59 protein-coding genes (1 of these 59 cut by a window edge) are annotated in these 55,198 nt (G+C 55.2%); 31 read left to right on the top strand and 28 right to left on the bottom strand.

Annotation, left to right across the window (positions count from 1 at the left end):
* Together AQS70_RS13970 and upp are read right to left on the bottom strand one after the other, a co-directional pair.
* The coding region (locus tag AQS70_RS13970; RefSeq protein WP_277620593.1) for a solute carrier family 23 protein at positions 1 to 268 on the bottom strand (268 nt) is incomplete at its 3' end.
* Between the two features lie 4 nt (positions 269 to 272).
* On the bottom strand, positions 273 to 908 hold the full coding sequence (gene upp / locus AQS70_RS13975; RefSeq protein WP_055103362.1) for a uracil phosphoribosyltransferase: 636 nt from the start codon (positions 906 to 908) through the stop codon (positions 273 to 275).
* Positions 909 to 1,074: 166 nt separating this feature from the next.
* On the opposite strand from upp, the gene AQS70_RS13980 reads away from it, so the two are divergent.
* Positions 1,075 to 1,632, top strand: coding sequence for a hypoxanthine-guanine phosphoribosyltransferase (locus AQS70_RS13980; RefSeq protein ID WP_055103363.1), 558 nt, complete (start codon positions 1,075 to 1,077; stop codon positions 1,630 to 1,632).
* A gap of 88 nt (positions 1,633 to 1,720) precedes the next feature.
* On the top strand, positions 1,721 to 2,662 hold the full coding sequence (locus AQS70_RS13985; protein ID WP_055103364.1) for an AEC family transporter: 942 nt from the start codon (positions 1,721 to 1,723) through the stop codon (positions 2,660 to 2,662).
* Positions 2,663 to 2,703: 41 nt separating this feature from the next.
* Here the strand turns inward: AQS70_RS13985 and AQS70_RS13990 are convergent, their stop codons facing one another.
* The 5 genes from AQS70_RS13990 to gatC all read right to left on the bottom strand — a co-directional run bounded on the left by AQS70_RS13990 (position 2,704) and on the right by gatC (position 7,521).
* Positions 2,704 to 3,741 carry a calcium/sodium antiporter gene (locus tag AQS70_RS13990; RefSeq protein ID WP_055103465.1) on the bottom strand — a complete coding sequence of 346 codons (1,038 nt, stop codon included), beginning with the start codon at positions 3,739 to 3,741 and terminating at the stop codon, positions 2,704 to 2,706.
* A gap of 51 nt (positions 3,742 to 3,792) precedes the next feature.
* Positions 3,793 to 4,164, bottom strand: a complete 372-nt coding sequence (locus AQS70_RS13995; RefSeq protein ID WP_055103365.1) for a septal ring lytic transglycosylase RlpA family protein — start codon at positions 4,162 to 4,164, stop codon at positions 3,793 to 3,795.
* A gap of 146 nt (positions 4,165 to 4,310) precedes the next feature.
* Positions 4,311 to 5,756 (bottom strand): Asp-tRNA(Asn)/Glu-tRNA(Gln) amidotransferase subunit GatB, encoded by a 1,446-nt coding sequence (gene gatB / locus AQS70_RS14000; protein ID WP_055103366.1) that lies wholly within the window; start codon positions 5,754 to 5,756, stop codon positions 4,311 to 4,313.
* A gap of 10 nt (positions 5,757 to 5,766) precedes the next feature.
* On the bottom strand, positions 5,767 to 7,218 hold the full coding sequence (gene gatA / locus AQS70_RS14005) for an Asp-tRNA(Asn)/Glu-tRNA(Gln) amidotransferase subunit GatA (RefSeq protein WP_055103367.1): 1,452 nt from the start codon (positions 7,216 to 7,218) through the stop codon (positions 5,767 to 5,769).
* 15 nt (positions 7,219 to 7,233) lie between these two features.
* Positions 7,234 to 7,521: an Asp-tRNA(Asn)/Glu-tRNA(Gln) amidotransferase subunit GatC gene (gene gatC / locus AQS70_RS14010; protein ID WP_055103368.1), complete on the bottom strand. Its 288-nt coding sequence runs from the start codon at positions 7,519 to 7,521 to the stop codon at positions 7,234 to 7,236.
* Positions 7,522 to 7,731: 210 nt separating this feature from the next.
* Between gatC and mreB the strand changes: the two genes are divergently transcribed.
* The 8 genes from mreB to tldD all read left to right on the top strand — a co-directional run bounded on the left by mreB (position 7,732) and on the right by tldD (position 18,934).
* Positions 7,732 to 8,769 (top strand): rod shape-determining protein MreB, encoded by a 1,038-nt coding sequence (mreB, locus tag AQS70_RS14015; protein WP_002555108.1) that lies wholly within the window; start codon positions 7,732 to 7,734, stop codon positions 8,767 to 8,769.
* 172 nt (positions 8,770 to 8,941) lie between these two features.
* The gene (mreC, locus tag AQS70_RS14020; RefSeq protein WP_055103369.1) at positions 8,942 to 9,973 is read left to right on the top strand and encodes a rod shape-determining protein MreC; all 1,032 of its coding nucleotides are present in this window, start codon (positions 8,942 to 8,944) and stop codon (positions 9,971 to 9,973) included.
* On the top strand, positions 9,973 to 10,461 hold the full coding sequence (mreD, locus tag AQS70_RS14025; protein WP_055103370.1) for a rod shape-determining protein MreD: 489 nt from the start codon (positions 9,973 to 9,975) through the stop codon (positions 10,459 to 10,461). The genes mreC and mreD overlap by 1 nt, the downstream gene beginning before the upstream one ends.
* Before the next feature lie 52 nt (positions 10,462 to 10,513).
* Positions 10,514 to 11,122 carry a Maf family protein gene (locus AQS70_RS14030; RefSeq protein ID WP_055103371.1) on the top strand — a complete coding sequence of 203 codons (609 nt, stop codon included), beginning with the start codon at positions 10,514 to 10,516 and terminating at the stop codon, positions 11,120 to 11,122.
* A 53-nt stretch (positions 11,123 to 11,175) separates the two neighbouring features.
* Complete coding sequence (rng, locus tag AQS70_RS14035; protein WP_055103372.1) at positions 11,176 to 12,633, top strand: ribonuclease G; 1,458 nt, start codon at positions 11,176 to 11,178, stop codon at positions 12,631 to 12,633.
* Between the two features lie 76 nt (positions 12,634 to 12,709).
* The gene (locus AQS70_RS14040) at positions 12,710 to 16,513 is read left to right on the top strand and encodes a YhdP family protein (RefSeq protein WP_055103373.1); all 3,804 of its coding nucleotides are present in this window, start codon (positions 12,710 to 12,712) and stop codon (positions 16,511 to 16,513) included.
* 68 nt (positions 16,514 to 16,581) lie between these two features.
* Complete coding sequence (locus AQS70_RS14045; protein WP_055103374.1) at positions 16,582 to 17,430, top strand: carbon-nitrogen hydrolase family protein; 849 nt, start codon at positions 16,582 to 16,584, stop codon at positions 17,428 to 17,430.
* A 61-nt stretch (positions 17,431 to 17,491) separates the two neighbouring features.
* Positions 17,492 to 18,934 (top strand): metalloprotease TldD, encoded by a 1,443-nt coding sequence (gene tldD / locus AQS70_RS14050; protein WP_055103375.1) that lies wholly within the window; start codon positions 17,492 to 17,494, stop codon positions 18,932 to 18,934.
* 44 nt (positions 18,935 to 18,978) lie between these two features.
* Here tldD and yjgA read toward each other — a convergent pair whose 3' ends face one another.
* Complete coding sequence (yjgA, locus tag AQS70_RS14055) at positions 18,979 to 19,500, bottom strand: ribosome biogenesis factor YjgA (protein WP_055103376.1); 522 nt, start codon at positions 19,498 to 19,500, stop codon at positions 18,979 to 18,981.
* A gap of 107 nt (positions 19,501 to 19,607) precedes the next feature.
* Here yjgA and pmbA point away from each other — a divergent pair, with 107 nt between their 5' ends.
* The 6 genes from pmbA to AQS70_RS14085 all read left to right on the top strand — a co-directional run bounded on the left by pmbA (position 19,608) and on the right by AQS70_RS14085 (position 24,919).
* Positions 19,608 to 20,954 carry a metalloprotease PmbA gene (gene pmbA / locus AQS70_RS14060; protein WP_055103377.1) on the top strand — a complete coding sequence of 449 codons (1,347 nt, stop codon included), beginning with the start codon at positions 19,608 to 19,610 and terminating at the stop codon, positions 20,952 to 20,954.
* Positions 20,955 to 21,153: 199 nt separating this feature from the next.
* Positions 21,154 to 21,549: a hypothetical protein gene (locus AQS70_RS14065; RefSeq protein WP_055103378.1), complete on the top strand. Its 396-nt coding sequence runs from the start codon at positions 21,154 to 21,156 to the stop codon at positions 21,547 to 21,549.
* Positions 21,542 to 22,918, top strand: coding sequence for a class II fumarate hydratase (locus tag AQS70_RS14070; RefSeq protein WP_055103379.1), 1,377 nt, complete (start codon positions 21,542 to 21,544; stop codon positions 22,916 to 22,918). The genes AQS70_RS14065 and AQS70_RS14070 overlap by 8 nt, the downstream gene beginning before the upstream one ends.
* 17 nt (positions 22,919 to 22,935) lie before the next feature.
* Positions 22,936 to 23,385, top strand: coding sequence for a hypothetical protein (locus tag AQS70_RS14075; RefSeq protein WP_055103380.1), 450 nt, complete (start codon positions 22,936 to 22,938; stop codon positions 23,383 to 23,385).
* Between the two features lies 1 nt (position 23,386).
* On the top strand, positions 23,387 to 23,998 hold the full coding sequence (locus AQS70_RS14080) for a superoxide dismutase (protein WP_055103381.1): 612 nt from the start codon (positions 23,387 to 23,389) through the stop codon (positions 23,996 to 23,998).
* Between the two features lie 27 nt (positions 23,999 to 24,025).
* Entirely contained in the window at positions 24,026 to 24,919 is an 894-nt protein-coding gene (locus tag AQS70_RS14085; RefSeq protein ID WP_055103382.1) for a ZIP family metal transporter, read from the top strand.
* 227 nt (positions 24,920 to 25,146) lie between these two features.
* Here the strand turns inward: AQS70_RS14085 and AQS70_RS14090 are convergent, their stop codons facing one another.
* From AQS70_RS14090 to AQS70_RS14135, 10 genes are all read right to left on the bottom strand, one after another.
* On the bottom strand, positions 25,147 to 25,419 hold the full coding sequence (locus tag AQS70_RS14090) for an HPr family phosphocarrier protein (protein ID WP_055103383.1): 273 nt from the start codon (positions 25,417 to 25,419) through the stop codon (positions 25,147 to 25,149).
* Positions 25,420 to 25,435: 16 nt separating this feature from the next.
* Entirely contained in the window at positions 25,436 to 26,293 is an 858-nt protein-coding gene (gene rapZ / locus AQS70_RS14095; protein WP_055103384.1) for an RNase adapter RapZ, read from the bottom strand.
* Between the two features lie 2 nt (positions 26,294 to 26,295).
* Positions 26,296 to 26,760, bottom strand: coding sequence for a PTS IIA-like nitrogen regulatory protein PtsN (gene ptsN, locus AQS70_RS14100; RefSeq protein ID WP_055103385.1), 465 nt, complete (start codon positions 26,758 to 26,760; stop codon positions 26,296 to 26,298).
* A 12-nt stretch (positions 26,761 to 26,772) separates the two neighbouring features.
* Positions 26,773 to 27,081, bottom strand: coding sequence for a ribosome hibernation-promoting factor, HPF/YfiA family (gene hpf, locus AQS70_RS14105; RefSeq protein WP_055103386.1), 309 nt, complete (start codon positions 27,079 to 27,081; stop codon positions 26,773 to 26,775).
* A 75-nt stretch (positions 27,082 to 27,156) separates the two neighbouring features.
* A complete protein-coding gene (locus AQS70_RS14110) occupies positions 27,157 to 28,653 on the bottom strand; it encodes an RNA polymerase factor sigma-54 (protein WP_055103387.1) in 1,497 nt (498 codons plus the stop codon).
* A gap of 234 nt (positions 28,654 to 28,887) precedes the next feature.
* Positions 28,888 to 29,613 (bottom strand): LPS export ABC transporter ATP-binding protein, encoded by a 726-nt coding sequence (gene lptB, locus AQS70_RS14115; RefSeq protein WP_055103388.1) that lies wholly within the window; start codon positions 29,611 to 29,613, stop codon positions 28,888 to 28,890.
* Positions 29,613 to 30,158, bottom strand: a complete 546-nt coding sequence (lptA, locus tag AQS70_RS14120; protein WP_055103389.1) for a lipopolysaccharide transport periplasmic protein LptA — start codon at positions 30,156 to 30,158, stop codon at positions 29,613 to 29,615. Before lptA ends, lptB begins: the two co-directional genes overlap by 1 nt.
* Positions 30,145 to 30,717, bottom strand: a complete 573-nt coding sequence (lptC, locus tag AQS70_RS14125; RefSeq protein WP_055103390.1) for an LPS export ABC transporter periplasmic protein LptC — start codon at positions 30,715 to 30,717, stop codon at positions 30,145 to 30,147. The genes lptA and lptC overlap by 14 nt, the downstream gene beginning before the upstream one ends.
* Before the next feature lie 8 nt (positions 30,718 to 30,725).
* Entirely contained in the window at positions 30,726 to 31,250 is a 525-nt protein-coding gene (locus AQS70_RS14130; protein ID WP_055103391.1) for a KdsC family phosphatase, read from the bottom strand.
* Positions 31,250 to 32,224, bottom strand: coding sequence for a KpsF/GutQ family sugar-phosphate isomerase (locus tag AQS70_RS14135; RefSeq protein ID WP_055103392.1), 975 nt, complete (start codon positions 32,222 to 32,224; stop codon positions 31,250 to 31,252). Before AQS70_RS14135 ends, AQS70_RS14130 begins: the two co-directional genes overlap by 1 nt.
* A gap of 293 nt (positions 32,225 to 32,517) precedes the next feature.
* Between AQS70_RS14135 and AQS70_RS14140 the strand changes: the two genes are divergently transcribed.
* The 10 genes from AQS70_RS14140 (at position 32,518) to hisC (ending at position 40,562) form a co-directional block, all read left to right on the top strand.
* Entirely contained in the window at positions 32,518 to 33,327 is an 810-nt protein-coding gene (locus AQS70_RS14140; protein WP_055103393.1) for an ATP-binding cassette domain-containing protein, read from the top strand.
* Positions 33,327 to 34,124, top strand: a complete 798-nt coding sequence (gene mlaE / locus AQS70_RS14145; RefSeq protein ID WP_055103394.1) for a lipid asymmetry maintenance ABC transporter permease subunit MlaE — start codon at positions 33,327 to 33,329, stop codon at positions 34,122 to 34,124. Before AQS70_RS14140 ends, mlaE begins: the two co-directional genes overlap by 1 nt.
* A complete protein-coding gene (gene mlaD, locus AQS70_RS14150) occupies positions 34,124 to 34,591 on the top strand; it encodes an outer membrane lipid asymmetry maintenance protein MlaD (protein WP_055103395.1) in 468 nt (155 codons plus the stop codon). The genes mlaE and mlaD overlap by 1 nt, the downstream gene beginning before the upstream one ends.
* Before the next feature lie 11 nt (positions 34,592 to 34,602).
* Complete coding sequence (locus tag AQS70_RS14155) at positions 34,603 to 35,253, top strand: MlaC/ttg2D family ABC transporter substrate-binding protein (RefSeq protein WP_055103396.1); 651 nt, start codon at positions 34,603 to 34,605, stop codon at positions 35,251 to 35,253.
* Positions 35,250 to 35,555 carry an STAS domain-containing protein gene (locus tag AQS70_RS14160; RefSeq protein WP_055103397.1) on the top strand — a complete coding sequence of 102 codons (306 nt, stop codon included), beginning with the start codon at positions 35,250 to 35,252 and terminating at the stop codon, positions 35,553 to 35,555. The genes AQS70_RS14155 and AQS70_RS14160 overlap by 4 nt, the downstream gene beginning before the upstream one ends.
* Positions 35,556 to 35,669: 114 nt before the next feature.
* Complete coding sequence (locus AQS70_RS14165) at positions 35,670 to 35,909, top strand: BolA family protein (RefSeq protein WP_048368340.1); 240 nt, start codon at positions 35,670 to 35,672, stop codon at positions 35,907 to 35,909.
* 23 nt (positions 35,910 to 35,932) lie between these two features.
* Positions 35,933 to 37,198, top strand: coding sequence for a UDP-N-acetylglucosamine 1-carboxyvinyltransferase (gene murA / locus AQS70_RS14170; RefSeq protein WP_055103398.1), 1,266 nt, complete (start codon positions 35,933 to 35,935; stop codon positions 37,196 to 37,198).
* 182 nt (positions 37,199 to 37,380) lie between these two features.
* Complete coding sequence (gene hisG, locus AQS70_RS14175) at positions 37,381 to 38,016, top strand: ATP phosphoribosyltransferase (RefSeq protein WP_055103399.1); 636 nt, start codon at positions 37,381 to 37,383, stop codon at positions 38,014 to 38,016.
* Positions 38,017 to 38,178: 162 nt separating this feature from the next.
* On the top strand, positions 38,179 to 39,507 hold the full coding sequence (hisD, locus tag AQS70_RS14180; protein ID WP_055103400.1) for a histidinol dehydrogenase: 1,329 nt from the start codon (positions 38,179 to 38,181) through the stop codon (positions 39,505 to 39,507).
* Between the two features lie 2 nt (positions 39,508 to 39,509).
* Positions 39,510 to 40,562 carry a histidinol-phosphate transaminase gene (gene hisC / locus AQS70_RS14185; protein ID WP_055103401.1) on the top strand — a complete coding sequence of 351 codons (1,053 nt, stop codon included), beginning with the start codon at positions 39,510 to 39,512 and terminating at the stop codon, positions 40,560 to 40,562.
* Positions 40,563 to 40,690: 128 nt separating this feature from the next.
* Here hisC and AQS70_RS14190 read toward each other — a convergent pair whose 3' ends face one another.
* Positions 40,691 to 41,089, bottom strand: a complete 399-nt coding sequence (locus AQS70_RS14190; protein ID WP_055103402.1) for a hypothetical protein — start codon at positions 41,087 to 41,089, stop codon at positions 40,691 to 40,693.
* 343 nt (positions 41,090 to 41,432) lie between these two features.
* A complete protein-coding gene (gene algW / locus AQS70_RS14195; protein ID WP_055103403.1) occupies positions 41,433 to 42,590 on the bottom strand; it encodes a Do family serine endopeptidase AlgW in 1,158 nt (385 codons plus the stop codon).
* 102 nt (positions 42,591 to 42,692) lie between these two features.
* On the opposite strand from algW, the gene AQS70_RS14200 reads away from it, so the two are divergent.
* The 3 genes from AQS70_RS14200 to cysN all read left to right on the top strand — a co-directional run bounded on the left by AQS70_RS14200 (position 42,693) and on the right by cysN (position 46,423).
* Positions 42,693 to 43,451 carry a Nif3-like dinuclear metal center hexameric protein gene (locus AQS70_RS14200; protein WP_055103404.1) on the top strand — a complete coding sequence of 253 codons (759 nt, stop codon included), beginning with the start codon at positions 42,693 to 42,695 and terminating at the stop codon, positions 43,449 to 43,451.
* A gap of 146 nt (positions 43,452 to 43,597) precedes the next feature.
* The gene (cysD, locus tag AQS70_RS14205) at positions 43,598 to 44,515 is read left to right on the top strand and encodes a sulfate adenylyltransferase subunit CysD (RefSeq protein ID WP_055103405.1); all 918 of its coding nucleotides are present in this window, start codon (positions 43,598 to 43,600) and stop codon (positions 44,513 to 44,515) included.
* A 9-nt stretch (positions 44,516 to 44,524) separates the two neighbouring features.
* Complete coding sequence (gene cysN, locus AQS70_RS14210; protein ID WP_055103406.1) at positions 44,525 to 46,423, top strand: sulfate adenylyltransferase subunit CysN; 1,899 nt, start codon at positions 44,525 to 44,527, stop codon at positions 46,421 to 46,423.
* Between the two features lie 78 nt (positions 46,424 to 46,501).
* On the opposite strand, the gene AQS70_RS14215 is transcribed toward cysN, so the two are convergent.
* The 3 genes from AQS70_RS14215 to AQS70_RS14225 are packed head-to-tail and all read right to left on the bottom strand — an operon-like array spanning position 46,502 to position 49,903.
* Positions 46,502 to 47,404 carry an acyltransferase gene (locus AQS70_RS14215; protein ID WP_055103407.1) on the bottom strand — a complete coding sequence of 301 codons (903 nt, stop codon included), beginning with the start codon at positions 47,402 to 47,404 and terminating at the stop codon, positions 46,502 to 46,504.
* Positions 47,405 to 49,504 (bottom strand): phosphate acetyltransferase, encoded by a 2,100-nt coding sequence (pta, locus tag AQS70_RS14220; protein WP_055103408.1) that lies wholly within the window; start codon positions 49,502 to 49,504, stop codon positions 47,405 to 47,407. It lies immediately after the preceding gene.
* A gap of 60 nt (positions 49,505 to 49,564) precedes the next feature.
* Entirely contained in the window at positions 49,565 to 49,903 is a 339-nt protein-coding gene (locus AQS70_RS14225; RefSeq protein ID WP_055103409.1) for a DUF3565 domain-containing protein, read from the bottom strand.
* Between AQS70_RS14225 and AQS70_RS14230 the strand changes: the two genes are divergently transcribed.
* Complete coding sequence (locus tag AQS70_RS14230; RefSeq protein ID WP_055103466.1) at positions 49,872 to 50,357, top strand: FKBP-type peptidyl-prolyl cis-trans isomerase; 486 nt, start codon at positions 49,872 to 49,874, stop codon at positions 50,355 to 50,357. The two genes, AQS70_RS14225 and AQS70_RS14230, sit on opposite strands and share 32 nt — an antisense overlap.
* Before the next feature lie 351 nt (positions 50,358 to 50,708).
* On the opposite strand, the gene AQS70_RS14235 is transcribed toward AQS70_RS14230, so the two are convergent.
* The 3 genes from AQS70_RS14235 to cysZ all read right to left on the bottom strand — a co-directional run bounded on the left by AQS70_RS14235 (position 50,709) and on the right by cysZ (position 53,335).
* Entirely contained in the window at positions 50,709 to 51,893 is a 1,185-nt protein-coding gene (locus AQS70_RS14235) for a glycosyltransferase family 4 protein (protein ID WP_055103410.1), read from the bottom strand.
* Positions 51,894 to 52,084: 191 nt separating this feature from the next.
* Positions 52,085 to 52,414 carry a hypothetical protein gene (locus AQS70_RS14240; protein ID WP_055103411.1) on the bottom strand — a complete coding sequence of 110 codons (330 nt, stop codon included), beginning with the start codon at positions 52,412 to 52,414 and terminating at the stop codon, positions 52,085 to 52,087.
* Between the two features lie 165 nt (positions 52,415 to 52,579).
* Complete coding sequence (gene cysZ / locus AQS70_RS14245; RefSeq protein ID WP_055103412.1) at positions 52,580 to 53,335, bottom strand: sulfate transporter CysZ; 756 nt, start codon at positions 53,333 to 53,335, stop codon at positions 52,580 to 52,582.
* A 311-nt stretch (positions 53,336 to 53,646) separates the two neighbouring features.
* Between cysZ and trxB the strand changes: the two genes are divergently transcribed.
* On the top strand, positions 53,647 to 54,612 hold the full coding sequence (gene trxB, locus AQS70_RS14250; RefSeq protein ID WP_055103413.1) for a thioredoxin-disulfide reductase: 966 nt from the start codon (positions 53,647 to 53,649) through the stop codon (positions 54,610 to 54,612).
* A gap of 51 nt (positions 54,613 to 54,663) precedes the next feature.
* On the opposite strand, the gene AQS70_RS14255 is transcribed toward trxB, so the two are convergent.
* Together AQS70_RS14255 and AQS70_RS14260 are read right to left on the bottom strand one after the other, a co-directional pair.
* Entirely contained in the window at positions 54,664 to 55,005 is a 342-nt protein-coding gene (locus AQS70_RS14255) for a HopJ type III effector protein (protein WP_055103414.1), read from the bottom strand.
* Positions 54,998 to 55,198, bottom strand: the 3' portion of a protein-coding gene (locus AQS70_RS14260; RefSeq protein WP_055103415.1) for a DUF1244 domain-containing protein. 96 nt of this gene lie beyond the right edge of the window; the window shows 201 of its 297 coding nt (coding positions 97-297); its start codon lies off the right edge, out of view — the gene reads right to left on this strand; it ends in the stop codon at positions 54,998 to 55,000. The genes AQS70_RS14255 and AQS70_RS14260 overlap by 8 nt, the downstream gene beginning before the upstream one ends.

A 55,198-nucleotide genomic window follows, 5' to 3' on the forward strand; every position in this document is an offset into this window, starting at 1 on the left:
CGCCGTCCATGGTCGCTTCCAGACCGAATTGCGCTTTGGCGGGAAGGATGGGGGTAATGAACGCGAAACGCGACGCCAGAAAGACCGGCACCTGACGGCGGGTGACTATCTGGAACAGCAGAGTCCCGAGACCCGCCGTGAACAGCGCAACGTTAGGGTCCAGGCCAGTGATTAAAGGCATCAAGACCAACGCGCCGAAAGCCACGAACAGCATCTGCGCGCCAGAGATGATCTGGCGCCAGAGCGGGTCGTTGAACTCGTCCTGCATGTTATTAATCCTTTTGCTTGGTGCCGAAGATCTTGTCGCCAGCATCGCCCAAGCCCGGAATGATGTAGCCGTGTTCGTCCAGACGGTTGTCAATGGACGCTGTATAGATAGTCACGTCCGGGTGAGCAGCCTCTACGGCGGCAATCCCTTCTGGGGCAGCGACCAGCACCATGGCGCGAATCTCTTTGCAGCCGGCTTTTTTCAGCAGGTCGATGGTTGCAACCATCGACGAGCCAGTGGCCAGCATCGGGTCGATGATCATTGCCAGACGCTCGTCGATTTCTGGAACCAGTTTTTCCAGATAAGTGTGTGCCTGTAAGGTTTCTTCGTTACGGGCAACACCGACGGCACTGACTTTGGCACCGGGGATCAAGCTCAGCACGCCTTCAAGCATGCCGATACCCGCGCGCAAGATCGGCACGACAGTGATTTTCTTACCGGCAATTTTTTCAACTTGGACAGGGCCGCTCCAGCCTGAAATCTCGTAGGTTTCGAGGGTCAGATCGCTGGTGGCTTCATAGGTCAGCAAGGCGCCGACTTCTTGGGCGAGCTCACGGAAGTTCTTCGTGCTAATGTCTGCACGGCGCATCAGGCCGAGCTTGTGACGGATCAGCGGATGGCGGATTTCACGGATGGGCATAAGTAATGGCTCCGGTAGGGCAGGCAAAAAAAGCGGCCTAGATTAATCTAATCCGGGGTGATGTCCTACAAACATTACTGCACGTTAGTCCATAAATGCTTGATCTGAGCCATGCGGGTGCGTACCTTTGCCCGTTTTTCTGGCACACCACCCCCTGGAGAGCGTCATGTCTGCTGATCTCGAGCATATCCGTCAAGTCATGCGAGAGGCTGACTGCCTGTACACCGAAGCTGAGGTTGAGGCCGCTATTGCCCGTCTCGGCGCGCAGATCACAGCCGAAATGGCCGAGACTAATCCAGTGGTTTTTTGTGTGATGAACGGCGGCCTTATTTTTGCTGGCAAGTTGCTCACTCACCTCAAATTCCCGCTTGAGTCTTCTTATCTGCACGCCACTCGCTACCGCAACCAAACCAGCGGTGGTGATCTATTCTGGAAAGCTAAGCCAGAAGTGTCCTTTATGGACCGTCACGTGCTGATTATTGATGACATTCTTGATGAAGGTCACACCCTGAGCGCGATCGTTGATTTCTGTAAACACGCAGGCGCCCGTCAAGTGCACACTGCTGTGTTGATCGACAAAGATCACGACCGCAAGGCGAGCGCAGACTTGAAAGCTGACTACGCGGGTCTGCCATGCGTTGACCGTTACGTGTTTGGTTATGGTATGGATTACAAAGGCTACTGGCGTAATGCTGCCGGAATTTATGCCGTTAAAGGTTTGTAAGCAAAGGTGAAGAAGCTTCCTGTAGGGGAAGCTTCAGCCAACGTCTGGCACATGGATTGACTTAACGACCTCACACGAGCGTGTTTTCATGCTGGCTATCTTCTTACAAACACTCTCGATCACCGCCCCGGTGTTTGCCATGCTTTTTATGGGCATTGTGCTCAAGCGTGTGGGTTGGATTAACGACAACTTTATCCATACAGCGTCGGCGCTGGTGTTTAACGTCACCATGCCGGCGTTGTTGTTTTTGGGGATTGTTCACGCTGATCTCAGGGCCGCGATGCAGCCTAAGGTGCTGGGCTATTTCACCTTAGCGACTCTCGTCAGCTTTGCGATGGCGTGGGGCTGGGCGATCTGGCGTTGCCCGCGTGAAGACCGCGGGATCTACACTCAAGGTGCTTTTCGCGGCAACAATGGGGTCATCGGGCTGGCGCTGGCGGCCAGCATGTACGGTGATTACGGGATCTCGCTGGGAGCGGTCCTCGCGGGGTTGGTGATCTTGTTGTACAACACGCTGTCGACGATTGTGCTGGCGGTTTATAGCCCGGTAATCAAGTCCGATCCGTGGAGTATCTGCAAAAGCGTGTTCAAAAACCCGCTGATTATCAGCGTGCTGTCGGCGATCCCGTTTGCAGTGTTCAAAATAGGTTTGCCCGACTGGCTGCAAGCGTCGGGTGAGTACCTAGCGTCTATGACCTTGCCTCTGGCTCTGATTTGCATTGGTGGCACATTGTCACTGGCGTCTTTACGTAAAAGCGGCAGCCTAGCTTTGAGTGCGAGTCTGGTCAAAATGGTTAGCCTGCCGTTTGTGACAACGCTGGGGGCGTGGCTCCTTGGGTTTCGCGGGCCTGAACTGGGGACGTTGTTTCTGTACTTCGCCAGCCCGACGGCGGCGGCCAGTTATGTCATGGTCCGTGCGGCCAACGGCAACCACGAACTGGCTGCGTCGATAATCGTCATCACAACCTTGATGGCGGCGATCACCACCAATATCGGGATCTTTGTGTTGCAGTGGGGCGGTTGGATCTAAACCTAGAGGTATAGATCATGGCTTGCTCTACAAAAGCCCCTTCAGTGTCGCCGCCAGGCGCGCAGCGTACTTAACAGCAGATACACCAACAATGCGGGCAATACGTAAAACAGCATCAGGTGTTCAAGCTTGCTCGTTAATGGCATGCCCATGGTAAACGACACCACGTGCAGCGCGTACGCGAGGTACAGCCCCAGAAACAGCAAGCCTTCGGCGCGTGTGACGCGGTAGCCGGTGTAGAAGACCGGTAGGCACAATGCTGCGACCCCAAGCATCACTGGTAAGTCGAAGTCTAAGGCATTGGGTGATACCGAGAGCGGTTCAGGCGCTATCAACGCGGTGAAACCGAGTACGCCGAGCAGGTTCAGCACATTGCTACCGATGACGTTGCCGACGGCGATTTCCCGTTGCCCGCGAAAGGCTGCAATCAGTGACGTGGCTAATTCGGGCAACGAGGCGCTGACGGCAATAATGGTCAAGCCAATGATGCGTTCGGACAAACCCAGCTCAGTCGCCACGGCGACGGCGGCACCTAGCAGTAGATGCCCGGCAATACTTAGCAATATCAGAGCAAGGAGCATCATCAGAATATTGATCGGCCACGAGGTCGGTGGCTGATCTTGGCTGGTGTGATGATGCCCGCTGTTGCGCGATTGGCGCAGCAATAAGCCCAGATAAACCCCTAAACCGATTAACAGGATGGCGCCATCTAAACGATTAAGTTGATTGTTCAGGGCCAAGGCGAACACCAGCGCGCTGGCGATGATCATCAAGGGAATATCCAGCCGCACCACTTGGCGTGATACGCGCAGGGGAATAATCAGCGCCGAGAGGCCGAGGGTGACCAGGACGTTGAAGATGTTGCTGCCGATGACGCTGCCGACAGCAATGTCGGGTGTGTCATTGAACGCGGCTTGCAGGCTGATCGTGATTTGCGGAGCGCTGCTGCCGAAAGCGACCACGGTTAAGCCAACGAGCAGCGGGCGAACCTTCAAATTGGCGGCCATGCGCACAGCGCAATGCACCAGCAGTTCGGCGCCAGCAATCAACATGGCGAGACCGCAGAACAATTGCAGCAGGTCCCACGGTGATAACGCGCTTAAACCCAAAATGGTGATTGTCTCCGTTAATTAGTCACTCAAGCCTTGCACCCGGACTTTGGCCGTACCGTCATTGAGCATACCCAACTGCTTGGCGGCCTGACGCGAAAGATCTATCAGGCGGCCACGGGTGTGCGGGCCGCGATCATTGATGCGAACCACCACAGAGGTGTTGTTGCTGAGGTTGGTCACCAAGACCCGAGAGCCGAACGTAAGGCTGCGATGGGCGGCGGTGAGGGCGTTTTGGTTAAACGGTTCGCCGCTGGCAGTGCGTTTGCCGTGGTGGCGAGCGCCGTAATAAGAGGCAACGCCGGTTTTATCATAGCCGCGAGGGTCTATGTCATGGCTGGCGCAGCCAGCGAGCAAGCTGAGCAGGGCGCAGGCGCCGAGTAGCTGCTTCATGAAGGGAATCCTTTGTGTGCCCAAGCACCTGTAGGAGCGCAGGAGTTGGTAGATGAATCACCCTGTAGGAGCAGCCGCAGGCTGCGATCTTTTGCTTTGAAGATCAACAGATCGCGAGCAAGTCCGCTCCTACAGGAGTGTGCGATTTAGCCTTCGAGTTTGCTTTTTAGCAGCTCGTTGACTTGTTGCGGGTTGGCCTTGCCTTTAGACGCTTTCATGGCTTGGCCGACGAAGAAGCCAAACATTTTGCCGCGTTTGGCTTCGTCCGCCGCACGGTACTGTTCCACTTGCTCGGCGTTGGCCGCCAGCATTTCATCCAGCACCTTTTCAATGGCGCCGCTGTCGGTCACTTGTTTAAGGCCTTGCTTGTCGATGACTTCGTCAGCAGTGCCTTCACCTTTGGCCATCGCTTCAAACACAACCTTGGCGATTTTGCCGGAGATGGTGTTGTCTTTGATGCGCAGCAACATGCCGCCCAGCAACTCAGCGCTGACTGGCGACTGGTCGATGTCCAAGCCAAGTTTGTTGAGCAGGCTGCCCAATTCAACCATGACCCAGTTGGCCGCCAGTTTAGCGTCGCCACTGATGCTTACGACTTGCTCGAAGTAATCCGCTTGTTCACGGCTCGAAGCCAGCACGCTGGCGTCATAGGCCGAGAGGCCAAACTGCGACTGGAAGCGCTCGCGCTTTTGCGGTGGCAGTTCGGGCAGGGTGGCGCGTACGTCCGAGATAAACGAGTCTTCGATGACCACAGGCAGCAGGTCTGGATCGGGGAAGTAACGGTAGTCGTTGGCTTCCTCTTTGCTACGCATGGCGCGCGTTTCGTCTTTATTCGGGTCGTACAGGCGCGTTTGCTGGATAACCTTGCCGCCATCTTCGATCAGCTCGATCTGACGTTGCACTTCGCTGTTGATTGCCTTCTCGATGAAGCGGAACGAGTTAACGTTCTTGATTTCGCAGCGGGTGCCAAACTCGGCCTGACCAACTGGGCGGACCGAGACGTTGCAGTCGCAACGCAGCGAGCCTTCAGCCATGTTGCCGTCGCAGATGCCGAGGTAGCGCACCAGTGCGTGCATGGCCTTAACGTAAGCAACCGCTTCTTTTGCGCTGCGCATGTCAGGCTCGGAAACGATTTCAAGCAGCGGCGTACCTGCACGGTTCAAGTCGATCCCGGTAGAGCCGCTGAAGTCTTCGTGCAGGCTTTTGCCCGCATCTTCTTCCAAATGCGCGCGGGTAATGCCCACGCGCTTGACGGTGCCGTCTTCCAGAGTGATGTCTAAATGGCCTTTACCGACAATCGGTAGCTCCATCTGGCTGATCTGGTAGCCCTTGGGCAGGTCTGGATAGAAGTAGTTTTTGCGCGCAAATACGTTGTGCTGACCGATTTGGGCATCAACCGCAATGCCAAACATCACGGCCATGCGCACAGCTTCTTGGTTGAGTACCGGCAATACGCCCGGCATGCCCAGATCAACCAAGCTGGCTTGGGTGTTCGGTTCGGCGCCAAACGTGGTGGCGCTGCCCGAGAAAATCTTCGATTGGGTGGCGAGCTGGGAGTGAATTTCCAGCCCGATCACAACTTCCCATTGCATAAATTTATCCTCAGAAGCCGGCAGGTGTGCGCGTGTGCCAATCAGTGTTCAACTGATACTGATGAGCGACATTGAGCAAGCGGCCTTCCTGGAAGTAAGGCGCCAGCAACTGCACGCCGACTGGCAAGCCATCGACAAAACCGGCTGGCATCGACAGGCCCGGCAGGCCCGCGAGGTTGGCGGTAATGGTGTACACGTCTTCCAGATAGGCAGAAACCGGGTCGCTGTTTTTAGCGCCGATTTTCCAGGCTGGGTTAGGCGTGGTTGGGCCGAGGATGATGTCGACTTCGTTGAATGCCGCCACAAAGTCGTTTTTGATCAGACGACGGATTTTTTGCGCTTGCAGGTAGTAAGCGTCGTAGTAGCCCGCCGACAGCGCGTAAGCACCGACCAGAATCCGGCGTTGGACTTCCGGGCCGAAGCCTTCAGCACGCGAGCGCTTGTACAGGTCGGTCAAGTCTTTCGGGTTTTCACAGCGATGGCCGAAGCGTACGCCGTCAAAACGCGACAGGTTGGAGGATGCTTCAGCTGGCGCGATCACGTAGTACGCAGGAATCGCGTGCTGCATGTTCGGCAGGCTGATGGTCTTGATCACTGCACCGAGCTTTTCTAGCTCTTTAATGCTGTTGTGCACTAACTCGGCAATACGTGGGTCAAGGCCCTCGCTGAAGAACTCGGCAGGTACGCCGATACGCAAGCCCTTGAGCGAGGTATTGAGGTTGGCGCTGAAGTCCGGCACCGGTTCGTCAATGCTGGTGGAGTCTTTAGAATCGAAGCCAGCCATGCCTTGTAACAATATTGCGCAGTCTTCAGCCGTGCGTGCCAGTGGGCCGCCTTGGTCGAGACTGGAGGCGTAAGCAATCATGCCCCAGCGCGAAACGCGGCCATAGGTGGGCTTTAAGCCGGTGAGATTGGTCAACGCGGCTGGCTGACGGATCGAACCGCCGGTATCGGTGCCGGTTGCAGCGGGTAACAGACGGGCGGCAACCGCCGCAGCCGAACCGCCCGACGAACCGCCGGGTACGTGCTCAAGGTTCCACGGGTTTTTGACCGCGCCGTAGTAGCTCGACTCGTTGGCCGAGCCCATCGCGAACTCGTCTAGGTTGGTTTTACCTAGGCTGACGGCGCCGGCTTCGGCAAGCTTGGCAACTACGGTGGCGTCGTACGGTGCCTTGAAGTTGTCGAGCATTTTCGAGCCACAGCTGGTGCGAACGCCCAAGGTGCAGAACAGGTCTTTGTGAGCGATCGGAGCGCCCAGCAAAGCACCGGTTTCACCATTGGCGCGACGTGCGTCAGCTGCCTTGGCCTGCTCTAGAGCAAGGTCTTCAGTGAGGGTGATGAAGCTGTTGAGCTGAGGATCGAGCTGGGCGATACGCGCCAGCAAGGTCTTGGTCAGCTCTTCAGAGGAGAATTTTTTATCGGCGAGTCCGCGGGCGATCTCGGCCAGAGTCAATTGATGCATGCAGGCTCTTTCCCTTTACTCGATGACTTTCGGAACCAGATAGAGGCCGTTTTCGACCGCGGGTGCGATGGACTGGTAAGCCTCGCGATGATTGCTCTCAGTTACGATGTCGGCCCGCAGGCGCTGGCTGGCTTCTAGTGGGTGGGCCAGCGGCTCAATACCGGTGGTATCGACAGCCTGCATCTGATCAATCAAGCCCAAAATGCTATTAAGGGCTTCGGTGGTGCGTGGGAGATCGGCATCATTGAGACCCAGACGGGCCAAATGTGCGATTTTTTCCACGTCGGAGCGTTCAAGCGCCATGGGATTCTCCAGTGGAAAACAGGACGGAAGGTATCCGTGTGTTAGATTGTCGGAACACTACCGCATTTCTACGGTCATATGGCCGCGATTGTGGGGGTTGGTGCACGGAAAAGCGGTCAATTTAACATATTGGCGCCTTGCCCAAAATCCCTGTCGTTGTTAGAGTTTGCCGCACTTTTTTACCCACGCGTTGCCTAGGGTCCCTTTCCCATGTTCAAGAAACTGCGTGGCATGTTTTCCAGCGATCTTTCCATCGACCTGGGCACTGCCAACACCCTTATTTACGTGCGTGAGCGCGGTATTGTCCTGAATGAGCCATCGGTTGTGGCTATTCGGACACACGGTAACCAGAAAAGTGTCGTTGCCGTCGGCACCGAGGCCAAGCGAATGCTGGGCCGTACACCTGGCAACATTGCTGCCATTCGTCCGATGAAGGATGGCGTAATTGCCGACTTCAGCGTTTGCGAAAAGATGCTCCAGTACTTCATTAATAAAGTGCATGAAAACAGCTTTTTGCAGCCGAGCCCTCGGGTTTTGATTTGCGTACCGTGCAAATCGACTCAGGTAGAGCGTCGTGCCATTCGTGAATCGGCACTCGGTGCCGGTGCCCGTGAAGTATTCCTGATCGAAGAACCCATGGCTGCTGCCATCGGTGCTGGCTTGCCGGTTGAAGAAGCGCGCGGTTCGATGGTCGTTGATATCGGTGGTGGTACCACTGAAATCGCACTGATCTCCCTCAACGGTGTGGTTTACGCTGAATCCGTACGTGTTGGCGGCGACCGCTTCGACGAAGCAATCATCACTTATGTGCGCCGTAACTACGGCAGCCTGATCGGTGAGTCGACGGCTGAGCGTATCAAGCAGGAAATCGGCACGGCCTATCCGGGCGGTGAAGTGCGTGAAGTTGACGTACGTGGCCGTAACCTAGCGGAAGGTGTTCCACGTGCGTTCACGCTTAATTCCAACGAAGTGCTGGAAGCTCTGCAAGAGTCGCTGGCAACCATCGTTCAGGCAGTAAAAAGCGCGCTGGAGCAGTCTCCGCCAGAGCTGGCTTCGGACATCGCCGAGCGTGGTCTGGTCCTGACAGGCGGTGGCGCCTTGCTGCGTGATCTCGACAAACTGCTGGCCCAAGAAACGGGTCTGCCAGTGATCGTTGCCGAAGACCCGCTGACGTGCGTTGCTCGTGGTGGTGGCCGTGCGCTGGAAATGATGGATAAACACACAATGGACCTGCTCTCCAGCGAATAAACTCGTCGGTGCAGGCTATGGTTATCACCAAAAGGTAGCACTTTGCAGTGCTGCCTTTTGGCGTTCATCTTCTGCCAATCTTCATTCAGGCCGCTTTAACGCCGTATGACTATATTGAACACTTGCCCAAGAGGAGCGGCTTATTAAACCGCTCTTTTCTAAAGGCCCCTCATTGGGCGTGCGCTTATTAGTGCTGGTCGTGCTATCGGTCGCGCTGATGGTGGTGGATGCCCGCTTCACGTTGCTCAAGCCAGTGCGCAGCCAAATGTCGCTGGTGCTGATGCAAACCTATTGGGTGACCGATTTGCCGCAGCGCCTAATTCAGGGGGTTGCCAGCCAATTTGGTAGTCGCACTGAACTGGTGGCTGAAAACGAGAAGCTCAAAACTGAAAACCTTTTGCTTCAAGGCCGCATGCAAAAGCTGGCCGCCTTGACCGAGCAGAACGTTCGCTTGCGCGAGTTGTTGAACTCATCGGCGCTGGTCAACGAAAAGGTTGAAGTGGCGGAGTTGATCGGCATGGATCCGAATCCGTTTACTCATCGCATCATCATTAACAAAGGTGAGCGCGATGGGGTGGTGTTGGGGCAACCGGTGCTTGATGCCCGCGGCTTGATGGGGCAAGTGGTTGAGCTGATGCCAAACACTTCGCGCGTACTGTTGCTCACCGACACCACTCACAGTATTCCGGTACAGGTCAATCGCAACGGTCTGCGCGCTATTGCCAGTGGCACGGGTAACCCCGAGCGCCTTGAGCTGCGCCATGTGGCTGATACGGCGGACATCAAAGTCGGCGACCTGTTGGTCAGCTCGGGCCTCGGTCAGCGATTCCCGGCCGGCTACCCAGTGGCGACAGTCACAGAAGTGATCCACGACTCAGGCCAGCCATTCGCCATTGTGCGAGCGGCCCCGACTGCGGCCTTGAATCGCAGTCGTTATTTGCTATTGGTGTTCAGCGACAGCCGAACTCCAGAAGAGCGCGTCAATGATGCGGCTCAAGGCCAAGAGGCTGAGCAAAAGAGCGAATCCGCGCCGACGTCACCCGCGACCGAGCCTAAACCTGCATCGACTGTCCCGGCTGAAACTACCGCGCCTGCGGCGGCACCAGCACCGGTGGTGGCTGACCCCAAGACCGTGAAAAAACCTGTCCCTGCCGCAGCTAAGCCGCCGACCGCTGCGCCGGCCACTACTCGGGAGAGCCAATAATGGCGGGCACTCATTCGCGAAATGGCTGGATTGTCTGGCTGACGTTTGCCATTGGCCTGTTACTCAGCGTTTCTCCATTGCCTCAGTTCATGGAAGTCTTCCGTCCGCTATGGTTGGCTTTGTTGCTGGCGTTTTGGGCATTGGTCTTGCCGCACAAGGTGGGCATGGTCACCGCATGGTGCCTGGGGCTGATGGAAGACGTGTTGTACGGTACGTTGCTGGGTCAGAATGCTCTGATTCTGACGCTTACCACCTTTTTGGTATTGTCGCTGGCACAACGTCTGCGCACATTTCCGATGTGGCAACAGAGCATGGTGATCCTAGTCATCTTCGGTTTGGCTCAGTTGGTTCAGCTCTGGCTGAGTGCGTTGACCGGCAATCGTCAGCCGACCTTGGCGCTGGTATTGCCAGCGCTGGTCAGTGCATTGCTCTGGCCATGGGTCAGCTACGGACTTCGCGGCTTGCTTCGACGTTTCAACATCAATTAATGGGATCGCGAGCCATTTCCTGGTTTGTGCACTTCGACAGGGAGATGTCTTGATGACTCCGCTTTTTCTGGCTTCTGGTTCACCGCGCCGACGCGAGTTACTGACTCAAATCGGCGTGCCGTTCCGTGTCGTCAGCGCTTCCATCGACGAAACGCCCCTCCCTGACGAACACCCTGCAGCCTATGTCGAGCGCTTAGCGCGAGAAAAAGCCCTGGCTGGACGTGAGCAACTGCGCGCATCAACGGCGAACGCAGCGGGCTGTGTGATGGGGGCCGACACTGCCGTGGTTCTGGATGACCAGATTCTCGGCAAACCAGTCGACGAGGCCGACGCCTTGTCTATGCTCATGGCGTTATCGGGGCGTGAGCATGAAGTGTTGACGGCCATTGCCATCATTGAGGCCGAGCGTTGCGAAACCCGTGTGGTACGCAGCCGGGTTAGTTTCAGAACGATCAGCCAACAAGAAGCCGCGCACTATTGGGCCAGTGGCGAGCCTCAAGACAAAGCCGGTGGTTACGCGATTCAAGGGTTAGCCGCAGTATTTGTGGCGGGTCTTAATGGCAGCTATTCCGGTGTCGTGGGCTTGCCTGTGTGCGAAACCGCAGAACTGCTTGGGCAATTCGGCATACCCTGTTGGCAAACCTTATCGAGCGCTGAATAACGCGCCTTACATAACTTGGCACTAATGTTATGACGCCTGAACGAGAGCCAGCCATGAGTGAAGAGATTCTGATCAACATCACGCCGATGGAATCGCGCGTGGCAGTGGTAGAAAACGGTGTTCTGCAAGAGGTGCATGTTGAACGTACCCAGCGCCGTGGCATTGTTGGCAACATTTACAAGGGCAAAGTGGTCAGGGTGTTGCCTGGCATGCAGGCCGCCTTTGTCGACATTGGGCTGGACCGTGCAGCCTTTATTCATGCATCCGAAATTTCTTTGCGCGAAGGCCAAGCCGTTGAGAGCATCAGTGCGCTGGTGCACGAAGGGCAAAGCTTGGTGGTGCAAGTCACCAAAGACCCGATTGCCTCAAAAGGCGCTCGCCTGACAACACAGCTGTCGATTCCTTCGCGCTACTTGGTGTATATGCCACGTACAGCGCATGTCGGCATTTCGCTGAAAATTGAAGACGAAGCTGAGCGTGACCGCCTAAAGCAGGTGGTCACTGATTGCGTGGCTCAAGAAGGCATTAAGGAAGCGGGCGGTTTTATTCTGCGCACGGCCGCCGAGGGTGCGGGTGCGGATGAGATCCTGATGGATATTCGCTATCTGCGTCGGCTGTGGGACCAAATTGGCATACAGATAAAAACGGCGGGTGCGCCAAGCGTTATTTATGAGGACTTGGGCTTAGCGTTGCGAACGTTGCGCGACTTGGTAAGCCCAAAGATCGAAAAAATTCGCATCGACTCGCGAGAAACCTTCCAGAAAACCACTCAGTTTGTGGCTGAACTGATGCCCGAAATCGCCGATCGCCTTGAGCATTACCCCGGCGAGCGGCCGATTTTTGACCTGTATGGCGTAGAAGACGAAATTCAGAAGGCGTTAGACCGCAAGGTGCCGCTCAAATCTGGCGGTTATCTGGTGGTCGACCCGGCGGAAGCCATGACCACCATTGATGTGAACACTGGTGCGTTCGTCGGCCATCGCAACCTTGAAGAAACCATTTTCAAGACCAACCTAGAAGCGGCGACGGCCATTGCTCGGCAACTGCGCCTGCGCAATTTGGGCGGGATCATCATCATTGACTTCATCGACATGGAAGATGAAGAGCATCAGCGCCAAGTGTTACGCACGCTCGAGAAACAACTGGAGCGCGATCATGCCAAGACCAACATAATCGGTATTACCGAGTTGGGATTGGTACAAATGACCCGCAAGCGCACTCGCGAAAGCCTTGAGCAAGTACTGTGCGAGCCCTGCGTGTGCTGTCAGGGCCGTGGCAAATTAAAAACCCCAGAAACCATTTGCTACGAAATCTTCCGTGAAATTCTCCGCGAGGCCCGCGCTTATCAGGCGGTTGGCTATCGTGTATTAGCCAACCAGCGTGTTGTGGACCGTCTGTTAGACGAAGAATCTGGCAATGTCGCGGAGTTGGAAGGCTTCATCGGGCGTACTATCCGTTTTCAAGTAGAAACTCAGTACTCTCAGGAACAATACGACGTGGTACTGCTCTGAAGTATCTGAGCACTTATACGCATGACAGGGGAGTTGATCGCAGCTCCCTCGACCATCACTGAAGGGGCCACCTGACATGGAGCGTCTGACACGCTTTTTTGCCGCGCTGACCCGCTGGGGATTAGGTCTGTGCGCATTGGTTCTTGTACTCACGGCGCTTTATGTCAGCCTGGGTCGTGAATTGACACCACTGATTGCCGAATACCGTGCAGAGGTTCAGACCAAAGCACGTGAAGCGTTGGGCATGCCGTTGACCATTGGTAGCCTCGAAGGCAGTTGGAAAGCAATGGGCCCGGTGCTTAATGCCCACGACGTCATGGTCGGAGAGGGCAACAACGCCTTGCGTCTGGACAACGTGCAAGTGGTGCCTGATGTCTGGGGCAGCCTGCTGCATCGCGAGGTGCGACTCGCCCGAGTACAGCTGGACGGCCTGCAACTGAGCTTGCGTCAGGATCAGAGCGGGCATTGGTCGTTTGAAGGGCTACCCGTGCAAGACGATCAGCCTTTGGACCCCGAGCAATTGCTCAATCAACTGCAACGGGTGGCGCGGGTTTCGATACTCGACAGCCAAGTGACTCTCGAGCCCTTTGAGCAAGCACCGTTGACCCTCACCTATGTTGGGCTGACGCTGGATGTGGGTGCTTCTGACCAACGCCTTGATGCGCGCTTGACGCTCCCCGATGGTCAGCCCATGGCGCTTAGCCTCAAGACGCAAATCCAAGCCAGCCGCTGGCGCGAGGGCGCGGCCCAAGCCTATCTGAGCGTGCCTCAAAGTGACTGGGCAAAATGGCTACCGGTCAGCCTGATTCAACCGTGGAAAGTCTCTGAATTAAAAGCTGGCGGTGAGTTCTGGTTTAACTGGGGCAACGGCACGGTGCAGAGCGCGGTTGCACGCTTGAATGCACCTAAGCTGAGCGGTGCCTATGCGGATCGCAAGCCCGAGAGTCTCGACAACTTGGCCCTGCATGCTTGGTTAGAGCATGACAAACAGGGTTTGAAGGTCGTTCTCGATTCATTGGCGATGAATATTGGTGAAAAGCGCTGGGAATCGCGGATGCAGTTGCAACAGTTTGCTGCGAGTGACAATGAGCTGGAGCGTTGGCACCTTCAAGCCGATCACTTGGATCTGACGCCGCTCACGGCGTTAATGGATTCGCTGGCGCCCGTGCCAGAAGCCGTTGCCAAAGTCATTGATGAACTGAACGTCACCGGAACATTGCGCAATGTATTGGCCGACTACCGGCCAGAGGCTACAGACGATGAAAAACTTAGCTTTGCCGCCAACTTGCAGCAAGTGGGCTTCAATGCCACCCACGGGGCACCGGCTGCGCGCAACGTCAGTGGGTTAATCAGCGGCGATTTGGGCAAAGGTGAGCTGCGTCTCGACAGCAAAGACTTTGTGCTCCACCTTGACCCGATTTTCGACAAGCCTTGGCAGTACCTACAAGCCAATGCTTTGCTCAAATGGACGCTGGATAAAAACAGCTTCACCTTGGTAGCCCCTTACATCAAAGTGCTGGGCGAAGAGGGCAAGATCGCGGCTGACTTTTTGATCCGCATCCATATGGATCACTCCGAAGAAGACTACATGGACCTGCGAGTCGGTCTGACCGATGGCGATGGTCGATTCACCTCCAAGTACCTGCCAGAAGTGTTGAGCCCATCGCTGTCCGAATGGTTAAACACGGCGATTATCAAGGGCTCGGTTGAAGAGGGGTTCTTTCAGTATCAGGGCTCGCTCAGCCACGACGCTGTGGATGCGGCGCGCAGTGTCAGCTTGTTTTTCAAGGTTCACGGCGTCGAGTTGGCATTTCAGCCCGGTTGGCCGCATGTTCGAGACGTGTCCGGTGACGTCTTTATTGAAGACAGCGGTGTTCGGATCATGGCCAGCAAAGGTAAGTTACTCGATACCCAGGTACGTAATGTCGCGGTCAATATTCCTCACGTAAACCCCAGCAAAGTCACCCATCTGTTTTTGGACGGTGACTTCGACGGTAAATTGGCTGATGGCCTGAGGATTCTTCAAGAAGCGCCGCTTGGCACCGAATCGACCTTTGCCGGATGGCAAGGCGAGGGCTCGCTCAAGGGGCGGGTGGATCTGGATATTCCGCTGGAAGAAGGCCATGAACCCAAGATTGTGGTGGATTTCAACACCGACAAAGCCCGTCTAAAAATCAGTGACCCAGAGCTTGAACTGACCCAGCTCAAAGGTGACTTTCGCTTTGACAGCGCCAAAGGGTTGAGCGGCAAAAATATCAGTGGGCGGGCATTCGATCAGCCGATCAAGGCGCAAATTTATGCTGAGGGTAAGTCTGGCAAGCTGACGACCCGCGTGGTGGCAAGCGGTCAGGTCGGGGTTAAAAAACTGACTGACTGGCTCAATTTTAATCAGCCGATACCCGTGTCCGGCATGCTGCCTTATCAGTTGCAACTGACCTTGGATGATGCCGATAGCCAGTTGCGCGTCAGCTCCAGCCTCAAAGGAGCCACTATCGACTTACCGGCTCCGTTTGGCCTGGGCGCCGGTGAAACGCGCGACACGATCTTTCGCATGACCCTGCAAGGCGCCGAACGCCGCTATTGGTTTGACTATGGCAATTTGGCGAACCTGACCTTTGCAGCGCCCAACGGTAAGTTTGAAGACGGGCGTGGCGAGTTATTTTTAGGCTATGGCGCCCCGGTGCTGCCGGCGACCAAAGGCTTGCGCATTCGCGGTGTGCTGTCAGAGCTGGACGTTGCTCCTTGGCAAGCATTGGTTGAGCGCTATGCGGGTAAGGATCCGGGTGGCAATGCCAAACAACTGCTCAGCAGCGCCGACTTTAAGATCAATAAGCTCATTGCCCTCGGCACTCAGCTTGATCAGGTGCGCCTGCAATTGCAGCGCGGTGCAGCGGCCTGGAACTTACAGATCACCAGTCAACAGGCGACAGGCGCTGTGACGTTACCGGATGCCAAAAACGCACCGATCAAAGTGACGATGCAAACCATTCGCCTACCGGCCCCCGATCCCAAGTCGGTCACGGACCTCAATGCGCCGGACCCACTGGCCTCGGTCGATCCACGGCAGATTCCAGCGCTGGACATCATGATCCGCCAGCTCTATCAGGGCGCGGATCTGTTAGGGGCTTGGTCGCTCAACATCAGGCCGACCACGCGCGGGGTTAATCTCAATAACTTGAGCTTGGGCCTAAAAGGTTTGTTGCTTGAAGGTTCGGGCGGGTGGGAAGGGCGCGCCGGTGCCAGCAATAGTTGGTACAAAGGCCGGATTGGCGGTGGCGATCTGGCTGGCGTGCTAAAGGCTTGGGGGTTTGCGCCGAGTGTGACCAGTGAAAAATTCAAAGTTGAGATTGACGGCCGCTGGCCGGGTTCACCGGCTTGGATCGGCCTTAACCGCTTCTCCGGAACCCTCGACGCGACATTGAATAAAGGTCGGTTTGTTGAAGTCGATGGCAGCACACAGGTTGTACGCATTTTTGGTCTGTTGAATTTCAACGCTATTGGTCGGCGTCTGCGTCTGGATTTCTCAGACCTGTTCGGTAAAGGTTTGAGCTACGACCGGGTCAAGGGCTTCCTGGTTGCCGACAATGGGGTGTATCGCACTACCTCGCCGATTCTCATGACTGGGCCGTCGACTAACTTGGAACTCAATGGCACCTTGAATATGGTGTCTGATCAAGTTGACGCCAAAATGTTGGTGACGCTGCCTGTGACCAATAACTTACCGTTGGCGGCTTTGCTGGTCGGCGGGCCAGCGGCAGGCGGCGCCATGTTCCTGCTCAATAAATTGATCGGTGATAAGGTGTCGCGTTTTGCCAGTGTGCAATACAGCATTCAAGGCCCTTGGAACGACCCGAAAATCACCTTTGATAAGCCGTTTTAGAACACGAGGTGTAGCATGACCGTTGCGACAGCCCAAGGTTTTGGTCAAATGTCTAACTGGAGTGCCTGATGTCGTTTGCAGTGATTCAAATGGTCAGCCAGAGCGACGTGCTGGCTAACCTGGCTCAGGCCCGGCGACTGCTCGAAGACGCGGCAGAGCGTGGCGCACAGCTTGCGGTCTTGCCTGAAAATTTTGCGGCCATGGGCCGACGCGATATCGCACAAGTGGGTCGTGCCGAGGCATTGGGTGAGGGGCCAATCCTGCCATGGTTGAAACAGGCCGCTCGCGACCTCAAGTTATGGATAGTGGCTGGAACATTACCGCTGCCGCCTGCCGGCCAGCCTGACGCCAAGGTGAATGCCTGTTCTTTATTGATCAACGCCGACGGCGAGCAGGTCGCACGCTACGACAAGCTGCATTTGTTTGATGTGGATGTGTCTGACACCCGTGGGCGTTACCGTGAGTCAGATGACTACGCGCCAGGTGAGCGGGTGGTGGTGGCCGATACGCCGGTTGGCAAGTTGGGTCTGAGCGTGTGCTATGACCTGCGTTTTCCGGAGTTGTACAGTGAGTTGCGGGCTGCTGGGGCTGAGTTAATCACCGCGCCTTCGGCGTTTACCGCGGTCACCGGCGCCGCGCACTGGGACATTTTGATTCGCGCACGTGCCATTGAAACCCAGTGTTACGTACTGGCTGCAGCACAAGGAGGCGTTCATCCAGGGCCGCGTGAAACCTATGGGCATGCGGCAATTATCGACCCGTGGGGCCGAGTGTTGGCAGAGCAGGTGCAAGGCGAGGCTGTGTTGCTGGCCGAGCGCGATGTTAATGAACAAGCCGCCATCAGGGCGAGCATGCCGGTCGTGAATCATCGGCGGTTTTTTTCGCAGGGCGCGCAGCGATTTGCAACGCAGGACTAATTTTCAGGTCCGTGGATTCAGCCTTTAAAGGGGCTGAAGCAGGGGCCAAGACGGAGTGAATATGAGCGAGTTGTTGACCTCAGTCAGCGAACACCTGTTGGCACCCGGCGGTGTCACCATCGAGAGCCTACAAGACGTATTGGGTGACTTGGCCGGGCCGGGCATTGATGCTGCCGATTTGTACTTTCAAGGCCAGATTTCAGAGTCATGGGCACTTGAAGACGGCATCGTCAAAGAGGGCAGCTTCAATCTCGATCAGGGGGTTGGTGTGCGTGCCCAGTCAGGCGAAAAAACCGGTTTTGCCTACAGTAACGCCATCACTTTGGAAGCTTTGGGGCTTGCGGCGCGAGCGGCTCGTTCTATCTCGCGGGCCGGGCAAAACGGCACCGTGCAAGCGTTCACCACACAAGATGTCGCTCAACTGTACGGCCCGGAAAACCCGCTGGAAGTGATCAGCCGGGCTGAGAAAGTCGAGTTACTCAAGCGTATTGATGCGGCTACCCGTGCGCTCGATCCACGTATTCAACAAGTGACCGTGAGTATGGCTGGGGTGTGGGAGCGCGTTCTTGTGGCCTCCACCGACGGCGGGCTGGCAGCTGACGTGCGACCACTGGTGCGTTTTAACGTTAGCGTCATCGTTGAGCAAAATGGTCGTCGCGAGCGTGGAGGTCATGGCGGTGGTGGGCGTACGGACTACCGTTATTTCCTGGCCGATGACCGCGCCATGGGCTATGCCCGTGAGGCGTTGCGCCAAGCGTTGGTCAACTTGGAGGCCGTGCCGGCGCCTGCGGGCACAATGCCGGTAGTTCTAGGTTCGGGCTGGTCCGGCGTGTTGCTCCATGAGGCGGTTGGGCATGGTCTGGAAGGTGACTTCAACCGTAAGGGCAGTTCGGCCTACAGCGGTCGCATGGGTGAAAAAGTTGCGTCCTCACTGTGCACCATCGTTGACGATGGCACCTTGGCCGGTCGTCGTGGTTCGCTAAGCGTGGATGACGAAGGAACCCCGACCGAGTGCACTACGCTGATTGAAAATGGCGTGCTCAAAGGCTACATGCAAGACAAGCTCAATGCTCGCCTGATGGGCGTTGCGCGCACGGGTAACGGCCGTCGCGAATCTTATGCTCACCTGCCTATGCCGCGCATGACCAACACTTACATGCTGGGCGGTGAAAGTGATCCGGCTGAAATCATTGCGTCGGTGAAAAAAGGCATTTATTGCGCCAACTTGGGCGGTGGTCAGGTTGATATCACCAGCGGCAAGTTTGTGTTCTCCACGAGCGAGGCTTACCTGATCGAAGACGGCAAAATCACTCGTCCAGTCAAAGGCGCGACCCTGATTGGCAACGGGCCGGAAGCGATGAGCAAGGTGTCGATGGTGGGTAACGACCTGTCACTGGACAGCGGCGTCGGAACCTGTGGCAAAGATGGGCAGTCGGTGCCGGTGGGCGTTGGCCAGCCAACCCTGAAGATTGATGCAATCACGGTAGGCGGAACGGGCGGCTAAAGAGGGCTGGGCGGGTTGCATAGCAACCCACCCCTGTACGAGATTTAACGCAAGCCGCGTTGAGTCTCGTCCAAACCTCGGATGTACTTGAACAGTTTGCGGCTGGAAGCCGGCGCTTTGTTGTGAGCCAATTCGTGTTTGGCCTGACGGATGATCGAACGCATTTGCTGGCGATCAGCCTCAGGGAACTCGGCAACAAACTTTTCCAGTACTTCATCGTCGCCTTCGAGGAGGCGATCACGCCAGCGCTCCAAGTTATGGAAACGCTCGTTGTATTGGCGAGAAGAGGCATCGACTTGATCAATCAAAGCAAGAATTTCGTCAAGCGGTTGATCGCGCATCAATTTGCCGATGAACATCAAATGGCGCTTACGCGCAATATGAGCCGTGTGTTTTGGAGCATCAGCCAGAGCCTTTCGCATTGCGTCAGTCAATGGCATTTTGTTGAGCAAATCAGGCTTGAGCGTTGTAAGGCGCTCGCCCAGATCAACCAGAGCATGCAGCTCTTTCTTGACCTGTGTTTTGCTTTTTTCGCCGTCGAAGGCGTCGTCGTAAGAATCAACCATGGTGGCAGTCCGCAAAGAAACGCCGCCATGATAACCAGTCGGGGGCCGCTTGTCCGGCCTGGTCGCTCGGCGGCCCTACCGAAAACAGAATTTGAGTGGAGAAAACCATGAGTGCAGTACAAAGCGTCGGCCCGCAGGCCCTGCCGGCACTGCAAGAGCAGGTCGAGCACATCATCGCCGAAGCCAAGCGCCAAGGCGCTAGCGCCTGCGAAGTCGCCGTCTCGTTGGAGCAGGGCCTATCGACCTCTGTACGTCAGCGCGAAGTTGAAACAGTTGAGTTCAATCGCGATCAGGGTTTTGGTATCACGCTCTATGTGGGGCAGCGCAAAGGTTCGGCCAGCACCTCAGCCAGCGGCCCGGATGCAATCCGCGAAACCGTCGCCGCAGCCTTGGCGATTGCCAAGCACACGTCCGAAGACGAAAGCTCAGGCTTGGCTGATGCCAGCCTCATGGCCCGTGATCTAAAAGACTTTGATGTGTACCACGCGTGGGACATCACTCCGGAGCAAGCCATCGAAAAAGCCTTGGCCTGTGAGGTCGCTGCTTTTGAGGCTGACAGCCGCATCAAAAACGCCGATGGCACCACGCTCAGCACTCATCAGGGGTGCCGCGTTTACGGCAACAGCAACGGCTTTATCGGCGGTTCGGCGTCTACCCGTCACAGCCTCAGTTGCGTAATGATCGCCGAAGGCGATGGCCAAATGCAGCGCGACTACTGGTATGACGTTAATTGTCAGGGCGAGTTGCTGATGGACGCCGCCAGCATTGGTAAGCGCGCCGCAGAACGCGCGGCTCGCCGTCTGGGTTCGCGCCCGGTGCCGACTTGCGAAGTGCCGGTATTGTTCTCGGCTGAACTGGCCGGTGGTTTGTTCGGCAGCTTTTTAGGCGCGATATCGGGCGGTAACCTATACCGCAAATCGTCGTTCTTGCTGGATGCCTTGGGCCAGCAGATCTTCCCTGAGTGGCTGACCTTGGACGAGCGTCCGCATCTAGTTCGTGCGATGGGCAGTTCTTCATTCGATAACGACGGTCTGGCCACATACGCTAAACCCTTTATCAAAGATGGCGAGTTGGTGTCCTACATCCTCAGCACCTACTCGGGTCGCAAACTGGGCCTGCCAAGCACCGCTAACGCGGGCGGCGTGCACAATCTGTTCGTAACCCATGGTGATGAAGATCAAGCGGCCTTAATCCGCCGCATGGGCCGTGGCTTATTAGTCACTGAGCTTATGGGCAGCGGCCTGAACATGGTCACCGGCGACTACTCTCGTGGCGCGGCGGGTTTCTGGGTGGAAAACGGTGAGATCCAGTTCCCGGTTCAAGAAGTGACCATTGCTGGCAACATGCGTGACATGTTTAAACAAATCGTTGCCGTGGGTAATGACCTCGAACTGCGCAGTAACATCCGCACCGGCTCGGTGCTAATCGAGCGAATGACGGTCGCGGGCAGCTAAAGCTTTTTAGCGGTATCTGAGGCGCATGATCTGAAAGGGTGATGCGCCTTTTTTGTGCCTGTAAAACGTCATTTTGCGAAGGCAGCGATCTTTTGATCTTCAAAGATCGCTGCCTTCAGCAGATCGTCAGCGATTCACTGCTTGTTTTGATAATCAATATCGCTTAATAATGAATCTCATTATCGAGCGAGCCTAGGTCATGAGTTCAGCCTTGCATGAAGGCCCCTTTCTGGAAAGCTGGCGCTGGATGAGTCGTCAGATCCGTTGCGGGCTAGCGCCAGACGAGCCGCGTCTAATTGAGCATTATTTGGCCGAAGGCCGATATCTGGCGGGTTGTACGCCAACCCCTGCGTGGATAATTTCTGCCACCTCGTTCCGACTGCTGCTGGACACCGCTAGCGACACGGCCCTGCCTTGGCACTGGCGCAATCTGTGTCTTGACCATGCGTGGCGCCCGCTGCGCGATATGGAAACTCAAGCCCTGTGTCAGTGCCGCCTCAAGCGCTGGCAAAGCTTTGCCTGGCAATTGGCGACCTGCGAACTCGAGCCCTCAATTTCTTTAACAGAACTGCTGCAAGGATTTCCTGATGAGTAATACGCGTATCGAACGTGACAGCATGGGTGAATTGCACGTACCTGAAACCGCGTTGTATGGCGCGCAAACTCAGCGTGCGGTGGATAACTTTCCGATCAGTCACCAACGTATGCCCGCGCAATTCATTCGCGCACTGATTCTGGCCAAGGCCGCCGCGGCCAAGGCGAACGTTGAGCTCAAGCAAATTAGCCAAGCGCAGGGCGATGCGATTGTCGAGGCGACGCAAATTTTACTGGCGGGCGACTTTATGGAGCACTTTCCGGTGGATATTTTCCAGACCGGTTCGGGCACCAGCTCCAACATGAACGCCAACGAAGTGATCGCCACCTTGGCCACTCAAGTATTGGGCGAAGCCGTTAACCCCAACGATCATGTCAACTGCGGGCAAAGCAGTAACGACATCATTCCAACCACCATCCATGTCAGCGCCGCTTTGGGCCTGCACGAAGAGTTGTTGCCTGCGCTTGAGCATTTGGTTCAGGTGATTGAGCGCAAAGCCGAGCAGGTGCATGTCTATGTGAAAACCGGTCGTACGCACCTAATGGACGCTATGCCGGTGCGCATGAGTCAGGTGCTCAATGGATGGGCGCAACAGCTCAAGGCCAATATTGAGCATCTGCACACTCTGCAACCGGCCTTGCAATCCTTAGCTCAAGGCGGCACAGCAGTGGGCACGGGGATTAACGCCCACCCGCAGTTTGCCGGGTTGTTCAGTCAACAACTCAGTGAGCTGACCCATGTGCACTTCACGCCGGGCAAAGACCTGTTTGCATTGATCGGCTCGCAAGACACGGCGGTCAGCGTTTCGGGTCAGCTCAAAGCCACAGCGGTGTCGTTGATGAAAATCGCCAATGACCTGCGCTGGATGAACTCCGGCCCGCTTGCAGGTTTGGGTGAGATTGAACTGCAAGGCTTGCAGCCTGGCTCATCAATTATGCCGGGCAAGGTCAACCCAGTGATCCCGGAAGCCACAGCCATGGTCGCGGCTCAGGTTATCGGCAATGACACCGTGATCACCGTCGCCGGTCAATCAGGCAACTTCGAACTGAACGTGATGCTGCCAGTCATTGCACACAACCTGTTAAGCAGTATCGAGCTATTGGCCAATGCCAGCCGCCTGCTGGCAGACAAGGCGATTGCCACCTTCAAGGTTAATGAAGCCAAGCTCAAGGAAGCGTTGGCGCGTAATCCGATTCTGGTGACAGCCCTCAATCCAATCATCGGCTATCAAAAAGCCGCTGAAATTGCCAAGACCGCTTACCAGCAGGGCCGCCCGGTGATTGACGTGGCCCTTGAATACACTGATTTGCCGCGCAGCCAGCTTGAGGTCTTGCTCGACCCCGAGAAACTGACCGCAGGCGGCGTTTAATCGCACGGGAGGTTCACATGGAGCACTGGAAACGCACGATCGAAAGAGCCAACAGCTGTTTCGCTGAAGGCGAGTTGGTCGATGCCCGAGAACATTACTTGCAGGCACTGGCACTGGCGCAAGTGTTGTTTGAGCGCTGGAATAATGCTGACGAAGCAGTGGCGGCCTGTGTTGTCTCCCACCACAACCTTGCAGATCTGCATCTGCGCCTTAATCAGCCCGAGGAGAGCGTTGAGTACCTCTGCGCGATTCATCAGCGGTTGCTGCAAACCATGCAGAACCCGCGTCTGACGCCTGCTTTGCGTGAAGCGGCGCTGCGTCAGAGCAGCAAAACCTACGTTGAGCTTTTGAACTTCATCAGCGAGCACGGTGAATACCCGCGCTCAGACTTATTGCTCAAAAGCACTGTGGCTCAGTCCAGCCACGCGCTTTCAACTGGCAACGGCCACTACTCAGGAGCACATTGATATGACTTACACCCTACCTGCCTTGCCTTATGCCTACGACGCGCTTGAGCCTCACATCGACGCGCAAACCATGGAAATTCACTACACCAAGCACCATCAGACCTACATCAACAACCTTAACGCTGCCGTCGACGGTACGGAGTGGGCGCAATGGCCGGTTGAGAAACTGGTCGCCAGTGTTCATCAACTGCCTGAAAAACTTCGTGCTGTGGTGATCAACCAAGGCGGTGGGCATGCCAATCACTCTCTGTTCTGGGAAGTCATGAGCCCCCAAGGAGGAGGTAAACCTGAAGGCGCACTGGCCAAGGCTATTGAAGAACAGTTGGGTGGTTTAGACACCTTCAAGGAAAACTTTACCAAGGCGGCTCTGACCCGTTTTGGTAGCGGCTGGGCTTGGCTAAGTGTGACCCCGGATAAAAAATTGGTGATCGAAAGCAGCGGTAATCAGGACAGCCCGTTGATGGGCGGCAATACCCCGATTCTCGGTCTGGACGTTTGGGAACACGCCTATTACTTGCGTTATCAGAACCGGCGCCCGGAATACATCAATGCGTTTTACAACGTTATTAATTGGCCTGAAGTTGAACGACGCTATCAAGCGGCGATTGCCTAAGCCGACTGAGAAGGATTCAGGCAGATTATGCGCACGCAAATATTAGCGGTGGGTGGCGTGCGGATGTTCCGTTATGCGCTGGGCACGCTCTTGCTGTTGGCGGGCACGGCCTTGCTAGTGGCCAAAGGATTGGTCTGGTTGGATCTTGAGCCGAGATTGTTGCGGGCCTTACAAGGCGGTGCGCTCTGCGCGCTGGGCACCGCCTTGGGCGCTGTGCCGGTGTTGGTTATTCGCAAAATGCCAGTAGCGGTTAGCGACACCCTGCTGGGCTTTGGGGCCGGAGTCATGTTGGCGGCAACAGCCTTCTCGTTGATCGTGCCGGGTATTAGTGCAGCCCAAGATCTTGGGCTTTCGCCTTGGGCTTCGAGCGGCTTGGTCAGCGCAGGTATATTGCTGGGTGCTTTTTTCTTGTTCTTGGTCGACCTGAAGGTTTCAGGCGCAGGGCCAGAAATTATCATCAGTCGCCCCGGTGAGCCTGTGATTCCGCCGCGTATCTGGTTGTTTGTAATTGCCATCATCGCGCACAACATTCCGGAGGGTATGGCGGTCGGGGTGTCAGCAGGCGGCGGTATGTCAGACGCCGACAGCTTGGCGATGGGGATTGCCTTGCAGGACGTACCAGAAGGGCTGGTGATCGCATTGGTCTTGGCGGGCGCAGGTATGTCGCGGGTCAAGGCGTTTTTGATTGGCGCAGCATCCGGCTTGGTTGAGCCTGTTTTTGCGTTGCTTTGTGCTTGGCTGGTTAATTTGGCAGAGGTGTTGTTGCCATTTGGGCTGGCGTTGGCGGCGGGGGCGATGCTACTGGTCGTGACCCAAGAAGTGATCCCCGAATCGCGGCGCAATGGCCACGAAAAGCTGGCAAGCCTGGGGTTGTGTATCGGTTTTTGTCTGATGATGGTGATGGATACTGCGCTGGGATAACGCAATTCTGTAGCGAGCTTTTAACGATCAAAAGATCGCAGCCTGCGGCAGCTCCTACCTAAAGCAGAAGATCTCAAAGATGAGCTGTAGGAACGAGCTTGCTCGCGATCTTTTGTTTTTAGCGATTAAAAGACCGCAGCCTGCGGTAGCTCTTACGTAAAGCAGGTTGCGCGATGGCGCGACGTCTTGCTGACTGGAGATCTCTTACGCTTATGCAGAGGTACTCTTCACTCACCCTCATCGAAGTAATTTTTGATGAGGGTGACCAGAGCGTCTAACGCTTCTTGCTCCTGTTCACCTTCGGTCTTCAAATAAATCGTGGTGCCTTTGCCAGCGGCGAGCATCATCATGGCCATGATGCTCTTGCCGTCGACCATGGATTCAGGTGTTCGGCCCGCTCTAATTTGACAAGGGAATTTCCCCGCAACACCGACGAACTTTGCGGATGCCCGGGCGTGTAAGCCCAGCTTGTTGATAATTTCGATTTCCAGAGCAGGCATCGCAGGGAGGGTCCTTTCAAGTCAGGTCGCGGTGGCGAACCTGGACGTTCTTAAGAGTTTCGTGCAGGCATTTACCAAGGCGTTCGGTTAGATAAACCGAGCGGTGATGCCCGCCTGTGCAGCCGATAGCAATAGTGACGTAGGCGCGATTACTGGCGGCAAAGCGGGGCAACCATTTAAGCAGGTAGCTGGAGATGTCTTGGAACATCTCTTCGACATCCGGCTGTGCTGCTAGGTAATCTGCCACCGGTTGATCCAGACCTGATTGCTCGCGCAGTTCAGGTTTCCAATACGGATTGGGCAGACAACGCACGTCAAATACCAAGTCGGCATCCACCGGCATTCCGCGCTTGAAGCCAAACGACTCAATCAAAAACGCAGTGCCTGGCTCAGGCTTATTGAGCAGGCGCAATTTGATCGCGTCGCGCAACTGATAGAGGTTGAGGTTGGTGGTGTTGATTGTCAGGTCGGCGAGGTCGGCAATTGGCCCCAGCAAGTGTGTTTCATCACGAATGGCTTCTGCCAGCGAGCGGCTTTCACTGCTCAGAGGGTGCCGACGACGTGTTTCTGAGAAGCGCTTAAGCAAGGTTTCTTCGTCGGCGTCCAGATACAGAACATCGCAATGGATATGCCGATTGCGCACTTCTTCAAGCAGCTGTGGAAAGCGTGATAAGTGGCTTGGCAGGTTGCGCGCATCAATAGAGACGGCGACCAGCGGTTGTGACAATTCGGTGTGGATCAGTGCGCGTTCTGCCAGCTCAGGTAGCAAGCCAGCAGGCAAGTTGTCGATGCAATAAAAACCGTTGTCTTCAAGAACCGCAAGGGCTGTGCTTTTTCCGGACCCGGAGCGTCCGCTGACAATAACTAAACGCATGATTAGTGACCGTTCTGTACGTCCAGAACAACCTGATACAACGCTTCGTTGCTGGGTGCGCTGCGCAATTTCTCACGCACGTCTTTACGATCGAGCATGCTGGCGATCTGCCGAAGCAGTTCTAGGTGCGCATCGGTAGCCTCTTGAGGCACCAGCAAAACGAACAAAAGGTCGACCGGTGCGCCATCAATGGCGTCGAAATCTATGGGGGCGTCGAGGTGCAATAAGGCGCTGACGGGCGACTCGCAGCCTGCTAGACGGCAATGAGGTATTGCAATGCCGTTACCAAAACCGGTTGAACCGAGTTTTTCACGGGCGATCAGCGCTTCAAAAACTTTTTGCTTGTCAAGATCAGGTACTTCGCGGCTGATCAGCTCGGCAATGTTTTCGAGTGCACGTTTTTTACTGCCACCCGGCGCGTTCACCAAGGAACGGCCGGGGGTCAGGATATTTTCAAGTCGAATCATGGTGATGGATTATTAACGACCCGTTGCGCCTTGGAGTAGGCTTTGAGTCTTTTCCTTATGCTTTTTCAGTTGGCGATCGAGCTTGTCAGCGAGTAGGTCGATAGCGGCATACATGTCTTCATGCTCTGCATTGGCAACCACTTCTCCGCCCGGAATATAGAGAGTGGCTTCGATTTTCTGTTTGTCTTTTTCAACCTTTAAAATCACTTGGCCATTGGTGATTTTGTCGAAGTGACGCTCCAACCGGTCGAGTTTTTCGCCGATGTAAGCGCGCAGCGGTTCGGTGACTTCCAGATGTTGTCCACTGATGTTGACTTGCATGCAGTTTCTCCTTCTGTTGCCATTGCATAGAGAGACAGGCCGAAGGGCCTGCCACTGAAACGCTGTGACCCGCTTTTACATCAAACGTTTACGTTCGCTCGAAGGCGCAATCCCAAGGGATTCGCGGTACTTGGCGACTGTGCGACGGGCCACCTGAATGCCTTGTGCCTCCAGTAAACCAGCGATCTTGCTGTCACTCAACGGCTTTTTCTGATTTTCAGCTGCGACCAGTTTTTTGATGATCGCGCGGATGGCGGTAGACGAGCATTCACCGCCTTCCGAGGTGCTGACGTGGCTGGAGAAAAAGTACTTCAATTCATAAATACCGCGTGGGGTATGCATGAATTTTTGCGTAGTCACTCGCGAGATCGTTGATTCATGCATGCCGACGGCTTCTGCGATGTCGTGCAGTACCAGTGGTTTCATGGCCTCATCACCATATTCCAGAAAACCACGCTGATGTTCGACGATTTGGGTCGCCACTTTCATCAGGGTTTCATTGCGGCTCTGTAGGCTTTTGATGAACCAGCGAGCTTCTTGCAACTGGTTGCGCATGAAAGTGTTATCGGCGCTCGTGTCTGCTCGGCGCACGAATCCGGCATATTGCGGGTTGACCCGCAGGCGCGGAACAGATTCTTGGTTGAGTTCGACCAGCCAGCGGTCGTTGTCTTTGCGCACGATCACATCAGGAACGACGTATTCCGCTTCACTGGACTCAATTTGCGAGCCCGGACGCGGGTTTAGGCTTTGCACCAGTTCGATGACTTGGCGCAACTCGTCTTCTTTGAGCTTCATGCGGCGCATCAGTTGGCTGTAGTCGCGAGCGCCCAGTAAGTCGATGTAGTCGGTGACTAAGCGCTTGGCTTCATTGAGCCAAGGAGTTTTGGCGGGCAGTTGGCGCAATTGCAGCAAGAGGCACTCGCCGAGGTTGCGAGCGCCGATGCCAGCCGGTTCGAACTGTTGAATGCGGTGTAAAACAGCTTCAATCTCGTCGAGCTCGATATCGAGTTCCGGGTCGAAAGCCTCCAAGATCTCTTCGAGTGTTTCGTCGAGATAGCCTTGGTTGTTGATGCAGTCGATGAGTGTTACCGCGATCAGACGATCAGTGTCAGACATCGGCGCCAAGTTCAACTGCCACAACAGATGGCTTTGTAGGCTTTCACCGGCGGAGGTGCGGGTGGTGAAGTCCCACTCGTCATCGTCGCTGCTGGGCAAGCTGCTGGCGCTGGTCTGGTATATATCCTCCCAGGCCGTGTCGACGGGCAACTCGTTGGGGATACGTTCGTTCCAATCGCCTTCATCCAAGTTGTCCACGGTTGGCGCGGAATCTTGCTGGTAGGAGGGCTCTTGAACATCGCTGTTGGGTTTTTGCTCGATGTTGTCGGCTAAGGGGTCCGAGTTATCGAAGTCGTCGCCCTCTTCCTGGCGCTCGAGCATCGGGTTGGACTCCAGAGCCTCCTGGATTTCCTGTTGCAGGTCCAGGGTCGACAGTTGGAGCAGGCGGATGGCTTGTTGCAGCTGAGGCGTCATTGTCAGCTGCTGGCCCATTCTCAAGACTAGCGATGGTTTCATGGCAGGGGCTTAACACCTTATTCGCCGGCGCGCATGGCGCCATCCACTACAGGGCGCGTGAGCGCCAAACATAAGCAAATTATATGCCTGAAAGCGATGCGTTTGCCTAGAGCGCTGTGGTAATAAAAATGTAGTTAGCGACAACTACAGAGGACGAGCTTGCGTCGTAACCTCTTGGAGATCAAGAGATTACTAAACAAGCCTGTTTCTGCAAGGCTCACGTGACAGCTATTGTTACAGGCGGAACTCGTGGCCTAGGTAGACTTCACGCACCAACTCATTGGCAAGGATTGTTTCAGCATCACCCTCAGCGATCAGTTGGCCGTCGTTGACGATGTAAGCCGTTTCGCAAATATCGAGTGTCTCACGGACGTTGTGGTCAGTGATCAGCACGCCAATGCCCTTAGCCTTGAGGTGATGAATAATTTGCTTGATGTCACCTACGGAAATAGGGTCGACACCCGCAAAGGGTTCATCGAGCAGGATGAACTTAGGGTTGGTCGCCAATGCGCGCGCAATTTCTACCCGGCGCCGCTCACCACCCGACAGGCTCATGCCGAGGTTGTCGCGGATGTGGTTGATGTGGAACTCCTGTAGCAGACCTTCCAGCTCTTTGCGGCGGCCTGCCTTATCGAGTTCTTTGCGCGTTTCGAGAATCGCCATGATGTTATCGGCGACCGAAAGCTTGCGGAAAATCGAAGCCTCTTGCGGCAGGTAGCCAATACCAGCACGGGCGCGGCCGTGCATGGGTTGGTGGCTGACGTCCAGGTCGTCGATCAGTACGCGGCCCTGATCGGCTTGTACCAGACCTACGATCATGTAGAAACAGGTGGTTTTGCCTGCGCCGTTGGGGCCGAGCAAGCCTACGATTTGCCCGCTGTCGATCGACAGGCTCACATCCCGTACCACTTGGCGACTCTTATAGCTTTTAGCCAGATGCTGGGCTTTCAAGGTTGCCATTACTGGGCCTTCTGCTGGTCGGTTTTGCTCTTAGGCTGAATCACCATGTCAACGCGAGGACGAGGCGCGGAGACACTCGTGCCATTGGCTCGGCCAGCATTGGCGACCTGCTTCACGGTGTCGTAGACGATTTTCTCGCCTTCAGTCGTGTTGCCTTCATTGATGACTTTAGCCTTGTCGATCAGCACGATGCGGTTTTGCGGCGCATGGTATTGAATCGTCACGGCATATGCCTGAACCGGTTTTGGATCAGTCGCTTTTTGCAGTTGTTCGAAATAAGCCAGATTGCCTACCGAGGTCACCACGTCAATTTCACCTGCGGGGTTGCGGGTAATAGTGACGGTGTTACCGGTAATTTTCATCGAACCCTGGGTGATGATGACATCGCCCTTGTAAGTCGCGACGCCTTGTTTGTCATCCAGTTGAGCTTCATCGGCCTGAATGCGAATAGGCTGCTGGTTATCATTCGGCAGAGCCCAGGCGCTCGCGCTTCCCAGTGCTGCGCTCAGGCTGAGCAATAAAGGGAGGGTTTTAACGAGACTCATACTGTCCTCTTACGTTGGACAGCAGGTCCATCCTGCCGTCTTTCAAATATGCTTTCATTCCCTTGCCAGTTGTCACACCACCGGCGGCGTCGATTCTAACGTCTCGGTCGGTCTGAGCATATTGCTTCTGCGGGAATACAGTCATGCGGGTCGTGGTAATAATCGTAGTGCGGTTTTTGTCGTCTGTACGAGCCACGCGCACCGAGTCGATGAGTTCGACCTCACTTCCGTCCGGGTTGACCTCGCCGCGCTCACTTTGGACGTGCCACGGGTAAGCTGTGCCGCGATACATTTGCAGGTCAGGCTTGGTCAATAATGTGACTTCTGATGCCTTTAAATGTTCGACTTTGTCGGAAGTCATCTCATATTGCAGTTTGCCGTCTGGCAAGTACTGCAAGCTGTGAGCATTGGTTGCGTAATAGTCGATAGCGGTTTCGTCGACAGGCGCAACTGGCGAGTCGAGAAAACGCTCCGGGCTGATATTCCAGTAACCAACGGCAGCAAAAAGCGCGGCAATGACTGTGAATAACAGGATGTTACGAATCTTTTTACTCAGCATAAAACGCTCTATAGATAGGCGGCGAGGGCTGCATCGAGGCGCCCTTGAGCGCGCAAAATGAGCTCGCAAAACTCGCGGGCGGCACCTTCACCACCGCGTGCTTGTGTGGTGCCGTGGGCGTGCTCGCGAACAAATCCGGCAGCGCTGGCCACAGCCATGCCCAAACCAACTCGGCGTATGACAGGCAGGTCGGGCAGGTCATCACCCAAATAGGCAACCTGTTCATAGCTTAGGCCGAGTTGGCCGAGAAGCTCGTCCAATACTACCAATTTATCTTCGCGCCCCTGATAAAGGTGCGCGATACCTAGGTTTTTCGCACGTCGCTCGACCACAGGGGTCTTACGGCCGCTGATAATTGCAGTTTGCACGCCTGCGGCCATCAGCATCTTGATCCCTTGACCGTCAAGGGTATTGAAGGTCTTGAATTCGCTGCCGTCTTCTAAAAAGTACAGGCGACCGTCAGTCAAAACCCCGTCGACGTCAAAAATGGCGAGTTTGATTTTTTTGCCGCGTTTGAGCAGATCGCTGGTCATTACATTACTCCTGCGCGCAGCAAGTCGTGCATGTTCAGGGCACCTACGGGTTGGTCATGCTTGTCGACCACCACCAGCGCGCTGATTTTATGATCTTCCATTATTTTCAACGCTTCAGCCGCCAGCATATCTGCCTTCGCAGTTTTACCGTGGGGTGTCATAACCGAGTCGATGGTTGCATTGCGAATGTCGATTTCGCGATCTAGGGTGCGGCGCAAGTCGCCGTCAGTAAAGATCCCGGCCAGTCGACCGTCTTCTTCTAAGATGACAGTCATCCCAAGCCCTTTGCGGGTCATTTCCATCAGGGCATCTTTGAGTAAGGTGCCGCGCACGACTTTGGGCAATTCATCGCCCGAATGCATAACGTTATCGACCTTAAGCAACAGGCGACGACCCAAAGCGCCGCCTGGATGCGAGAACGCAAAGTCTTCGGCGGTAAAGCCGCGAGCTTCCAGCAAGGCTACAGCCAGAGCATCGCCCATCACCAGCGCCGCGGTGGTGGAGGAGGTCGGCGCCAAGTTCAGCGGGCAGGCTTCGTGAGCAACGTGAACGTTCAGGTTCACTTCGGCGGCTTTAGCCAACGTCGAGTTGGGGTTGCCCGTCATGCTGATCAATTTGATCCCCAAACGCTTGATCAAGGGCAGCAAGGTGACTATTTCAGCCGTTGTGCCAGAGTTGGACAGCGCGAGGATGACGTCATCACTGGTGATCATCCCCATGTCGCCATGACTGGCTTCAGCAGGATGAACAAAAAAAGCCGTGGTGCCGGTGCTAGCGAGGGTAGCGGCGATTTTATTGCCGATATGCCCCGATTTGCCCATGCCGACCACGACAACCCGGCCTTTACTTGCCAGAATCATCTCGCAAGCGCGCACAAAATCAGCGTCGATATGGGCCAGCAAGCCTTCAACGGCTTCCAGCTCAAGACGGATAGTACGATGGGCAGATTGAATCAGGTCGCTGGATTGGCTCATGTTTGAAGTCGGGTAGCCTGAGAAAAGGCGGGGATTATAGCGGTTATGCGCAATTCCCTCACGCTTGATCGTTGGGCTTTGTTGCACAAGGTTACAAGTCCGTGATGAGGCGACGGTTAATTTGTCATTAATTAGCTGTCTAGAACCTGCGTGGGCACTCCTTCGGTCTTTGGTGGTCAGTATCAGCAGTGCTATAGTTCGCGGCCAGTTCGGCCCGCTCAGAGAGTGCGAGCTTCCAAATCAGAAGCTTGGTGCCAGGGTGAGAGGCAGAAGCTGCATCGCAAGGAGTTTAGATGAGCGCCGATAACGCCTACGCGGTCGAGCTGAAGGGTGTTTCCTTCAAGCGCGGTACGCGCAGCATCTTCAATAATGTCGATATTCGAATTCCACGTGGCAAAGTCACGGGAATCATGGGCCCGTCCGGCTGCGGCAAGACTACCCTTTTAAGACTGATGGGCATGCAACTGCGGCCCAGCAGCGGCGAAGTGTGGGTCAACGGTCAGAACCTCCCGACGCTGTCGCGCAGTGATCTGTTCGATGCCCGCAAGCACATGGGCGTGTTGTTTCAGAGCGGCGCCTTGTTCACTGATCTGGACGTGTTTGAAAACGTAGCGTTCCCGCTGCGGGTTCACACTCAACTGCCTGAAGACATGATCCGCGACATCGTGCTGCTTAAATTGCAGGCAGTGGGGCTGCGGGGGGCAATCGACCTGATGCCTGATGAGCTGTCCGGCGGGATGAAGCGCCGTGTGGCCTTGGCACGCGCGATTGCTATGGATCCGCAAATCCTGATGTATGACGAGCCCTTTGTCGGTCAGGACCCTATTGCGATGGGGGTATTGGTGCGACTGATTCGTCTGCTAAACGACGCACTGGGCATCACCAGTATTGTGGTTTCTCATGACTTGGCTGAAACCGCGAGCATTTCTGACTATCTATACGTAGTCGGCGATGGTCAGGTTCTGGGGCAGGGCACGCCCGAAGAGCTGATGAATGCGGACAACCCGCGCATCCGCCAGTTTATGAATGGTGATCCAGATGGCCCCGTTCCGTTCCATTTTCCGGCGTCGGACTACCGAACCGATCTTCTGGGGAAGCGTTAATGCCCAAAAAATCAATAATTGACCGAGTCGGGTTATTCGGCAGAGCCGGGATCGACATCGTTTCGGTGCTCGGTCGCTCAACCATATTCTTGTTTCACGCACTGTTGGGCCGGGGCGGTATTGGCGGTGGGTTTGGGCTGCTGGTCAAGCAACTGCACTCTGTCGGTGTCATGTCGCTGGTCATTATCGTGGTTTCCGGCGTGTTCATTGGCATGGTCTTGGCGCTGCAAGGCTTCAGCATCTTGTCCAGTTATGGTTCTGAGCAGGCGGTAGGGCAAATGGTTGCTCTGACCCTGCTGCGAGAGCTGGGCCCGGTGGTAACCGCCTTACTGTTCGCCGGGCGCGCCGGGTCTGCACTGACCGCCGAAATCGGCAATATGAAATCTACCGAGCAACTCTCCAGCCTAGAGATGATTGGCGTTGACCCGCTCAAGTACATTATTGCTCCTCGCTTATGGGCCGGATTCATTTCCTTGCCCATACTGGCGATGATTTTCAGCGTGGTCGGGATCTGGGGTGGTTCGTGGGTGGCAGTCGACTGGCTGGGCGTCTACGACGGCTCCTACTGGGCCAACATGCAAAACAGTGTGACCTTCAGTGGTGACGTACTTAACGGGGTCATCAAAAGCATCGTATTTGCCTTTGTAGTGACCTGGATTGCTGTGTTTCAAGGTTATGACTGTGAGCCCACATCAGAGGGGATCAGCCGTGCCACTACCAAGACCGTGGTGTATGCCTCTCTGGCAGTCCTCGGGTTGGACTTTATTTTGACTGCCTTGATGTTTGGAGATTTCTGATGCAAAACCGCACCATGGAAATCGGTGTCGGCCTGTTCCTGCTGGCTGGCATCCTGGCTTTACTGTTACTTGCCCTGCGAGTCAGTGGGCTATCGCCGACTGCAAGCACGGATACCTACAAACTCTATGCCTACTTTGACAACATCGCGGGTCTGACGGTACGTGCCAAAGTCACAATGGCTGGCGTCACCATCGGTAAGGTGACGGCGATTGATCTGGACCGTGACAACTTCACGGCCCGTGTCACCCTGCAAGTGGAAAAGGATGTGAATAACCTGCCGACGGATTCGACGGCGTCTATTCTCACTGCAGGGCTGTTGGGCGAAAAGTACATCGGTATTAGCGTTGGCGGAGATGAGGCCGTGCTCAAAGATGGCGGCACCATCCATGACACTCAGTCGTCGCTGGTCCTTGAAGACCTGATCGGAAAATTCCTGATGAATACCGTTAGTAAAGAAGCCAAATAAGGAGCCTTAAGATGATTTCTCTCTTGCGCCGTGGCCTGTTGGTTATGCTGGCGGCTGCTTTGCCCTTGATGGCAAACGCAGCACCGGGTCAGTCTCCCCATGACATCGTGACCGACACAACGACTCGATTACTGGCTGACCTTGAAGCCAACAAAGAAAAGTACAAATCGAATCCGACCGAGTTTTATGAAGCTCTGAACAACATTGTAGGTCCGGTGGTGGATGTTGACGGTGTTTCCAGAAGCATCATGACCGTCAAGTATTCGCGCAACGCCACACCTGCGCAGATGCAGCGCTTCCAAGAAAACTTTAAGCGCAGCTTGATTCAGTTCTATGGCAATGCGTTGCTTGAGTTCAAAAATGAAGGCATCACGGTCGGTGACGCCAAGCAGCAATCTAATGGCGACAACGTGTCTGTACCAATGACCGTTAGAGGTGCCAACGGCGCGGTTTACCCTGTGTCCTACACCCTGACTAACGTTAAGGGCGAGTGGAAAGTACGAAATGTCATTATCAATGGCATCAACATCGGCAAGTTGTTCCGTGATCAGTTCGCCGATGCCATGCAACGTAACGGCAACAACCTAGACAAGACCATTGACGGCTGGGCAGGCGAAGTTGCCAAGGCCAAAGAAAAAACCGACGAGAAGCTGAACCAATGAGCGACGCCGCCATTACTCTGGCTGGCGAAAGCGAGCTGCGCCTGAGTGGCGTGCTCGACTATCAAACCGGCCCTCGCTTGCGCAAGGAAGGCCAAGCGTTGATCAAAAAGGCGTTGGCTAAAGCGTTGGTTGTCGATTGCTCGGCGGTTACCAAATCCAGCAGCGTCGGTTTGTCCCTGCTGCTGTGCTATATCCGTGACGCGCAAGCCCTGAACAAGCCACTGAGCATCACCGGTTTGCCCGCAGACATGCGCGAAATCGCTCATGTTTCGGGTTTGACCGAGTTGCTGGCACATCATTAATCGCCACTTCCAAAAAAGCCCCCCGTCAGAGTCCTGTTATACGGGGTTCGCAGGCGCGGGGCTTTTTTGTATGATGGCCGACCCGCGCGCGATAGGCGCCGATTGAGGTTGAGCATGCAGGCCGTAGAAGTTAAGAGCTTTCTAGAAGAAAAGCTGCCTGAAATTCAGGTAGAAGTTGAGGGCGAAGGCTGCAACTTTCAGCTGAACGTGATTAGTGACGAGCTGGCGGCCTTGAGCCCGGTCAAACGTCAACAAAGCATCTATACCCATTTGAATCCGTGGATTGCTGATGGCAGCATCCATGCGGTGACTATGAAATTCTTCAGCCGCGCGGCCTGGGCCGAGCGCACCTGAGCCCCCTTGGCGTCGAGATTGTTATGGATAAATTGATTATTACCGGCGGTGCTCGTCTTGATGGCGAAATCCGTATTTCCGGTGCGAAGAACTCTGCTTTGCCGATTCTGGCAGCGACCTTGCTGTGCAATGGCCCGGTCACGGTAGGCAACCTGCCGCATTTGCATGACATCACTACCATGATCGAGCTGTTCGGTCGCATGGGCATTGAGCCGGTGATCGACGAGAAGCTCAGCGTCGAAATCAACCCGAACACCATCAAGACCTTGGTTGCGCCGTACGAGCTGGTGAAAACCATGCGTGCGTCGATCCTAGTGCTGGGCCCGATGGTTGCACGCTTCGGTGAAGCCGAAGTTGCGCTGCCTGGCGGTTGCGCCATTGGTTCGCGTCCAGTCGACTTACACATCCGTGGCCTCGAAGCCATGGGCGCAGTGATTGACGTCGAAGGTGGCTACATCAAGGCCAAGGCGCCAGAAGGTGGCTTGCGCGGTGCTAATTTCTTCTTTGATACCGTCAGCGTAACCGGTACTGAAAACATCATGATGGCCGCAGCTCTGGCCAATGGCCGCAGCGTATTGCAGAACTCTGCGCGCGAGCCTGAAGTCGTCGACCTCGCCAACTTCCTGAACGCTATGGGCGCCAAGGTTAGCGGTGCTGGCACTGACACCATTACCATTGATGGCGTTAAAGAGCTGCACCCAGCAATTTACCGCGTCATGCCGGACCGTATCGAAACCGGAACTTACCTGGTTGCAGCGGCCGTAACCGGTGGCCGCGTAAAGGTTAAGGACACTGATCCGACCATCCTTGAAGCCGTCCTTGAGAAACTCAAGGAAGCAGGCGCCGAGATCACTACCGGTGAAGACTGGATCGAGCTGAACATGCACGGCAAACGCCCGAAGGCGGTCAACGTGCGTACGGCTCCATATCCGGCGTTCCCAACGGACATGCAAGCGCAGTTCATCTCGCTCAACGCCATTGCCGAAGGCACCGGCGCAGTGATCGAAACCATCTTCGAAAACCGCTTCATGCACGTGTACGAACTGCACCGCATGGGCGCCAAGATCCAGGTTGAAGGCAACACCGCCATCGTCACCGGCACTGAAACGCTCAAAGGCGCCCCCGTGATGGCCACCGACCTGCGCGCTTCGGCCAGCTTGGTTATTTCGGCACTGGTTGCTGAAGGCGACACCCTGATCGACCGCATCTACCACATAGACCGTGGTTACGAGTGCATCGAAGAAAAACTGCAAATGCTGGGTGCCAAAATTCGCCGCGTTCCAGGCTAGTTTTTGGTGTTTGGCATCATGGGCACAGGGATCGTGTCCAGCCGCCAGGTGACGTAAGCGCTCGCAAGCGTTACCTTACCTGGCCTTGAATCGTTCAAGTCGAGCCTGATTATCAGGCTCGATGCATGTCCGGCGCCGATTGCGTCCGGGCATAAGTACCCTGATAAGGACTTACGTTTCCCATGTTGACCATTGCACTGTCCAAGGGCCGCATCCTTGACGACACCCTGCCGCTTCTGGCTGAAGCAGGTATTGTGCCGACCGAGAATCCGGACAAAAGCCGCAAGCTAATCATTCCGACCACTCAGCCGGATGTACGCCTGCTGATCGTTCGTGCCACCGATGTGCCGACCTATGTTGAGCATGGCGCTGCCGACCTCGGTGTCGCGGGTAAAGACGTGCTGATGGAATACGGCGGTCAGGGCTTATACGAGCCTCTGGACCTTCAGATCGCCCAATGCAAACTAATGACGGCCGGTGCTGTGGGTGCCGCAGAGCCTAAAGGGCGTCTGCGCGTTGCCACCAAATTCGTCAATGTTGCTAAGCGCTATTACGCCGAGCAAGGTCGTCAGGTTGACATCATCAAGCTTTACGGCTCGATGGAACTTGCACCTCTGATTGGTCTGGCCGACAAGATCATCGATGTGGTCGATACCGGCAACACGTTGCGCGCTAATGGCCTTGAGCCACAAGACTTCATCGCCGCTATCAGCTCCCGTCTGGTGGTTAATAAAGCGTCGATGAAAATGCAGCATGCTCGCATTCAAGCGCTGATCGACACCCTGCGCAAAGCAGTGGAGTCGCGACACCGCGGCTGACTCACCTGCGCGACCCTAGATCCAACATCTTTAAGTCGCGCCCATCCATCCGTGTAATAGCCAGAAATTTCAGGTACCCACGCGGATGGCTTGGTAGTCTTGCCGTGCCTGATACTTGCAACACCTCATTCCAAGCAAACGCCCATTACCGAGGCCCTCGCTATGACCGCTCCCACTGCAATTCGCCGACTCAACGCTGCTGACCCGGACTTCGCGCAGCATCTGGATCATTTGCTGAGCTGGGAAAGTGTGTCTGATGACTCGGTTAACCAGCGTGTGCTCGACATCATTAAAGCCGTGCGCGAGCGTGGCGATGCAGCCTTGGTTGAGTTTACCCAGCGCTTTGACGGGTTGAGCGTCAACTCGATGGCCGATCTGATTCTGCCACGCGAGCGTCTGGAACTAGCCCTGACTCGTATCACCGGGCCGCAGCGCGAAGCGCTGGAAAAGGCCGCACAGCGTGTTCGTAGTTACCACGAAAAACAGAAGCAAGACTCGTGGAGCTACACCGAAGCCGACGGCACCGTGCTGGGCCAAAAGGTTACGCCACTGGATCGAGCGGGCTTGTACGTACCGGGCGGCAAAGCCTCGTACCCGTCTTCAGTCTTGATGAACGCGATTCCTGCCAAAGTGGCAGGCGTCAGCGAAGTGGTGATGGTAGTGCCTACGCCACGCGGCGAAATCAACGAGCTGGTGCTGGCCGCAGCCTGTATCGCGGGTGTTGACCGGGTGTTCACCATTGGCGGTGCCCAAGCTGTCGCGGCATTGGCTTACGGGACTGAGAGCGTGCCGCAAGTCGACAAGGTGGTAGGGCCGGGCAACATTTACGTGGCCACCGCCAAGCGTCACGTGTTTGGCCAAGTGGGGATCGACATGATCGCCGGCCCTTCAGAAATTCTCGTGGTGTGTGATGGTCTGACCGACCCGGACTGGATTGCCATGGACCTGTTCTCCCAGGCTGAACATGATGAAGACGCGCAAGCGATCTTAGTCAGCCCGGACGCCGAGTTCCTCGACAAAGTGGCTGCCAGCATTGCCAAACTGCTGCCGACTATGGAACGTGCAGACATCATAAACACCTCGATCAACGGCCGTGGTGCGTTGATTCTAGTCAATGACATGCAGCAAGCCATTGAGGTCGCCAACCGCATTGCCCCGGAACACTTGGAGCTGTCGGTGGCAGACCCGCAAGCCTGGTTGTCGCATATTCGCCACGCCGGGGCGATCTTCATGGGGCGTCACACCTCAGAAGCTTTGGGCGATTACTGTGCAGGCCCTAACCACGTATTGCCGACGTCGGGCACCGCACGTTTCTCATCGCCGTTGGGTGTGTACGACTTTCAGAAACGCTCCTCGATCATTTTCTGTTCGGAACAGGGCGCCTCTGAGCTGGGCAAAACCGCTTCGATTCTGGCCCGTGGCGAGTCACTCACCGGCCACGCCCGAAGTGCTGAATACCGGATCATCGCCGACACCGAACAGGGGCAATAAGCATGAGTCAATTCTGGAGTTCGTTCGTTAAAGAACTGGTGCCCTACGTGCCGGGGGAGCAGCCAAAACTGACCAAACTGGTCAAGCTCAACACCAACGAAAACCCTTACGGGCCTTCGCCAAAAGCGCTGGCTGCGATGCAGGCTGAAATCAACGACAACCTGCGTCTGTACCCAGACCCGAACAGCGACCTGCTCAAACAGGCGGTGGCCGAGTATTACGGCGTAAACACTAATCAGGTATTTCTCGGTAACGGTTCTGACGAAGTGCTGGCCCATGTCTTCAACGGTCTGTTGCAGCACGACAAACCTTTGCTGTTCCCGGACATCAGCTACAGCTTCTACCCGGTTTACTGCGGGCTGTATGGCATTGAGTTTGAAGCCGTCCCCTTGGACGAGCAGTTCCAGATCCAGCCAGCGGACTACGCTAAGCCTAACGGCGGCATCATCTTCCCAAACCCCAACGCGCCGACTGGCTGCTTGCTGGCGCTGGACGCCATTGAGCAGATGCTAAAGGCCAGCCCGGACTCAGTGGTTGTAGTGGATGAAGCGTACATCGACTTTGGTGGCGAAACGGCCATCACACTGGTGGACCGTTACCCGAACCTGCTTGTGACCCAAACGCTGTCTAAATCACGTTCGTTGGCGGGGCTACGTGTGGGGCTTGCGGTGGGGCATCCGGACTTGATTGAAGCGCTGGAGCGGATCAAAAACAGCTTCAACTCCTACCCGATTGACCGTATCGCCATCGCCGGTGCGGCAGCGGCTTTTACAGACCGCGAGTACTTTGAGCACACCTGTAAATCGGTGATCGACAGTCGCGAGCACGTTGTTGAACAATTGAGTGGTTTGGGTTTTGAGGTATTGCCGTCGGCGGCGAACTTCATCTTCGCCCGCCACCCGCAGCACGATGCAGCAGCACTGGCGGCCAAGTTGCGTGAGCAGGGCGTCATCGTGCGTCACTTCAAACAACAGCGGATTGCCCAATTCTTGCGCATCAGCATCGGCACGCCGGAACAGAACGCGGCGCTGATTGAAGGTTTATCAGCTATTTAAAGCTGTGGAAGACCCACTGTAGGAGCGAGCAAGCTCGCTCCTACAGTGTTGGCGTGTTGTTATCATGCATATCTAAAACAGCATCGGCACGTCTGAACAACATGCGGTGCTACGTGCTCGATCAACTATTACTTTCCATTGGTGATCTTAAATTTCCCGTCTTTAATTTGGCCTCCCTCGATTGAAAATTCAAAGGTCCCTTGGGCATTGGCCTCATCATCGACCTGCAATAACACTTTGCCCTTTGTTGCAGCATAAACTTTACCGTCAACTCTATAATCCCATTGGATGTTTATGTCTTGGTCTGGATACGTGTATTTCTTATCTATCGGGCGCAGGGCTTTTGGAAAGCTAATCACGATTTCGCGATTGGCAGATTTCGCGTAGAAGAACCCCAATTGGTTGGTATGAGGGTGCTGGTAATCACCGATGGAACCGGAAAAAACAGTTCCATCGGGTAACGTGGCGGTAACAGTGCCAGTTGATTTGTTATTTCCTTTGGGACCAGCGTATTGGGTTGCGCTCATTACAGATACCTCAGTTATTAAAAGCTGTGCGGTTAGCAGTTTGCTAATGGTGAGGTTTTAATAATGGGTCGTCACCTGTCATAACTGACAGTTGATGAGATTTTTTAATGGAGTACTGCCTGTTTTTTAGTAGTAGTTAGCTATATGTAGTTAATGTTTTAAAACACTGTTTGTATTGGGCGGTATTGTTAGGTTTTTATTTTGATTTTTAAAAATCGCGAGCAAGCTCGCTCTTACAATGTTGTGTTCAACTTTGGGAGGGTTCACCTCGTAGGAGCTGCCGAAGGCTGCGATCTTTTGATTTAAAAAGCTCGCAGCCTGCTACAGCTCCTACGGGATGTGGTTATTTCGTCGGGTGCGCCGGCTGTTCCTGCTGCGGCCGCAGGCCGACTTCGGCGGTGAGTTTAAGCTCTTTACCGTTGCGCAATACCTTGATCGCCACCTTGTCTGAAGGTTTGATTCTGGCGACTTGGTTCATTGAGCGACGACCATCATTGGCGGGCTCGCCGTCAATGCTCAAGATCACATCGCCTAATTGCATGCCAGCTTTCTGCGCGGGGCCGTCACGGAAAATTCCCGCCACAACAACCCCAGGGCGTCCGTTCATACCAAACGACTCTGCCAGATCCGGGGTCAGTGACTGAACCTCAATCCCCAGCCAGCCACGAATTACTTGGCCGTGTTCGATAATCGACTTCATGACTTCCATTGCCAAGTTGATCGGGATTGCAAAGCCGATCCCTTGCGAGCCACCCGACTCAGAGAAGATCGCGGTGTTGATGCCGGTCAAATTGCCATTGGCATCCACCAGCGCACCGCCCGAGTTACCGGGGTTGATCGCAGCATCCGTCTGGATAAAGTCTTCGTAGTTATTCAGACCTAACTGGTTGCGGCCTGTGGCGCTAATGATGCCCATGGTGGTGGTTTGACCCACGCCAAACGGGTTACCAATCGCCAGAGCGATGTCGCCGATGCGCAGCGCATCAGACCGGCCAATGGTGATTGAGGGCAGGTTTTTCAGGTCGATCTTGAGCACGGCCAAGTCAGTTTCAGGGTCGCTGCCGATCATTCGGGCTAATGTTTCCCGACCATCCTTGAGCGCTACGACAATTTGGTCAGCGCCTGCCACGACGTGGTTATTGGTCAGCAAATAGCCTTCAGGGCTCATGATCACGGCGGAACCCAAACTGGATTCCATGCGTTTTTGTTTCGGTGCGTTGTTGCCGAAAAAACGTCGGAATTGCGGGTCTTCAAACAACGGGGTGGCGTTTTTGTTCACCACTTTGGTGGTGTAAAGGTTCGCGACAGCGGGCGCTGCGCGGGTAACGGCGTCGGCATAAGTCACAGGGCCTTGTTGCACATAGTTTGTGCGCGGGGCTTGCTGCAGATTAACGTCCAGACTCGGCAGGCCAACCCACTCTGGATAACGCTGAATAATTAACAAAGCGATAAGTACGCCAGCCAGCAGTGGCCAGCCAAAAAAACGCAAAGCCTTGAACATTGAACTTAATCCTGAAGGTTGCAGAGCCATCTTCACGGCCCATAATGGCGGCCATTATACGAGTGCCTGAGCGCCTCTGAACGCTATATTTAGGAGTCTTTTATGGCTGTTGCCTTAAGCACGCTGGTAGAAGAAGCGAATCGTTACCTGAACAGCGCTGCGATCAGCGATTACTGCCCCAATGGTTTGCAAGTTGAAGGGCGGCCGCAAGTGCTGCGTATCGTCAGCGGCGTAACCGCCAGCCAAGCGTTGCTGGACGCCGCTGTCGAGGTCGAGGCCGACTTGGTGTTGGTGCATCACGGCTACTTTTGGAAGGGTGAAGACCCTTGCGTGACGGGCATGAAACAGCGCCGCCTGAAAACCTTGCTCAAACACGATATCAGCTTGCTGGCCTATCACTTACCACTCGATTTACACCCTGATGTGGGCAATAACGTGCAATTGGCGCGGCAATTGGAAATCACCGTTGAGGGCCCACTGGACCCAGCCAACAGCAAAGTGGTGGGTTTGGTGGGGTCATTGGCCGAACCGATGACCCCACGTGATTTTGCCCGCCGTGTTCAAGAGGCGCTAGGGCGGGAGCCATTGCTGATTGAAGGCAGCGAAATGATCCGTCGTGTGGGCTGGTGTACCGGCGGAGGCCAAGGTTACATCGACCAAGCCGTGCTAGCGGGCGTTGATCTGTACTTGAGTGGCGAAGCTTCTGAGCAAACCTTCCACAGCGCACGGGAAAACAACATCAGCTTTATCGCTGCTGGCCATCACGCCACTGAGCGTTATGGCGTTCAAGCGCTCGGCGACTACTTGGCACGGCGCTTTGCGCTTGAACACTTGTTCATTGACTGCCCCAATCCGATTTAAACAACCGACAACAGGCCAAACCTGGCGTTCTATTCTTAGATCGTTTAGGTCTACTTGGCGTCCTCAATAGAAGAGAGTGCTGTGCTAGCATTCGCCCTTCGAACACGGCCCGCAGGCCGTTAATAAGATAGCTTTCGTGAGTAGCCATGGTCGACAAACTGACGCACCTGAAACAGTTGGAGGCGGAAAGCATCCATATCATTCGTGAGGTGGCCGCCGAGTTCGATAACCCGGTGATGCTGTACTCCATTGGTAAAGATTCCGCCGTAATGCTGCACCTTGCTCGCAAGGCATTTTTCCCAGGCAAGCTCCCGTTTCCGGTGATGCATGTCGATACCCAGTGGAAGTTCCAAGAGATGTACCGCTTCCGCGACAAAATGGTCGCCGAGTTGGGACTGGACCTGATCACTCACGTAAACCCGGATGGCGTGGCACAGGGCATCAACCCGTTCACCCACGGTAGTGCTAAACATACCGACATCATGAAAACCGAGGGCCTGAAGCAGGCTCTGGATAAGCACGGCTTTGATGCCGCCTTCGGTGGCGCGCGCCGTGACGAGGAGAAATCCCGTGCCAAAGAGCGCGTGTACTCCTTCCGCGACAGCAAGCACCGCTGGGACCCTAAAAACCAACGCCCTGAGTTGTGGAATGTCTACAACGGCAACGTCAACAAGGGCGAGTCGATTCGCGTATTCCCGTTGTCCAACTGGACCGAACTCGATATCTGGCAGTACATCTATTTAGAAGGCATCCCGATTGTGCCGCTGTACTTCGCGGCTGAGCGCGACGTCATCGAGAAGAACGGCACATTGATCATGATCGACGACGATCGGATCCTTGAGCACCTCTCTGACGAAGACAAGGCTCGCATCGTCAAGAAAAAGGTCCGTTTCCGTACCTTAGGTTGCTACCCGCTGACCGGCGCGGTGGAGTCCGAGGCTGAAACCCTGACCGACATCATCCAGGAAATGCTCCTGACGCGAACTTCCGAGCGCCAAGGCCGAGTCATCGACCACGATGGTGCAGGCTCGATGGAAGATAAAAAACGTCAAGGTTATTTCTAAGGGGTTGTCATGTCGCACGTATCTGATTTGATCAGCGAGGACATCCTCGCCTACCTGGGCCAGCACGAGCGCAAAGAGATGTTGCGCTTTCTGACCTGCGGCAACGTCGATGACGGCAAGAGCACCCTGATCGGGCGCCTGCTGCACGACTCTAAGATGATCTACGAAGACCATCTGGAAGCCATTACCCGTGACTCGAAAAAGAGCGGCACCACAGGCGATGACATCGACCTGGCACTGCTGGTAGATGGCCTGCAAGCTGAACGCGAGCAAGGCATCACCATTGACGTAGCCTACCGCTACTTCTCTACGGCCAAGCGCAAATTCATCATTGCCGATACCCCAGGCCACGAGCAGTACACCCGCAACATGGCCACCGGTGCGTCTACTTGTGACTTGGCGATCATTTTGGTGGATGCTCGCTACGGCGTGCAGACCCAAACCCGTCGCCACAGCTTTATTGCATCGTTGCTGGGCATCAAACACATCGTTGTGGCCATCAATAAGATGGACCTCAAGGACTTCGATGAAGGTGTGTTCGAGTCGATCAAGGCCGACTACCTGAAGTTTGCAGAAGGCTTGAAAATGAAGCCTACCAGCCTGCATTTCGTGCCGATGTCTGCCCTTAAAGGCGACAACGTGGTGAACAAGTCCGAGCGTTCGCCGTGGTACACCGGCCAATCGCTGATGGAAATCTTGGAAACCGTTGAAGTTGCCGCTGACCGCAACCTCACCGATTTGCGCTTCCCGGTGCAATACGTAAACCGTCCAAACCTGAACTTCCGTGGTTTCGCCGGTACTTTGGCGAGCGGCGTTGTGCATAAGGGCGACGAGGTTGTTGTGCTGCCGTCAGGTAAAAGCAGCCGCGTTAAATCCATCGTTACCTTTGAAGGTGAACTGGAACACGCGGGGCCTGGGCAGGCGATCACGCTGACCATGGAAGATGAGATTGATATCTCCCGCGGTGACTTGTTGGTGCATGCCGACAACGTGCCACAGGTGACAGACAGCTTCGAAGCCATGTTGGTATGGATGGCTGAAGAGCCGATGCTGCCGGGCAAGAAGTACGACATCAAGCGTGCGACCAGCTATGTTCCGGGGTCGGTGGCCAGCATCGTCAATAAAGTTGATGTGAACACCCTTGAAGAGGGCCCGGCGAGCGTGTTGCAGCTGAACGAGATCGGTAAGGTCAAGATCAGCCTCGACGCCCCGATTGCGCTGGACGGTTACGACAGCAACCGCACTACCGGTTCGTTCATCATCATCGACCGCTTGACCAACGGCACCGTTGGCGCGGGCATGATCATCGCCTCGCCGGTCAGCCACGGCACCGCGACGCATCATGGCGACTTGGCGCACGTGACCACTGATGAGCGCGCCCAACGGTTTGGCCAGCAACCCGCGACCGTATTGTTCAGCGGCTTATCGGGTGCCGGGAAAAGCACCTTGGCTTACGCTGTTGAACGCAAACTGTTCGACATGGGGCGTGCAGTGTTTGTCTTGGATGGCCAAAACCTGCGCCATGACCTGAACAAAGGTCTGCCACAGGATCGCTCAGGCCGTACCGAGAACTGGCGTCGTGCCGCTCACGTGGCGCGTCAGTTTAACGAAGCTGGCTTGCTGACACTGGCAGCCTTTGTTGCTCCAGACGCCGAAGGTCGTGAACAGGCCAAGGCGCTGATCGGTGATGACCGCTTGCTGACGGTCTACGTCCAAGCGTCCCCAGCCGTATGCGCCGAGCGTGATCCGCAAGGTCTTTACGCGGCGGGTGGTGACAACATTCCGGGCGAGTCCTTCCCGTACGACGTGCCATTGAATGCTGACCTAGTAGTCGACACACAAGCTGTCACCGTGGAAGAAGGCGTTAAGTTAGTGCTGGATCTATTGCGTCAACGCGGCGCGATTTAACAGGCTAGCGGCAAGCTTTGGCCCCGTAGGCTGCGATCTTTTGATTTTAAAAGGCCGCAGCCTGCGGGGTTTGTTGTATCAGGCTTTGGGGTATTCCCTATGCAGCTCGCCCAATAACCGATCTTTGTCTTCCCACATCTGGTTGATCCAGCCCTGAAATGCCAATTTGTATTCAGCGTCTTGGTCGTAGTTCTTGCCGATGAATGCCGCCGGAATGTCCAGCTCTTCAAAGACCACAACCACTTCGCGCACATTGCCACACAGCAAGTCCCAATAACCGGGACGACCGTCAGGGTAGTGAATCGTCACGTTAACGATGGATTTTAACTGCTCGCCCATCGCGTCCAGTACAAAGGCAATGCCCCCAGCTTTAGGTTTGAGCAGGTAGCGCAACGGTGAGTTTTGCTGGGCATGCTTGGCCTCAGTGAAGCGTGTGCCTTCGACAAAGTTAAAAATACCCACTGGCTGGTTTTTAAACTTGGCGCAGGTTTTACGCGTGGTCGCCAAGTCGGCGCCTTTCTTTTCCGGGTGTTTGGCCAGATACGCCTTGGAATAGCGCTTCATAAACGGGAAGCCCAACGCCCACCACGCCAAGCCAATCACCGGTACCCAGATCAGTTCCTGCTTGAGGAAGAACTTAAGCGGGCGGATACGTTTGTTGAGCACGTATTGCAGCACCATGATGTCAACCCAGCTTTGGTGATTGCTGGTCACCAAATACGAGTGTTCATAATCCAGCCCTTCGAGGCCCACGATGTGCCAACGGGTCTTACGCAGCAGATCCATCCAGCGCTTGTTGTTACTGACCCAGGCTTCATGGATGTGCCGCATTAACTCATCGGTAATACGTTGCGCCGCCGCAAATGGCAGGCAGAGCTTAAAGATTGCGACGACGAACAACGGCGTGCAACACACGATGGTGTTGATTGCTAATAACAATGAAGCAATAACGCCGCGTAATGGCGCAGGTAGAGAATCCATTTACACATCCTTAGGTCGGTTGGCGGCTTGAATTGCCGTTAGGGCAATGGTGTAGACGATGTCGTCCACTTGCGCTCCACGCGGCAGATCATTTACCGGTTTACGTAAGCCTTGCAGCATTGGGCCTAGGCTCACGCAGTCGGCGCTGCGTTGCACGGCCTTGTGCGTGGTATTGCCGGTGTTCAAGTCCGGGAAAACAAATACTGTGGCGCGACCCGCGACCTGACTGTTGGGGGCAAGTTGACGTGCCACCACCTCGTTAGCCGCGGCGTCATATTGCAAGGGGCCGTCGATCAGCAATGAGCGCTGAGTCTCCTGCGCCATTAACGTGGCTTCACGGACTTTCTCGACTTCTTCGCCGCTGGCCGATTCACCACTGGAATAGCTGATCATCGCTACGCGTGGAATGATGCCAAACGCAGCGGCCGAGTCAGCGCTTTGCAGGGCAATTTCGGCCAGCTCAGCCGCAGACGGGTGCGGGTTCATCACGCAGTCGCCGTATACCAGCACCTGCTCAGGGAACAACATAAAGAATACGGATGACACCAAGGTGCAGCCTGGCGCGGTCTTGATGAGCTGTAGGGCAGGGCGGATGGTGTTTGCGGTGGAGTGGATGACCCCGGAAACCAATCCATCGACTTCATCCAGCGCCAGCATCATGGTGCCAATCACAACCGTGTCTTCGAGTTGCTGCTCGGCCATCGGGGCATTGATACTTTTAGTTTTACGCAGGGCCACCATCGGCTCTACGTAGCGGCTACGAATCATATCTGGGTCGAGAATTTCCAGCCCCGGCGGCAGTTCAAAACCATGTGCTTTGGCCACTGCGTGAACGTCCTCGGGTTTGGCCAGCAGCACACAACGAGCAATACCGCGTGCCTGACATATAGCGGCCGCTTGCACGGTTAAAGGCTCGCTGCCTTCGGGCAAAACGATGCGTTTATTGGCGTGCTGGGCGCGCTGGATTAATTGATAGCGGAACACCGCAGGCGTGAGGCGCATTTCCCGTGGTGTACCGCAGCGCTGATGCAGCCAGTGAGCGTCGAGGTGGCTGGCGACAAAGTCGGTGATGATTTCCGCGCGCTCGCGGTCATCAATCGGGATTTCTTTGTTGAGTTGATTGAGTTGGTTGGCAGTGTCGTACGACCCCGTGCTTACCGATAGCACGGGTAAGCCGGCTTGCAGTGCGCCCCGGCATAACTCCATCAAGCGTGGATCGGGTTTTGTGTCGCTCGTCAACAACAAGCCAGCCAAGGGCACGCCGTTCATCGCAGCCAAGCTGACGGCCAAAATGATGTCATCGCGGTCCCCCGGTGTAACGACCAAAACGCCAGGTTTGAGCAGTTGCAGGGTGTTGAGAACCGTACGGGCGCACAGAATGATCTTCGCCATGCGCCGGGTTTCATAGTCGCCGGCGTTCAGCACCTGAGCTCCGAGCAACTCGGCCACATCGCGGGTGCGCGGGGCGTTGAGTTCGGGTTGGTACGGTATGCAGCCCAGCAGCTTGAAGTCTCCAGTACGCAGTAACGGTGAGTGTTCCTTTAGGCGAGCAGAGAACACTTCCATGCTCTCATCGGTTTTTACTTTATTGAGGATCACGCCAAGTACTTTCGGGTCTTTCGGGCCGCCAAACAGTTGCGCTTGTAGCTCGACTCGGCCCGAAAGCTCGGTCAGTACTTCGTTTTCAGGGGCTGATACCAGAATCACTTCGGCATCCAAGCTCTTGGCCAGATGCAAATTGACACGAGCCGCGTAACTGGCGGTGCGCGTGGGCACCATGCCCTCAACGATTAATACGTCTTTGTCAATGGCGGCTTCTTGATAGAGGCTGATGATTTCTTCTAGCAGCTCATCCAACTGACCATCACCGAGCATGCGCTCGACATGAGCCAGGCCCAAGGGTTGTGGTGGTTTTAGGCCGTGAGTGCGAGCTACCAGTTCGGTTGAGCGCTCTGGGCCTGTGTCGCCAGGATGCGGCTGGGCAATGGGCTTGAAAAAGCCGACTTTCAAGCCAGCACGCTCCAAAGTACGAACTAGACCGAGGCTAATTGAGGTCAGACCCACCCCAAAATCAGTAGGGGCGATAAAAAAAGTTTGCATGCGAGCTTCCTGAGGTAGCAGTGCAAAAGCAACGCTCGATAAACGAGTCGTGTGCTGGAATCAATTGCCAAGGTTAACGCCATCGGCCCCTTGAGCACACCAGCCACAACGAAAGGGCTGACCTATTTTTTTCTGCCGCTGGTTTGAATCAAGCACCCAAGGGCGTGATTGCCAAGGGGGCAGATGGCGCTGATGCTGCGAGTGGCCACATGAGAGTACAACGACCCAGTGTTGTTCTTCATCTTGACGCCAGCCAATGATTATTGAACTTTTCAAAGTTATCCGTTGGTCTTGGTTGTGTTCGCTTTCGAGCGAATGCTTGGTTAAACTTGCGAACTCATTATTTTTTTGCAAAAGGTCTCGCCCCATGACGATCGCCGCCAACAAGGCTGTCTCCATCGAATATACCCTCACCAACGACGCGGGCGAGGTCATCGACAGCTCTGCCGGCGGCGCTCCGCTGGTTTACCTGCAAGGCGCAGGCAACATCATTCCCGGCTTGGAAAAGGCCCTCGAAGGCAAGGCTGTTGGTGACGAACTCAAGGTTACCGTAGAGCCACAAGACGCGTATGGCGAATACTCGGCAGAACTGGTCAGCACTTTGAGCAGCAGCATGTTCGAAGGCGTTGACCAACTGGAAGTCGGCATGCAGTTCCACGCTTCCGCGCCGGACGGCCAAATGCAAATCGTGACCATCCGTGATCTGGACGGCGACGACGTAACCGTTGATGGCAACCATCCTCTGGCTGGCCAGCGCCTGACCTTCGAGGTCAAAGTTGTTGATGTACGTGACGCGAGCGAAGAAGAAGTTGCTCACGGCCACGTTCACGGTGAAGGCGGTCATCAGCACTAATAGCTGCTGCTAAGCTCAGTCTTGAGCTAGCCAAGAAAAGGCGCCTACGGGCGCCTTTTTGTATTGTTGAAAAGGCGACAATCAGTATCTACAGCGATTGCATGTTGAAGTCCGTCATGAGTGCACAAACCTGCTTTTGGTAGGAACTGGCGCAGCCTGCGATCTTTTATCTTCTAGCTCAACCTCAAAAGATCGCAGCCTTCGGCAGCTCCTACAGTGACTCCTTTAGCAAGTCTTCGATCTGTTGATTTTCCCTTAAGCGCACAAACCTGCTTTTGGTAGGAACTGGCGCAGCCTGCGATCTTTTGATCTTCTAGCTCAACCTTAAAAGATCGCAGCCTTCGGCAGCTCTTAAGACATCCTTGCGCGGGGCTGTGTAGAGTGTTTTACAGTTGATCCGAGGCTGGCTCGCTGCAACTGGTTTTCGAACAGTTCGATAGTCTTCGGCCAACCTTGACGACACGCATGGTGGCGAGCATTCAGGCGCACAGTGCGTAGTGTTTCTGGCTCCTCAAGCAACCAAGCGGCGGCGTCGATCCAGGCATATTCATCGCCCGGCATAGCCAAAACACCGTTATAGCCATGACGGATATGCTGCCCAGCCGCCGCTGCGTCATAAGCAACCAGCCCCAGTCCTGAGGCAAGGGCTTCAAGCACGACATTGCCAAATGCCTCGGTCAAACTGGGGAACAAAAATACGTCGCCACACGCATAGTGCCGCGCCAGATCTTCGCCTAATTGAGCGCCACAAAAGAAAGCTTCTGGCAGTGATGCTTCCAGTGTTGCCCGTTTGGGGCCATCACCCACGATAATCAGTTTGAATCGCCGGTGCGGATACCGCTCTTGTAAGGCCGCGAGGCAACGCTGGAGGGCACCCAGATTCTTTTCAGGTGCCAAGCGTCCTACGTGTAGCAGCGCAATATCGTCCTCACCCAGCCCCCAACTTTGACGCAAGGCGTTACTGCGCTTTGCTGGACTGAACAGTTGGCTATCGACACCGTGTTCGAGCAACTCGAGGCGGTCAAAATGTCTACGCTCTAACTCAATCTGTTGGCTGATACTGGGCACAAGTGTTAAGGCTGATCGGTTGTGAAACCAACGTAAATACTGGGTAAGCAGTCGAGAAAAAAGCCCTACACCAAACACGTGGGAGTAGTGCTGCAAGTGCGTATGAAAACCACTGACTACTGCAATGCCCAGTCGGCGTGCAACACGCAGCGCACTGAAGCCAAGAGGACCTTCTGTAGCGATATACACCACATCCGGGCGCTGTAATTGCCAGCGCTTCATTAAGCGATGGGTTGAGGTCATGCCCCACTGACGTTCGGGATAACCTGGAACAGACCCGCCGCGACACAACATCAGGTGCTCAGAACTGCGTTGATTGCCATCGCCCATCTGGCGTGGGCGCACCAGTTCGACGTGATGATCGCGAGCGCGCAGCCCATCGAATAAGCGCCCAAGGGTGTTGGCCACGCCGTTTATTTCAGGTGGAAACGTTTCGGTGATCAGAGAAATGTGCAGGGCAGTTGTCATCGCTTCAGTCTCAACATGATCTATGTCGACTGCGTGTCAGCTTAATGATGAATTTATGGCGAATGCAGCTTTAGACGGCAATGAGACAGCTCGGGGTCTTTTCCTATTTCATTTCAAGCAATAAAACGGGAACAGGCTTTGGGCACCATGCGGCCCTCAGCGCTTGACGTGCAGCGATGAGGGCCTAGGTTTTACTCAGGTATGTTTAAGCAGGCAGTTACATAGGCAGCCGCATTTTCGAGTGTGAGCGAGGTAATGCGATGCTCATCCTCGAACGTATATGCCTTGGAAAAGATGCCGGCGGTTGCACTGCTGTAAGTGACCCCGTTAGGGTATTCGCTGTTGTGCAGGCGCCTGTCCAGAGCGTCTTCGGTCAGAGAGGAAGAGTCAATGACCATGCGTTCTTCGAGGTTGTTGACCCCATTGATATAAACGCTGTCCGGGTCTAGACCCAGTGGACTCAAGTCGGTTTTAAGTTGGGCGCGGATGCGCTCGCGCAGAATTTCTCTAAGAGTTGTCATGTTTAATTTCCTTGTATGCGTTTCAAGCAACGAGAGCGTCCTGCTCTGCAAGTGGTTTGCTTGAAGGTCTTGGCAAGGAGGATTTAAATACAAATCGCGCCTGCGATGTGCATATCTATGTAGTGCAGTTGGGCGAAAACCTGTTGTAGCGCCCACGCAAGTGTTTCAAGATTTTTTAACGGACAATGCCTCTTCGCCCCGCTCGCGTACCCAAAACAAGGTCGCACCGGCTACTGCGGCGGGCATCATCAGCACGTTCAACACGGGTATTAACAACACCAGATAGACCATCCCGCCAAAACTTAGGCTCTGCCAGCGCTTTTGCCGCAGCCAAGCGAGCATCTCGTTCCAACCCAACTTGTGGTTATCAGCTGGGTAGTCGATGTACTGAATAGCCATCATCCAGATCCCGAAAATGAGCCATAACGGCGCTGCGATCAGGTTGACCACCGGTACAAAAGAGAGAATCAGCAAGGCAATCGCACGGGGTAGAAAATAGCCCAGCTTGCGCATTTCTCGTGCCAGTGTGCGTGGCACCATTGCCATCAGTTCGCCCCAGCTGAAGGGTGGAGCGTTATCGACCCCGCGCACTACCGCTTCGACTTTTTCTGAGAGAAAACCGTTAAAGGGCGCGGCGATAATGTTGGCAAACATCGTGAAGGTGAAAAACACCATCAAAATGAGCAGCACCACAAAAAGTGGCCACAACAGGTAGTTGAGGAAGCTCAGCCAACTGGGTAGCGTCGGCATCAGGGTATCGACCCAAAGGCTAAACTGATGTCCGGCAAAGTAAATCAGCCCGACAAACAGCACTAGGTTGATCAGTAACGGGAGCAGTACGAATAAACGCAGGCCTGGGCTCAGGACCAGCTTTAGGCCTTCACGCAGGTACTGCGGACCAGATAGAACAGGGGCGGGCATAGTAGGCTCCGAGCGGTAGGAAACCGGCCGACCTTAACGGCTTTGTGCGTTAGACGAAAGCATCCAAGTAGATTCGACAATAACTGTAACAAAGACGTCCGACGATGAATTTGGCTGCATAGAGCGCTGCTATGAGCTGGATTGTTAATGCGTATTTCCTTACTCTCAGCGGCCTATATACGCTGCACCTACATTTTTCATGACCTGCGAGATCCAGGCTTGGCCTGAGCAGGTGTGCGGTTTCTTTTTATTCCAGCTGCTAAAGCGGCGTTCCGACCCGGTTTCGACACGGGCGGTCATAGGAGTGAGTCATGTCTGAAGTACGTCATTCGCGTGTGATTATTCTGGGTTCTGGTCCTGCGGGTTACAGCGCCGCTGTGTATGCGGCCCGGGCTAACCTTAAACCACTGCTGATCACAGGCATGCAGGCGGGCGGTCAACTGACTACCACCACTGAAGTCGACAACTGGCCGGGTGATGTTCATGGTCTGACCGGCCCTGTGTTGATGGAGCGCATGCGCGAGCACGCCGAGCGTTTTGAAACCGAAATCGTGTTTGATCACATCAACGTGGTTGACCTGAAGAACAAACCGTTCAGCCTGACCGGCGATAGCGGTACTTACACCTGTGACGCGTTGATCATCGCTACTGGCGCCAGCGCCCGTTACTTGGGTCTACCGTCTGAAGAGACGTTCATGGGCAAGGGTGTTTCGGCCTGTGCGACCTGTGACGGCTTCTTCTATCGCAATAAACCTGTAGCCGTTGTCGGTGGCGGCAACACCGCCGTTGAAGAGGCGCTGTACTTGGCCAACATCGCGAGCAAAGTGACATTGGTTCACCGCCGCGAAACGTTCCGTGCCGAGAAAATCCTGATCGACAAACTGAACGCTCGCGTGGCTGAAGGTAAGATCGAGTTCAAGTTGAACGCCAATTTGGATGAAGTATTGGGCGACAACATGGGCGTGACCGGTGCTCGCCTGAAAAACAACGACGGTAGTTTTGACGAAATCAAAGTAGATGGCGTGTTTATTGCCATCGGCCACACCCCAAACACGTCGCTGTTTGAAGGTCAGTTAGAGCTCAAAGATGGCTACATGGTGGTAAAAGGCGGTCGTGAAGGTAACGCGACCGCCACCAGCATTGAAGGTGTGTTTGCCGCGGGCGACGTGGCTGACCACGTCTACCGTCAAGCCATCACCTCGGCGGGCGCAGGCTGCATGGCTGCACTGGACGCTGAGCGTTACCTAGATGACTTGCAGAACGTTGAGTTCAAGTAATCCGCAGCGTATAAAAAACCGGCCTTGGCCGGTTTTTTTATGGAGGCGAGCTTAGGCTTTGCGCGTCAGCGGCTGGGCCTGGAGTTTAACCCCGGCCAAGCCGTGCTTGATTAAAGCGCGGATGTTGCTGTGATCAATGCCTTCTGGTGTCTCCAGTACAGAGCGATAGTGTTCACCGAACGCCAACAGCGCTTCTTGATCGCTAAAGCCTTCGAGCACAGCCAAACCCAGGGTTTTGCACGAGCCTTCGTTCTGCCCGGCTGCGTTCTCGACGCCGCCGTTATTGAACGCCTGCGGCTGGTAATCGTAATGCGCAGCGACAAACGCGAGCGTATCGGCGAATAGGTGTTGGCCGCTGTTGAGGCTGACGCGCAGCGTGTTTACATCAGTCATGCTGTTTTCCTTTGGCAAACGCCGCGACTTGTTCGGCGCTGGCTTCTTTCTGGTAGTGGGACTTCCAATCGGCGTACGGCATGCCGTAGACCACTTCACGTGCGTCATCGAGGCTCAGCTCGATCTGGTGTTCATCAGCCGCAGCCTTGTACCACTTGGACAGGCAGTTACGGCAAAACCCCGAAAGGTTCAT

This window comes from Pseudomonas endophytica, from assembly GCF_001411475.1.
Lineage (GTDB): Bacteria > Pseudomonadota > Gammaproteobacteria > Pseudomonadales > Pseudomonadaceae > Aquipseudomonas > Aquipseudomonas endophytica.

Bases quoted from the DNA above. Each gene is read 5' to 3' on its own strand.
- AQS70_RS14040 (WP_055103373.1), top strand. From the start codon at position 12,710: ATGGAGCGTCTGACACGCTTTTTTGCCGCGCTGACCCGCTGGGGATTA.
- AQS70_RS14190 (WP_055103402.1), bottom strand. From the start codon at position 41,089: ATGAGCGCAACCCAATACGCTGGTCCCAAAGGAAATAACAAATCAACT.
- hisG (WP_055103399.1), top strand. From the start codon at position 37,381: ATGTTGACCATTGCACTGTCCAAGGGCCGCATCCTTGACGACACCCTG.
- AQS70_RS13980 (WP_055103363.1), top strand. From the start codon at position 1,075: ATGTCTGCTGATCTCGAGCATATCCGTCAAGTCATGCGAGAGGCTGAC.
- AQS70_RS13985 (WP_055103364.1), top strand. From the start codon at position 1,721: ATGCTGGCTATCTTCTTACAAACACTCTCGATCACCGCCCCGGTGTTT.
- tldD (WP_055103375.1), top strand. From the start codon at position 17,492: ATGAGCGAGTTGTTGACCTCAGTCAGCGAACACCTGTTGGCACCCGGC.
- AQS70_RS13995 (WP_055103365.1), bottom strand. From the start codon at position 4,164: ATGAAGCAGCTACTCGGCGCCTGCGCCCTGCTCAGCTTGCTCGCTGGC.
- rng (WP_055103372.1), top strand. From the start codon at position 11,176: ATGAGTGAAGAGATTCTGATCAACATCACGCCGATGGAATCGCGCGTG.
- AQS70_RS14075 (WP_055103380.1), top strand. From the start codon at position 22,936: ATGGAGCACTGGAAACGCACGATCGAAAGAGCCAACAGCTGTTTCGCT.
- yjgA (WP_055103376.1), bottom strand. From the start codon at position 19,500: ATGGTTGATTCTTACGACGACGCCTTCGACGGCGAAAAAAGCAAAACA.
- mreB (WP_002555108.1), top strand. From the start codon at position 7,732: ATGTTCAAGAAACTGCGTGGCATGTTTTCCAGCGATCTTTCCATCGAC.
- cysN (WP_055103406.1), top strand. From the start codon at position 44,525: ATGTCGCACGTATCTGATTTGATCAGCGAGGACATCCTCGCCTACCTG.
- lptB (WP_055103388.1), bottom strand. From the start codon at position 29,613: ATGGCAACCTTGAAAGCCCAGCATCTGGCTAAAAGCTATAAGAGTCGC.
- AQS70_RS14140 (WP_055103393.1), top strand. From the start codon at position 32,518: ATGAGCGCCGATAACGCCTACGCGGTCGAGCTGAAGGGTGTTTCCTTC.
- AQS70_RS14030 (WP_055103371.1), top strand. From the start codon at position 10,514: ATGACTCCGCTTTTTCTGGCTTCTGGTTCACCGCGCCGACGCGAGTTA.
- pmbA (WP_055103377.1), top strand. From the start codon at position 19,608: ATGAGTGCAGTACAAAGCGTCGGCCCGCAGGCCCTGCCGGCACTGCAA.
- hisD (WP_055103400.1), top strand. From the start codon at position 38,179: ATGACCGCTCCCACTGCAATTCGCCGACTCAACGCTGCTGACCCGGAC.
- AQS70_RS14080 (WP_055103381.1), top strand. From the start codon at position 23,387: ATGACTTACACCCTACCTGCCTTGCCTTATGCCTACGACGCGCTTGAG.
- gatC (WP_055103368.1), bottom strand. From the start codon at position 7,521: ATGGCGCTTGAACGCTCCGACGTGGAAAAAATCGCACATTTGGCCCGT.
- AQS70_RS14155 (WP_055103396.1), top strand. From the start codon at position 34,603: ATGATTTCTCTCTTGCGCCGTGGCCTGTTGGTTATGCTGGCGGCTGCT.
- hisC (WP_055103401.1), top strand. From the start codon at position 39,510: ATGAGTCAATTCTGGAGTTCGTTCGTTAAAGAACTGGTGCCCTACGTG.
- AQS70_RS14070 (WP_055103379.1), top strand. From the start codon at position 21,542: ATGAGTAATACGCGTATCGAACGTGACAGCATGGGTGAATTGCACGTA.
- mreD (WP_055103370.1), top strand. From the start codon at position 9,973: ATGGCGGGCACTCATTCGCGAAATGGCTGGATTGTCTGGCTGACGTTT.
- AQS70_RS14110 (WP_055103387.1), bottom strand. From the start codon at position 28,653: ATGAAACCATCGCTAGTCTTGAGAATGGGCCAGCAGCTGACAATGACG.
- AQS70_RS14165 (WP_048368340.1), top strand. From the start codon at position 35,670: ATGCAGGCCGTAGAAGTTAAGAGCTTTCTAGAAGAAAAGCTGCCTGAA.
- cysD (WP_055103405.1), top strand. From the start codon at position 43,598: ATGGTCGACAAACTGACGCACCTGAAACAGTTGGAGGCGGAAAGCATC.
- gatA (WP_055103367.1), bottom strand. From the start codon at position 7,218: ATGCATCAATTGACTCTGGCCGAGATCGCCCGCGGACTCGCCGATAAA.
- AQS70_RS14240 (WP_055103411.1), bottom strand. From the start codon at position 52,414: ATGACAACTCTTAGAGAAATTCTGCGCGAGCGCATCCGCGCCCAACTT.
- AQS70_RS14085 (WP_055103382.1), top strand. From the start codon at position 24,026: ATGCGCACGCAAATATTAGCGGTGGGTGGCGTGCGGATGTTCCGTTAT.
- AQS70_RS14045 (WP_055103374.1), top strand. From the start codon at position 16,582: ATGTCGTTTGCAGTGATTCAAATGGTCAGCCAGAGCGACGTGCTGGCT.
- murA (WP_055103398.1), top strand. From the start codon at position 35,933: ATGGATAAATTGATTATTACCGGCGGTGCTCGTCTTGATGGCGAAATC.
- AQS70_RS14090 (WP_055103383.1), bottom strand. From the start codon at position 25,419: ATGCCTGCTCTGGAAATCGAAATTATCAACAAGCTGGGCTTACACGCC.
- mlaE (WP_055103394.1), top strand. From the start codon at position 33,327: ATGCCCAAAAAATCAATAATTGACCGAGTCGGGTTATTCGGCAGAGCC.
- trxB (WP_055103413.1), top strand. From the start codon at position 53,647: ATGTCTGAAGTACGTCATTCGCGTGTGATTATTCTGGGTTCTGGTCCT.
- lptA (WP_055103389.1), bottom strand. From the start codon at position 30,158: ATGAGTCTCGTTAAAACCCTCCCTTTATTGCTCAGCCTGAGCGCAGCA.
- algW (WP_055103403.1), bottom strand. From the start codon at position 42,590: ATGTTCAAGGCTTTGCGTTTTTTTGGCTGGCCACTGCTGGCTGGCGTA.
- AQS70_RS14135 (WP_055103392.1), bottom strand. From the start codon at position 32,224: ATGAGCCAATCCAGCGACCTGATTCAATCTGCCCATCGTACTATCCGT.
- AQS70_RS14065 (WP_055103378.1), top strand. From the start codon at position 21,154: ATGAGTTCAGCCTTGCATGAAGGCCCCTTTCTGGAAAGCTGGCGCTGG.
- AQS70_RS14255 (WP_055103414.1), bottom strand. From the start codon at position 55,005: ATGACTGATGTAAACACGCTGCGCGTCAGCCTCAACAGCGGCCAACAC.
- AQS70_RS14200 (WP_055103404.1), top strand. From the start codon at position 42,693: ATGGCTGTTGCCTTAAGCACGCTGGTAGAAGAAGCGAATCGTTACCTG.
- AQS70_RS14225 (WP_055103409.1), bottom strand. From the start codon at position 49,903: ATGGAGACAGCCTTGTTGGCGGCGATCGTCATGGGGCGAGACCTTTTG.
- cysZ (WP_055103412.1), bottom strand. From the start codon at position 53,335: ATGCCCGCCCCTGTTCTATCTGGTCCGCAGTACCTGCGTGAAGGCCTA.
- AQS70_RS14130 (WP_055103391.1), bottom strand. From the start codon at position 31,250: ATGACCAGCGATCTGCTCAAACGCGGCAAAAAAATCAAACTCGCCATT.
- AQS70_RS14215 (WP_055103407.1), bottom strand. From the start codon at position 47,404: ATGGATTCTCTACCTGCGCCATTACGCGGCGTTATTGCTTCATTGTTA.
- AQS70_RS14160 (WP_055103397.1), top strand. From the start codon at position 35,250: ATGAGCGACGCCGCCATTACTCTGGCTGGCGAAAGCGAGCTGCGCCTG.
- gatB (WP_055103366.1), bottom strand. From the start codon at position 5,756: ATGCAATGGGAAGTTGTGATCGGGCTGGAAATTCACTCCCAGCTCGCC.
- lptC (WP_055103390.1), bottom strand. From the start codon at position 30,717: ATGCTGAGTAAAAAGATTCGTAACATCCTGTTATTCACAGTCATTGCC.
- pta (WP_055103408.1), bottom strand. From the start codon at position 49,504: ATGCAAACTTTTTTTATCGCCCCTACTGATTTTGGGGTGGGTCTGACC.
- ptsN (WP_055103385.1), bottom strand. From the start codon at position 26,760: ATGATTCGACTTGAAAATATCCTGACCCCCGGCCGTTCCTTGGTGAAC.
- rapZ (WP_055103384.1), bottom strand. From the start codon at position 26,293: ATGCGTTTAGTTATTGTCAGCGGACGCTCCGGGTCCGGAAAAAGCACA.
- mlaD (WP_055103395.1), top strand. From the start codon at position 34,124: ATGCAAAACCGCACCATGGAAATCGGTGTCGGCCTGTTCCTGCTGGCT.
- AQS70_RS14235 (WP_055103410.1), bottom strand. From the start codon at position 51,893: ATGACAACTGCCCTGCACATTTCTCTGATCACCGAAACGTTTCCACCT.
- upp (WP_055103362.1), bottom strand. From the start codon at position 908: ATGCCCATCCGTGAAATCCGCCATCCGCTGATCCGTCACAAGCTCGGC.
- AQS70_RS14230 (WP_055103466.1), top strand. From the start codon at position 49,872: ATGACGATCGCCGCCAACAAGGCTGTCTCCATCGAATATACCCTCACC.
- hpf (WP_055103386.1), bottom strand. From the start codon at position 27,081: ATGCAAGTCAACATCAGTGGACAACATCTGGAAGTCACCGAACCGCTG.